Annotated in this window: 25 protein-coding genes (1 of these 25 running past the window's edge); 20 read left to right on the top strand and 5 right to left on the bottom strand. The window is 73.9% G+C overall.

The features are described 5' to 3' along the window. The first annotated feature begins 8 nt into the window (after positions 1-8). From EAO76_RS29760 to EAO76_RS29810, 11 genes are all read left to right on the top strand, one after another. A complete protein-coding gene (locus tag EAO76_RS29760; RefSeq protein WP_148838990.1) occupies positions 9-4,895 on the top strand; it encodes a non-ribosomal peptide synthetase in 4,887 nt (1,628 codons plus the stop codon). Then, on the top strand, positions 4,892-24,190 hold the full coding sequence (locus EAO76_RS29765; RefSeq protein ID WP_148838991.1) for a non-ribosomal peptide synthase/polyketide synthase: 19,299 nt from the start codon (positions 4,892-4,894) through the stop codon (positions 24,188-24,190). The genes EAO76_RS29760 and EAO76_RS29765 overlap by 4 nt, the downstream gene beginning before the upstream one ends. Before the next feature lie 50 nt (positions 24,191-24,240). After that, positions 24,241-25,545: a cytochrome P450 gene (locus EAO76_RS29770; RefSeq protein ID WP_148838992.1), complete on the top strand. Its 1,305-nt coding sequence runs from the start codon at positions 24,241-24,243 to the stop codon at positions 25,543-25,545. Beyond that, positions 25,542-29,111, top strand: coding sequence for an amino acid adenylation domain-containing protein (locus EAO76_RS29775; protein WP_148838993.1), 3,570 nt, complete (start codon positions 25,542-25,544; stop codon positions 29,109-29,111). The genes EAO76_RS29770 and EAO76_RS29775 overlap by 4 nt, the downstream gene beginning before the upstream one ends. Then, positions 29,108-32,272: a non-ribosomal peptide synthetase gene (locus tag EAO76_RS29780; RefSeq protein WP_148838994.1), complete on the top strand. Its 3,165-nt coding sequence runs from the start codon at positions 29,108-29,110 to the stop codon at positions 32,270-32,272. The genes EAO76_RS29775 and EAO76_RS29780 overlap by 4 nt, the downstream gene beginning before the upstream one ends. Positions 32,273-32,300: 28 nt before the next feature. Further along, positions 32,301-33,095, top strand: a complete 795-nt coding sequence (locus EAO76_RS29785) for an ABC transporter permease (protein WP_148838995.1) — start codon at positions 32,301-32,303, stop codon at positions 33,093-33,095. Positions 33,096-33,102: 7 nt separating this feature from the next. Continuing rightward, entirely contained in the window at positions 33,103-34,494 is a 1,392-nt protein-coding gene (locus tag EAO76_RS29790; protein ID WP_148838996.1) for an MFS transporter, read from the top strand. 7 nt (positions 34,495-34,501) lie between these two features. Beyond that, positions 34,502-35,821: a cytochrome P450 gene (locus EAO76_RS29795; protein WP_148838997.1), complete on the top strand. Its 1,320-nt coding sequence runs from the start codon at positions 34,502-34,504 to the stop codon at positions 35,819-35,821. A gap of 6 nt (positions 35,822-35,827) precedes the next feature. Then, positions 35,828-36,790 carry an ATP-binding cassette domain-containing protein gene (locus EAO76_RS29800; protein ID WP_148838998.1) on the top strand — a complete coding sequence of 321 codons (963 nt, stop codon included), beginning with the start codon at positions 35,828-35,830 and terminating at the stop codon, positions 36,788-36,790. A 13-nt stretch (positions 36,791-36,803) separates the two neighbouring features. After that, entirely contained in the window at positions 36,804-38,039 is a 1,236-nt protein-coding gene (locus tag EAO76_RS29805) for a cytochrome P450 (protein ID WP_148838999.1), read from the top strand. Positions 38,040-38,116: 77 nt separating this feature from the next. Further along, a complete protein-coding gene (locus EAO76_RS29810; RefSeq protein WP_148839000.1) occupies positions 38,117-38,572 on the top strand; it encodes a YbaK/EbsC family protein in 456 nt (151 codons plus the stop codon). A gap of 34 nt (positions 38,573-38,606) precedes the next feature. On the opposite strand, the gene EAO76_RS29815 is transcribed toward EAO76_RS29810, so the two are convergent. Genes EAO76_RS29815 through EAO76_RS29825 form a run of 3 tightly spaced genes read right to left on the bottom strand, consistent with a single transcriptional unit; the run spans position 38,607 to position 41,460 of the window. After that, a complete protein-coding gene (locus EAO76_RS29815; RefSeq protein ID WP_148839001.1) occupies positions 38,607-39,266 on the bottom strand; it encodes a response regulator transcription factor in 660 nt (219 codons plus the stop codon). Then, entirely contained in the window at positions 39,263-40,456 is a 1,194-nt protein-coding gene (locus EAO76_RS29820) for a sensor histidine kinase (RefSeq protein WP_148839002.1), read from the bottom strand. Before EAO76_RS29820 ends, EAO76_RS29815 begins: the two co-directional genes overlap by 4 nt. Continuing rightward, a complete protein-coding gene (locus tag EAO76_RS29825; protein ID WP_148839003.1) occupies positions 40,456-41,460 on the bottom strand; it encodes a hypothetical protein in 1,005 nt (334 codons plus the stop codon). Before EAO76_RS29825 ends, EAO76_RS29820 begins: the two co-directional genes overlap by 1 nt. A gap of 302 nt (positions 41,461-41,762) precedes the next feature. On the opposite strand from EAO76_RS29825, the gene EAO76_RS29830 reads away from it, so the two are divergent. The 3 genes from EAO76_RS29830 (at position 41,763) to EAO76_RS29840 (ending at position 45,388) form a co-directional block, all read left to right on the top strand. Beyond that, complete coding sequence (locus EAO76_RS29830) at positions 41,763-42,833, top strand: methyltransferase (RefSeq protein ID WP_262375827.1); 1,071 nt, start codon at positions 41,763-41,765, stop codon at positions 42,831-42,833. Further along, positions 42,830-44,764 carry an AarF/ABC1/UbiB kinase family protein gene (locus EAO76_RS29835; protein WP_148839004.1) on the top strand — a complete coding sequence of 645 codons (1,935 nt, stop codon included), beginning with the start codon at positions 42,830-42,832 and terminating at the stop codon, positions 44,762-44,764. The genes EAO76_RS29830 and EAO76_RS29835 overlap by 4 nt, the downstream gene beginning before the upstream one ends. 99 nt (positions 44,765-44,863) lie before the next feature. Continuing rightward, the gene (locus EAO76_RS29840; protein ID WP_148839005.1) at positions 44,864-45,388 is read left to right on the top strand and encodes a PadR family transcriptional regulator; all 525 of its coding nucleotides are present in this window, start codon (positions 44,864-44,866) and stop codon (positions 45,386-45,388) included. Between the two features lie 453 nt (positions 45,389-45,841). On the opposite strand, the gene EAO76_RS29845 is transcribed toward EAO76_RS29840, so the two are convergent. Continuing rightward, positions 45,842-48,001 carry an MMPL family transporter gene (locus EAO76_RS29845; RefSeq protein WP_148839006.1) on the bottom strand — a complete coding sequence of 720 codons (2,160 nt, stop codon included), beginning with the start codon at positions 47,999-48,001 and terminating at the stop codon, positions 45,842-45,844. Positions 48,002-48,294: 293 nt separating this feature from the next. Here EAO76_RS29845 and EAO76_RS29850 point away from each other — a divergent pair, with 293 nt between their 5' ends. The 5 genes from EAO76_RS29850 (at position 48,295) to EAO76_RS29870 (ending at position 54,716) form a co-directional block, all read left to right on the top strand. Next, entirely contained in the window at positions 48,295-49,317 is a 1,023-nt protein-coding gene (locus EAO76_RS29850; protein WP_148839007.1) for a polyprenyl synthetase family protein, read from the top strand. 29 nt (positions 49,318-49,346) lie between these two features. Further along, positions 49,347-50,909 (top strand): acyl-CoA carboxylase subunit beta, encoded by a 1,563-nt coding sequence (locus EAO76_RS29855; protein ID WP_148839008.1) that lies wholly within the window; start codon positions 49,347-49,349, stop codon positions 50,907-50,909. Positions 50,910-51,026: 117 nt separating this feature from the next. Next, on the top strand, positions 51,027-51,239 hold the full coding sequence (locus tag EAO76_RS29860; protein WP_148839009.1) for an acyl-CoA carboxylase subunit epsilon: 213 nt from the start codon (positions 51,027-51,029) through the stop codon (positions 51,237-51,239). Positions 51,240-51,566: 327 nt separating this feature from the next. Continuing rightward, positions 51,567-51,995: an ATP-binding protein gene (locus EAO76_RS29865; RefSeq protein WP_148839010.1), complete on the top strand. Its 429-nt coding sequence runs from the start codon at positions 51,567-51,569 to the stop codon at positions 51,993-51,995. 192 nt (positions 51,996-52,187) lie between these two features. Continuing rightward, positions 52,188-54,716: a SpoIIE family protein phosphatase gene (locus EAO76_RS29870; RefSeq protein WP_148840381.1), complete on the top strand. Its 2,529-nt coding sequence runs from the start codon at positions 52,188-52,190 to the stop codon at positions 54,714-54,716. Positions 54,717-54,773: 57 nt separating this feature from the next. Here EAO76_RS29870 and EAO76_RS29875 read toward each other — a convergent pair whose 3' ends face one another. Then, on the bottom strand, positions 54,774-55,484 hold the full coding sequence (locus EAO76_RS29875; RefSeq protein WP_148839011.1) for a PspA/IM30 family protein: 711 nt from the start codon (positions 55,482-55,484) through the stop codon (positions 54,774-54,776). Positions 55,485-55,951: 467 nt separating this feature from the next. On the opposite strand from EAO76_RS29875, the gene EAO76_RS29880 reads away from it, so the two are divergent. Next, positions 55,952-57,671, top strand: partial view of an ABC transporter family substrate-binding protein gene (locus EAO76_RS29880; protein ID WP_148839012.1) — the 5' portion only. 686 nt of this gene lie beyond the right edge of the window; only the first 1,720 of its 2,406 coding nucleotides appear in the window; its start codon is at positions 55,952-55,954; the stop codon falls past the right edge of the window.

Raw genomic sequence — 57,671 nt, forward strand, 5'->3', positions numbered from 1 at the left:
TGTCGGGGGTGGGGGTCGAGGACGGGTTCTTCGATCTGGGTGGTCATTCGTTGCTGGCGACGCGTCTGGTGAGTCGGGTGCGGTCGGTGCTGGGTGTGGAGTTGCCGATCCGGGCGCTCTTCGAGAACCCGACGGTGGCCGCGCTGGACCGGGTCCTGGACGAGGCCGCCCGCGCCCGCACCGCCCTGGCCCCCGCCCGGCGGCCCGAGACCGTCCCGCTCTCCTCCGCCCAGCGCCGGCTCTGGTTCCTCAACCGGTTCGAGGAGAACTCGGCCGCGTACAACGTGCCGATGGCGGTCCGGCTCTCCGGCGACTTCGACGCGCAGGCGCTGCGGCTGGCCCTCGGCGACGTCGTGGCCCGCCACGAGGCGCTGCGCACCCTCTTCCCCGACGAGCAGGGCCAGCCGCGGCAGCAGATCCTGCCGCCGCTGGTGCCGGAGCTGCCCGTCCGGACCGTCGAGGAGCAGGAGCTGTCCGGCGAACTGGCCTCGGCCGCCAACGCCGGCTTCGACCTGGGCCGCGAACTGCCCCTGCGCGCACAGGTGTTCCGGCTGGGCGAGCGGGACCACGTACTGCTCGTGGTGCTGCACCACATCGCGGCCGACGGCTGGTCGCTGGCCCCGCTGGCCCGGGACCTGTCGGCCGCGTACACCGCCCGCGCGGCGGGCGACGCCCCCGAGTGGGAGCCGCTGCCGGTCCAGTACGCGGACTACACCCTGTGGCAGCGCGAGGTGCTCGGCGAGGAGAGCGAGCCCGACAGCTCGCTGGCCCGCCAGCTCTCCTACTGGCACGAGGCGCTGGCCGAACTGCCGGACGAGATCACGCTGCCCGTCGACCGGCCGCGCCCGCAGCTGCCGAGCCGTCGTGGCGAGAGCGCCGCCGTGCGCATCCCCGCCGCGCTCCACCGGGACCTGGCCGAACTGGCCAAGGAGTCCAACGTCAGCCTCTTCATGGTCATGCAGGCCGGTGTCGCCGCCCTGCTGACCAGGCTCGGCGCGGGCACCGACATCCCGGTCGGCTCGCTGATCGCGGGCCGCACCGACGAGGCGCTCGACGAACTGGTCGGCTTCTTCGTGAACACCCTGGTATTGCGCACGGACACCTCCGGCGACCCGGGCTTCACCGAGCTCCTGGACCGGGTCCGGGAGACCGACCTCGCCGCGTACGCCCACCAGGACGTGCCGTTCGAGCGGCTGGTGGAGGTCCTCAACCCGACGCGTTCGCTGGCCCGGCACCCGCTGTTCCAGGTGATGCTGTCGTTCCAGAACGCGGAGTCGACCGAGCTGGTACTGCCCGGACTGGACGTCACCACGCTCCGGATCGGCCTGGACGCCGCCAAGTTCGACCTGTCGTTCAACCTGGAGGAACGGCAGACCGCCGACGGCGAACCGGACGGCATCACCGGCATGATCGAGTACGCCGTCGACCTGTTCGACCAGGCGACGGCCGAGATGATCGCGGACCGCCTGGTCCGGCTGCTGGCCGCCGCCGCGGCCGGTCCCGACCGGCCCATCGGCGACCTCGCCGTCGCCGTGCCCGGCGAACTCGAACAGGTGCTGGACGACTGGGGCCGGGGCCGCGGCGGATCCACCGGGGCCCGGACCCCCGCGGAGCTGTTCGCGGAGCAGGCCGCCAGGACCCCCGGCGCCACGGCCGTCGTCGCGGCGGACGACACCCTCACCTTCGCCGAGCTCGACGCCCGCGCCAACCGGCTGGCCCAGGTGCTGGCGGCGCGCGGAATCGGCGCCGAGTCCCTGGTGGGCCTGGCCATGCCCCGGTCCGCGGCGCTGGTGACGGCGATCCTCGCGGTGCTCAAGGCGGGCGGCGGCTACGTGCCGCTCGACCCCTCGTACCCGGCCGGCCGGCTGACGTACATGCTCGGCCGCACCCGTCCGGCCCTGGTGCTCACCGGCGCCGACGGCCTGCCCGGCGTGGACACGGCCGGCAGCGAGCTCCTCGGACCGGACGAGCTGGCCGCGGCGACGGCCACCGCCCCCGACCACGCGCCGCGGACGGCGCAGGTCCCGGGCGCGCCCGCCTACGTGATCCACACCTCCGGCTCCACCGGCCGCCCCAAGGGCGTCCTGGTGAGCCACGGTTCCATGGCCGGGCTGTTCCACGCCATGCGCGAGCGGGTGTACGCACCGGCGGCGGACGGGGCCCGGCTGCGCGCCGCGCACTTCGCCTCGTTCTCCTTCGACGCCTCCGTCGACCAGCTGCTGTGGCTGTTCGACGGGCACGAGCTGCACGTCCTGGACGACGAGGTCCGCACCGACCCGGACGCGCTGCTGGCCCACCTCGCCGAACGGCGGGTGGACGCGCTGAGCACCACGCCGTCGTACGCGGCGCAGCTCGTGGCCCGCGGCCTGCTGGACGGCCCGCACCGGCTGCGGGCGCTGGCCCTGGGCGCCGAGGCGGTCCCGGAGCCGCTGTGGCGCCGGCTCGCCGAGACCCCCGGCCTGGCCGCGTTCAACCTGTACGGCCCCACCGAGTGCACGGTCGACTCCGTCGTCGTACGGATCGGTCCGGGCCGCCCGGTCATCGGCCGCCCGGTGCCCGGCACCACCGCCCGGGTGCTCGACGAGCGGCTGCGGCCGGTCCTGCCCGGGGTGCCCGGCGAACTCCACCTGTCCGGGCCCGCGCTGGCCCGCGGCTACGTGGCCGACTCCGCGCTGACGGCCGGCCGGTTCGTGGCGGACCCCTACGGCCCGCCCGGCACCCGGATGTACCGCACCGGGGACCTGGTGCGCTGGCGCGACGGCGTGCTGGAGTACCTCGGCCGCACCGACGACCAGGTGAAGATCCGCGGCTTCCGCATCGAACTCGGCGAGATCGAGTCGGCGCTGTCCGGACAGCCGGGCGTCGCCCAGGCGGCCGTCGTCGTGCGCGAGGACCGGCCCGGGGTGCGCCAGCTGGTCGCCTACACCGTGCCCGCGCCCGACGGGCACCCCGACCCCGACGAGCTGCGGGACCGGCTCGCGGCCGACCTGCCCGACTACATGGTGCCGGTCGCCGTGGTGGTGCTGGACGCCTTCCCGCTCACCCCGAGCGGAAAGGTGGACCGGCGCGCCCTGCCGGCCCCGGACCTCTCCGGCGGTGCCGGACGGACCCCGCACACCCGGCGCGAGGAACTGCTGGCCGGACTCTTCGCCGAGGTGCTCGGCCTGGACGAGGTCGGCGTGGACAGCAGCTTCTTCGACCTGGGCGGCGACAGCATCGTCTCCATCGAACTGGTCAGCCGGGCCCGCGCCCGCGGCCTGGTCTTCAGCCCCCGGGACGTGTTCCGGCACAAGACCGTCGCGGCCCTCGCCGCGGCGGCCGAGGAGCGCGGCGGCGAGGGGGCGAGGGACCCGCAGGACGTGGCCGTCGGCGAGGTGGTGACCCTGCCCATCGTCGACGAACTGCGCGAACTCGGCGGCCCGAGCGACGGCGTCAACCAGGCGACACTGCTCACCGTCCCGGCGGAGCTCGGCGAGCAGCGGCTCGTCACCGCCCTGCGGACCCTGCTCGACCACCACGGCGCGCTGCGCCTGCGGCTCGAACGGGGCGAGAGCTGGCGGCTGGAGGTGGCCGCCCCCGGCACGGTCGACGCCGCACGGATGGTGCGCCGCGTCGACGCGGCCGGCACGGACGGCGACCGGCTGGCCGCACTGATCCGTACGGAGGGCGAGGCGGCCCGCGACCGGCTCGACCCCGAGGCGGGCGTCATGGCGCAGGCGGTCTGGTTCGACGCCGGCCCGCGGGAGTCCGGCCGGCTGCTGCTCGTCCTGCACCACCTCGCGGTGGACGGCGTGTCCTGGCGCATTCTGGTCCCCGACCTGGTCGAGGCGTGGCGGGCCGCGGGGGCGGGCGAACCGGCCGCCCTGGCACCGGAGGGCACCTCCTTCCGGCGCTGGACGCAGCACCTGGCCCGGCTCGCCCACGAGCCGCTGCGCCGTGCCGAACTCCCCTTCTGGCAGCAGACGCTGACCGGCCCCGACCCGGAGCTGGGCAGCCGCCCGATGGACCCGGAGCGGGACACCGTGGGCGCGCTGCGCTCGGTGACGGTCGAACTGCCCGCCGGGCGGGCCGAGGCCCTGCTGACGACGGTCCCCGCGGCCTTCCACGCCGGGGTGAACGACGTCCTGCTCACCGGGCTGGCCCTGGCACTGGCCGACTGGCGCCGCCGCACCGGCCGCGGCCGGGACACCGGTGTGCTGCTGGACCTGGAGAGCCACGGCCGGGAGGACATCGTCGAGGGGGTGGACCTGTCCCGCACCGTCGGCTGGTTCACCAGCAGCCACCCCGTGCGGCTGGACCCGGGCCCGGTGGACGTGGCCGAGGCGATGGCCGCCGGCGAGGCCGCCGGACGCGCGCTCAAGCGGATCAAGGAACAGCTGCGGGCGGTGCCCGACCACGGCATCGGCTACGGGCTGCTGCGCCGCCTCAACGCGGAGACGGCCGTCGAGCTGAGCGGCCGGCCGGCCCCGCAGATCGGATTCAACTACCTGGGCAGGTTCGGGGCGTCGGCCCCGGCCGGCCAGTGGGCACCCGCACCGGAGACCGGTGCGCTGCCCGGACACGCCGAACCGGGCGCGCGGCTGCCGCACGCCCTGGAGATCAACGCCGCTGCCCACGAGAGCGATGCGGGAACCCTGCTCTCGGCGACCCTGTCCTGGCCGGACGGACTGCTGTCCGAGGCCGAGGTCCGGGATCTCGCCGAGACCTGGCTCCGGGCCCTGGAGGCCATCGCCACGCACGCGGAGAACCCCGACGCCGGCGGGTGGACCCCGTCGGACGTCGCACTGACATCACTGACGCAGAGTCAGATCGATCAAGTCCTCGCCGCGGACGACGAGGACGACGAAGAGGATGAAGAGGACGACATGGACTCATTCTGGGGGGACGCACGGTGAACGCTCGGATCGAGGACATCCTGCCGCTCTCACCCCTCCAGGAGGGGCTGCTCTTCCACGCTCTCTACGACCACGGGGCTCCCGACGTCTACACCGTCCAGATCGTCCTCGACATCGAGGGCGAGGTCGACGCGGCGGCCCTGCGCGCCGCCGCCGAGACGCTCCTGCGCCGCCACGCCAACCTGCGCGCCGCGTTCCGCTACGAGGGCCTCGACCGGCCGGTGCAGGTCATCCGGCGCAAGATCAGGCTGCCCTGGTACGAGTTCGACCTGCGCGAGCGCACGGACGAGGACCGGGAGGGCGAACTCGCCCGCATCCTGGAGCTCGACCGGTCCCGGAAGTTCGACCTCGGCAAGGCCCCGCTGATCCGCTTCCTGCTGATCAGGCTCGGCGACGACCGCTACCGGTTCGTGGTGAGCAACCACCACATCCTGCTCGACGGCTGGTCCACCCCGCTGCTGTTCTCGGAGCTGTTCGCGCTCTACCTCAGCCGCGGCGACGACAGCGCCCTGCCGCGCGTCACCCCGTACCGCGACTACCTCGGCTGGCTCGCGGGCCAGGACCGGGGCGCCGCCGAGGAGGCCTGGCGCCACGCGCTGGCCGGGGTCGACGAACCGACCCTGGTCGCGCCCGTGGACGCGGCGCCCGCCCCGGCCCGCCCCGACCGCTTCCTCTTCGAGCTGGACGAGGAGCTGACCGCGCGGCTCAACGCCGTCGCCCGGCAGCACGACGTCACCCTGAACACCGTCGTGCAGACCGTGTGGGGGCTGCTGCTCTCCACGATCACCGGCCGCGACGACGTCATCACCGGCACCACCGTCTCGGTGCGCCCGCCGGACCTCGACGGCGTCCGCAGCATGGTCGGCCTGCTCCTCAACACGCTGCCCCTGCGGCTGCGCATCGACCCGGCCGAGCCGCTGTCCGCACTGCTGTGCCGGGTGCAGGACGAACAGGCCTCGCTCATGCCCCACCAGCACCTGGGGCTGGCCGAGATCCAGGCGCTGACCGGCGCCGGGACGCTCTTCGACACCTCCGTCGTCTTCGAGAACTACCCGGTCGACCCGGACGCGGTGGACGCGCCCATCGGCGGGCTGCGCATCCGCGACGTCGAGGGCCGGGACGCCAACCACTACCCGCTCGGCCTGACCGTGGCGCCCGGCGCCCGCATCCTGCTCAAGCTCGACTACCGGCCCGACGTCTTCGACGAGGGACTCGTGACCCGCCTGGGCGCCCGGATGCGGCAGCTCTTCGAGCAGGTCGCGGACGACGCCGGCCGGCCGGTCGGCCGACTGGCCCTGCTGACCGGCGACGAGCACCGGGCCGTACTGGCCCGCAGCACGGGCCCGCGCCGCGAGGTGCCGGCCGCGACGCTGCCCGACCTCTTCGAGGCACAGGTCGCGCGCACGCCCGACGCGCCCGCCGTGGCGTTCGAGGACACCGAGCTGACCTTCGCCGAACTCGACGACCGGGTGAACCGCCTGGCCCGGCTGCTGATCGAACGCGGCGCCGGCCCCGAGCAGCTGGTCGCCGTGGCCGTGGAACGCTCGGTGGACCTGGCCGCCGCCGTCCTCGCGGTCGTCAAGACCGGCGCCGCCTACCTCCCGATCGACGTCGAACAGCCCGCGGAACGCCTGGAGTTCGTGCTCGGCGACGCCGCGCCGACGCTGCTGCTCGCCACCTCGGCGACCGCCGGCCGGCTGCCCGCAGGGGACCTGCCCGTCCTGGTCCTCGACGACCCGGCGACCACGGCCGCCCGCGAGGCCGCCGCGGCCGTCGCGCCCACCGACGCCGACCGCCTCTCCCCGCTGCGCACCGACCACGCGGTGTACGTCATCTACACCTCCGGCTCCACCGGCCGCCCCAAGGGCGTCGTCGTCGACCACGCCTCCCTCAGCGCCTACCTGGCCTGGGCGCGGGAGCACTACGACGCGGGCGACGGCCGCTGGCTGGTCCACTCGCCGATCTCCTTCGACCTGACGGTGACCGGACTCTTCGTCCCCCTGACCACGGGCGGCTGCGCCCACCTGGTCGAGCTGCGCGAGGGAGCCCCCGACGGGCCGCCCACCCGGCGCCCGGCCCTGGTCAAGGGCACGCCCAGCCACATCCCGATCCTCACCGAACTGCCCGAGGAGTTCTCGCCGACCGAGCAGCTCGTCGTCGGCGGCGAGCTGCTGACCGCGGACGCCGTACGGCTGTGGCGCGAGGCCCGGCCCGGCATCACGATCGTCAACGAGTACGGCCCCACCGAGACGACGGTCGGCTGCACCGAGTTCCGGGTCGGCCCCGACGACGACCTCCCGGAGGCCGCCGTCCCCATCGGCCGCCCCTCCTGGAACACCGGCATCCTCGTCCTGGACAGCGCCCTGCGCCCGGTGGGCCCGGACGTCCCCGGCGAGGTGTACATCAGCGGCACCCATGTGACCCGGGGCTACCTGAACCGGCCCGGACTCACCGCGAGCCGCTTCGTGGCCGACCCGTTCGCCGCCGACGGCTCGCGCATGTACCGCACCGGCGACCTGGCCCGCTGGGGCACCGACGGCGAACTGCGCTTCGTCGCACGCGTCGACGACCAGGTCAAGGTGCGCGGCTACCGCATCGAGCTGGGCGAGATCGAGACCGTCCTCACCACCCACCCCGACGTGGCCCGCACCCTGGCCGTGGTGCGCGAGGACCGGCCGGGGGACCGGCGGATCGTCGCCTATCCGGTGCCCGTCGAGGGGCGCCCCGCCCCCCGCGCCGAGGAGCTGCGCGCCCACGCCGCCCGGTCGCTGCCCGACTACATGGTCCCCGCGGCCTTCGTCGTCGTGGACGACTTCCCGCGCACCCCCAACGGCAAGCTGGACCGGGCCGCGCTGCCCGCCCCCGAGCTCGGCGCCGGCACCGGCGGCCGGGCCCCGCGCGGGCCCCGCGAGGAGCTGATGTGCGGGCTGTTCGCCGAGGTGCTCGGCGTCCCGCGGGTCGGCATCGACGAGAGCTTCTTCGACCTCGGCGGCCACTCGCTGCTGGTGACCCGGCTGGTCGGCCGGATCCGCTCGGTCATGGGCGCCGAACTGCCCATGCGTGCCCTGTTCGAGACCCCGACCGTGGCCGGGCTCGCCGCCCGGCTGGACGGCGCCGAGACCGCCCGTCCGCCGCTCGTCCCGCAGCCCCGCCCGGAGCGGATACCCCTGTCCCTGGCCCAGCGGCGGCTCTGGTTCATCAACGAGGTCGACGGCCCCGGCGGCGCGTACACCGTGCCGCTCGCCGTACGGCTCACCGGTGAACTGGACACCGAGGCCCTGCACGCCGCGCTCGGCGACGTCGTCGAACGCCACGAGACGCTGCGCACCCTCTTCCCCGCCGAGGACGGCACCCCGTACCAGCAGGTCCTCGACGCGGCCGCGGCCGCGGCCCGGCCCGCGCTGCCGGTCGTGGACGTCACCGAGGACGGGCTCACGGCCGCGATGACCGCCGAGGCGGCCCGCGGCTTCGACCTGGCGTCCGCGGCCCCGCTGCGCGCCACCCTGTTCCGCACCGGCCCCGACGCGCACGTCCTGCTGCTGCTGTTCCACCACATCGCCACCGACGGCTGGTCGCTCGCCCCGCTGGGCCGGGACCTGTCGTCCGCCTACCGGGCCCGGCTGGACGGCGACGCCCCGCAGTGGCAGCCGCTGCCGGTGCAGTACGCCGACTACACCCTGTGGCAGCAGGAACTCCTGGGCGACGAGGGCGACCCGGAGAGCCTGATCTCCGGTCAGCTGGACTTCTGGCGCACCACGCTGGCCGACCTCCCGGACCAGCTGGAGCTGCCCACCGACCGGCCGCGGCCCGCCGTGGCCGGGCTCGGCGGGGACACCCTGTCGTTCCGGCTCGGCCCGGAGCTGCACCAGCGGCTCACCGAGCTGGCCCGCGAGGCCAACGTCAGCCTGTTCATGGTGCTCCAGTCCGCCGTCGCGGCCCTGCTGAGCCGGCTCGGCGCGGGCACCGACATCCCGCTGGGCAGCCCCGTCGTCGGCCGGTCCGACGACGCCACCGCGGACCTGGTCGGCTTCTTCGTCAACACCCTGGTGCTGCGCACCGACACCTCCGGCGACCCCACCTTCCGCAAGCTCCTGGAGCAGGTCCGGGAGACCGACCTGGCCGCGTACGCCCACCAGGACGTGCCGTTCGAGCGGCTGGTCGAGGTGCTCAACCCGGCCCGCTCGCTCTCCCGCCACCCGCTGTTCCAGGTGATGGTCACCCTCCAGAACAACGAGACGGCCGAACTCCGGCTGCCCGCCCTCACCGCACGCCCGGTCGAGGTCGGCACCGGCGTCGCCAAGTTCGACCTGTTCTTCGCGTTCGCGGAGGAGCGGGCGGCGGACGGCCGGGCGGCAGGCCTGGAGGGCACCGTCGAGTTCAGCACGGACCTGTACGACCGGACGACGGTCGACACCCTGCTGGCCCGGCTGATCCGCCTGCTGGAAGGGGCGGCCGGCGACCCGGACCGGTCCATCGGCAGGATCGAGATCCTCACCCCCGAGGAGCGCCACCAGGTACTGGAGGGGTGGAACGACACGGCGCGCCCGGTCGCGCCGGTCACCCTGCCCGCGCTCTTCGAGGCGCAGGCGGCCCGCACCCCGGACGCCACCGCGGTGCTCGCCGAGGACGGCGAGCTGGACTACCGCGAGCTCAACACCCGCGCCAACCGGCTGGCCCGGCTGCTGGCCGGGCGGAGGGTCGGACCGGAGAGCCTGGTCGCCCTCGCCGTACCGCGCTCGACGGACCAGATCGTCGCGCTCCTCGCGGTGCTCAAGGCCGGTGCCGCCTATCTGCCGCTCGACCCGGACTACCCTGCCGAACGGCTGGCCCACATGGTCACCGACGCGGCGCCCGCGCTGCTGCTGACCACGTCCGCGACGGCCGGCCGGCTGCCGGACGAGTGCGCGTCGGCCACCACCCGGGTGCTGCTCGACGAGCTGTACGGGCTCGACGCGTACGACGGCGGCGACCTGACCGACGACGAGCGGACCCGCCCGCTGCGGCCGGAGCACCCCGCGTACGTCATCTACACCTCCGGCTCCACCGGCCGCCCCAAGGGCGTCGTCATGCCCGGCTCGGCCATGGTCAACCTGATGGCCTGGCACGCCGGGGCGGTGCCGGGCGGCGAGGGCACCAGGACGGCGCAGTTCACCGCGCTCAGCTTCGACGTGTCGGCGCAGGAGATCCTCTCCACGCTGCTGCACGGAAAGTGCCTGGTCGTCCCGGACGACGCCGTGCGCCGCGACCCGGCCGGTTTCGCCGACTGGCTCGGCCGGCACCGGGTGCAGGAGCTGTACGCGCCCAACCTGGTCATCGACGCGCTCCTCGACGCCCTCGGACCGGACGGCGAACTGCCCGCGCTCACCCATGTGTCGCAGGCCGGTGAGGCCCTGGTGCTCGGCGACCGGATCCGGGCCGCGCACCGGCGCGGCGGCTGGCGGCTGCACAACCACTACGGGCCCACCGAGACCCACGTGGTGACCGGCTGCACCCTGCCCGCCGACACCGACCGCTGGCCCGCCACCGCGTCCATCGGACGGCCGGTCCACAACACGCGTGCGTATGTGCTGGACGCGCGGTTGCGGCCGGTGGCTCCGGGTGTGGCGGGAGAGCTCTATCTCGCGGGTGCGGGTGTGGCGCGTGGTTATCTGAACCGTCCGGGTCTGTCGGCGGAGCGGTTCGTGGCCGATCCGTTCGCCGTGTCGGCCGGTTCGCGGATGTACCGCACGGGTGACCTGGCCCGTTGGTCGGGTGACGGGAACCTGGAGTATCTGGGTCGTACGGACCATCAGGTGAAGATCCGTGGTTTCCGCATCGAGTTGGGGGAGATCGAGGCCGTGCTGGCCGCGCACCCCGACGTCTCCCGCGCCGTCGTCCTGGCCCGACAGGACGGCCCCGGCCGCACCCGGCTGGTGGCCTACACGGTCCCCGCCGACGGCGCCGGGACGGACACCGCCGCCCTGCGCCGGGCCGTCGCCGACGCACTGCCCGACCACATGGTCCCGGCCGCGTTCGTGACCCTGGACGAACTGCCGCTGACCCCCAACGGCAAGCTCGACCGGCGCGCGCTGCCCGACCCCGAGGTGGGCGGCGGCCGGGCCCCGGCCACCCCCGAGGAGGAGCGGCTGTGCGCCCTGTACGCCGAGATCCTGGGCGTGGACACGGTGGGCGCCGAGGACGGCTTCTTCGAACTGGGCGGCCACTCGCTGCTCGCGACCAAGCTGGTCAGCCGCATCCGCACGGAGTTCCGCGTCGAACTCCCGGTGCGAGCCCTGTTCGAGGCCCCCGTCGTGGAGCAGCTGGCCGCCCGCATCGGCGGGGCGGACACCGCCCGCCGGGCCCTGCGGCCCATGGAACGCCCCGCGCTGCTGCCGCTCTCCCCGGCCCAGCGACGGCTCTGGTTCATCAACCGGATGGACCCGCAGGACGCCCGGTACAACCTCGCGCTGGCGGTGCGGCTGACCGGGACCCTGGACACCACCGCGCTGCGGGCGGCGCTCGCCGACGTCGTGGCACGCCACGAGAGCCTGCGGACCGTCTTCCCCGAGATCGACGGCGAACCCCGCCAGCAGGTGCTGGAGGAGTGGCGCCCGGAGCTCGACACCGTGCGCCCCGACGCCGCCGACCTGCCCGCCGCCTTGGCCGCCGAGGCCGGGCGCGGCTTCGACCTGGCATCCGAACCGCCTTTGCGCGCCACCCTGTTCGAGCTCGGCGAGGACACCCGCGTCCTGCTGCTCGGACTGCACCACATCGCCGGTGACGGCTGGTCGCTCGCCCCGCTGGGCCGGGACCTGTCGCAGGCGTACGGGGCCCGCCTGGGCGGCGGCGCCCCCGAGTGGGAGCCGCTGCCGGTCCAGTACGCCGACTACACCCTGTGGCAGCGCGAGGTGCTCGGCGACGAGGACCACGCGGACAGCGAGATGGCCCGCCAGCTCGCCCACTGGAAGACCGAACTGGCCGGACTCCCCGACCAGTTGGAACTGCCGACCGACCGCCGCCGGCCCGCCGTCGCGACCTTCCGGGGCGGGCGCGCCCCGCTGCGCATCGACGCGGAACTGCACCGGCGCCTGGCCCGGCTGGCCCAGCAGCGCTCCACCAGCCTGTTCATGGTGGTGCAGGCGGGCCTCGCGGCCCTGCTGACCCGGCTCGGCGCGGGCACCGACATCCCGGTCGGCACCGCCGTCGCGGGCCGCACCGACGAGGCGCTCGACGAGCTGGTCGGCTGCTTCATCAACACCCTGGTGCTGCGCACCGACACCTCCGGCAACCCGGCCTTCGGCGAACTCCTGGACCGGGTCCGGGAGACCGACCTGGCGGCGTACGCCCACCAGGACGTGCCGTTCGAGCGGCTGGTCGAGGTGCTCAACCCGGCCCGCTCGCTCTCCCGCCACCCGCTGTTCCAGGTGATGATCACCCTCCAGAACAACGAGACCGCCCGCCTCGGCCTGCCCGGACTCGACGTCCGGCCCGAGGACATCGGCGGCGGCGCGGTCCGCTTCGACCTGCTGCTGGACCTCTCCGAGCGGTTCACCGCCGACGGGACGCCGGACGGGCTGACCGGCGCGCTCGACTACAGCGCCGACCTGTTCGACCAGGCCACGGCGGAACGCGTCGTCGAGCAGTTCGTCCGCGTCCTGGAGGCCGGCGCGGCCGACCCCGCGGCACGCATCGGCGACATCGACGTGCTCGGGGCGCGGGAGCGCCACCGCGTGCTGGAGGAGTGGAACGACACCGCCGCCGAACTGTCCGGGGCGACCCTGCCCGAGCTCTTCGAGGCGCGGGCGGCCCGCACCCCGGACGCCGTCGCCCTGCTCACCGAGGACGGGCCGGACGCCTGCGCGGAGCTGACCTACGCGCAGCTCAACGCCCGCGCCAACCGGCTGGCGCACCGGCTGCTCGCGGCCGGTGCCGGACCGGAGCGGTTCGTCGCCCTGGCCCTGCCGCGCTCGCAGCAGCTGATCGTCGCGATGCTGGCCGTGCTCAAGACCGGCGCCGGCTACCTGCCGGTGGACCCGGACTACCCGGCCGACCGGATCGCGCACATGCTCGACGACGCCCGCCCGGTGCTCGTCGTCACCGACACCGAGGAGACCGCCACCGGCGGTGTGCCGCGCCTGGTCCTCGACCCGGCCGACGACTCGTACGGTGCCGGGGAGACGCTGCCCGGCACCGACCCGACCGACCGGGACCGCCCGGTGCCGCTGACGCCCGCCCACCCGGCGTACGTCATCTACACCTCGGGCTCCACCGGCCGCCCCAAGGGCGTCGTGATCCCGCACTCCGCCCTGGTCAACTTCCTCACCGCGATGACGGACCGCTTCCCGGTCGGGGCGGCGGACCGGCTCCTCGCCGTGACCACGGTCGCCTTCGACATCCACACCCTGGAGATCCACGCCCCGCTGCTCGGCGGCGCGGGCGTGGTCCTGGCGGACCGCGGGACGGTGCGCGACCCGGACGCCCTGTCCGCGCTCGCCGTCCGCACCGGGGCCACCCTGATGCAGGCCACCCCGTCGCTGTGGCAGGAACTGGTCACCGCCCACCCCGACCGGATGCGCGGACTGCGCATGCTCGTCGGCGGCGAGGCGCTGCCGCCCGGCCTCGCGGCCGGGATGCGGGAGCTCGCCGCAGAGGTGACCAACCTCTACGGGCCCACCGAGACGACCGTGTGGTCCACCGCCCTCGCGCTCACCGACCGGCCCGGCGCCCCCGCCATCGGCACCCCCGTGCGCAACACGCGTGCGTATGTGCTGGACGCGCGGTTGCGGCCGGTGGCTCCGGGTGTGGCGGGAGAGCTCTATCTCGCGGGTGCGGGTGTGGCGCGTGGTTATCTGAACCGTCCGGGTCTGTCGGCGGAGCGGTTCGTGGCCGATCCGTTCGCCGTGTCGGCCGGTTCGCGGATGTACCGCACGGGTGACCTGGCCCGTTGGTCGGGTGACGGGAACCTGGAGTATCTGGGTCGTACGGACCATCAGGTGAAGATCCGTGGTTTCCGCATCGAGCTGGGGGAGATCGAGGCCGTGCTGGCCGCGCACCCCGACGTCTCCCGCGCCGTCGTCACCGTCCACGCGCAGGGCTCGTCGCGGGCCCGCCTCGTGGCGTACCTGGTGCCCGCGGGCGACCGGACGCCCCAGCCGGCCGCCGTCCGCGAGCACGCGGCCGACGCGCTGCCCGACCACATGGTCCCGGCCGCCCTCATGGTCCTGGACGAACTGCCGCTGACCCCCAACGGGAAGGTGGACCGGGCGGCCCTGCCGGACCCGGAGTTCCGGGCCGCCGAGGAGGGGCGCGCACCGCGCACGCCCGCCGAGGAGATCCTGTGCGGACTGTTCGCCGAGATCCTCGGGGCACCCCGGGTGGGCATCGACGACAGCTTCTTCGACCTGGGCGGGCACTCGCTCCTCGCCACCCGGCTGGTCAGCCGCATCCGGTCGGCCTTCGGCGTCGAACTGCCCGTCCGGGCCCTGTTCGAGGCGCCCACGGTGGCCGGGCTGACCGTCCACCTGGACGAGGCCGCGGCCGCCCGCCGCGCCCCGGCCGTCGTGCCCGACCGGCCCGAGCGCATCCCGCTCTCCTTCGCCCAGCGGCGGCTCTGGTTCATCAACCGCTTCGACGAGCAGAGCAGCACGTACAACATGCCCTTCGCGGTGCGGCTGCGCGGCGCCCTCGACGCGTCCGCGCTGCGCACGGCCCTGGCCGACGTGGTCGAACGGCACCAGAGCCTGCGCACCACCTTCCCCGAGGTGGACGGGGTGCCCTGCCAGCACGTCCTGTCCGTCGACGAGGCCGCGCCGGCGATGCCCGTCGTCGTGACCACCGAGGAGAGCCTGCCCCAGGAGCTGGCCGCCGCGGCGGCCGAGGGCTTCGACCTGGCGGCCGAACCGCCGCTGCGCGCCACGCTGTTCGCGCTGGCGCCCGAGGAACACGTGGTGCTGCTGCTGGTGCACCACATCGCCGGTGACCGCTGGTCGCTGGCCCCGCTGGCCGGCGACCTGGCCGCGGCGTACGCGGCCCGGAGCGCGGGCGGGGCGCCCGGCTGGGCGGACCTGCCGCTCCAGTACGTGGACTACACGCTGTGGCAGCACCGGGTGCTCGGCTCCGACGAGGACCCGGACAGCGTGATCTCCCGTCAGCTGGACTTCTGGACCCGGGCGGTGGAAGGACTGCCCGAGGAGCTGGACCTGCCCACGGACCGGCCCCGCCCGGCCCGTACCGAGTTCCGCGGCGACGAGATCACCTTCGAGCTGGGCCCCGAGCTGCACACCCGGCTCACGGAGCTGGCCCGCACCCATCGGGCCAGCCTCTACATGGTGCTCCAGGCCGGACTCGCGGCCCTGCTCACCCGGCTCGGCGCCGGCACCGACCTGCCGATCGGCTGCGCGGTCGCCGGACGCGACGACGAGGCCCTCGACGACCTGGTCGGCTTCTTCGTCAACACCCTGGTGCTGCGCACCGACACCTCGGGCGACCCCGGCTTCGCGGAGCTGATCGACCGGGTCCGGCGCACCGACCTGGCCGCCTTCGCCCACCAGGACCTGCCCTTCGAGCTGCTCGTCGAGAAGCTCAACCCGGAGCGGGTGGCGGGCCGGCACCCGCTGTTCCAGATCGCGCTCGGGCTGCAGAACGCCACGCCCGAACCGCGCGACCTGACCGGTCTGGACACCCGGGCCGAACCGCTGGGCGTCAAGGTGTCCCGGTTCGACCTGCTGTTCAACCTGGTCGAGAAGCACGACGCCGAGGGCCGGGCGGCCGGCCTGTTCGGGGTCGCCGAGTACAGCACCGACCTGTTCGACGCCGGTACCGTACGGGGCCTGGCCGAGCGGCTGGAGCGGCTGCTGACGGCGGCCGCCGCCGACCCGGAACTGCCGATCGGCGCCCTCGACCTGCTGGCCCCCGAGGAGCGGCACCGGGTCCTGGTCGAGTGGAACGACACCGGCCGGGAGGTCCCGGCGCTGCCGGTGCCCGCCCTCTTCGAGGCCCAGGTGTCCCGCGCCCCCGGCCGCACCGCGCTGGTGCACGAGGGCCGCACCCTGACGTACGCCGAGCTCAACGCGCGGGCCAACCGGCTGGCCCGGGTCCTGGTGGACCGGGGCGTCGGACCGGAGCGGATCGTGGCGCTGGCGCTGCCCCGGGGCATCGACCAGGTGGTCGCCGTCCTCGCCGTGCTGAAGGCGGGCGGCGCCTACCTGCCGGTCGACCCGGACTACCCGGCGGACCGGATCGCGTACATGCTGGCCGACTCCCGGCCCACGCTGCTGATCGGTCACGCGGCGACCGCCGCCGCGCTGCCCGGCCACGACACGCCCGTGCTGCTGCTCGACGCGCCGGGGACCGGCGAGGAGACGGCCGCGCGCGCCGACGGCGACCTCACCGATGCCGAGCGCCTCGACGGGCTGCTGCGCGCCCACCCGGCGTACGTGATCTACACCTCGGGCTCCACCGGCCGCCCCAAGGGCGTCGTGGTGTCCCACGAGGGACCGGCCAGCCTGGCCTTCGGGCAGATCGACCGGTTCGCGGTCGGCGAGGACGCCCGGGTGCTGCAGTTCGCCTCGCCCAGCTTCGACGCCGCGTTCTCCGAGCTGTGCATGGCCCTGCTGTCGGGCGCCGCGCTGGTGCTCGCGGAGCGCGACCGGATGCTGCCGGGCGCCCCGCTGGCCGAGCTGATGGACACGGAGCGGATCACGCACGTGACCCTGCCGCCCGTCGCGCTGACGGTGCTGCCGCCCGAGGCCATGACCACGGTCACCACCCTGGTCGTCGCGGGCGACGCGGTCTCCCGCGAATCGGTCGCCCGGTGGGCGCCCGACCGCAGGATGATCAACGCCTACGGGCCCACCGAGACGACGGTGTGCGCCACCATGAGCCGGCCGCTCGCGGCCGGGGACGGCGCACCGCCCATCGGCCGCCCGATCGACAACGCCAGGGTGTACGTCCTGGACGGGCGGCTCGCCCCGGTGGCCCCCGGCGCGGTCGGGGAGCTCTACGTGGCGGGCGCGGGCCTGGCCCGCGGCTACCTGGGCCGCCCCGCGCTGACCGGCGGCCGCTTCGTCGCCGACCCGTTCTCCGGGTCCGGCGGCCGGATGTACCGCACCGGCGACCTGGTGCGCTGGGGCGACGACGGCGAACTGCGGTTCGTCGGCCGCGCCGACCACCAGGTCAAGGTCCGCGGCTTCCGCATCGAGCCGGGCGAGGTCGAGTCCCTGCTGGTCGGCCACCCGGACGTGGCCCAGGCCGCGGTGATCGTCCGCGAGGACCGGCCCGGCGACCGCCAGCTCGTCGGCTACGTCGTCCCCGCCGATCGTTCCGGGGACGCCGACGGCGCCCGCGACGCGGCCGACGCCGTGGAACAGGTCGACGAGTGGCGCGAGGTCTACGACACGCACTACCGCCAGGAGGCCGAGGTCGGGGAGTTCGGCGAGAACTTCTCCGGCTGGTTCAGCAGCTACGACGGCGCGCCCATCGAGCTGGAGCAGATGTGGCAGTGGCGGGCCGCCACCGTCGAGCGCATCCTCGCGCTGAAGCCGTCCCGGGTGCTCGAACTCGGCGTCGGCAACGGCCTGATCCTGTCCAAGGTCGCCCCGCACGTCGAGACGTACTGGGGCACCGACTTCTCCTCGCAGGCCATCGAGGCGCTGCGCGCCCAGGTGGACCGGGAGGAGACCCTCGCCGGACGGGTGGAGCTGAGCACCGGGGCCGCCCACGAGACGGACGGGCTGCCCCGGGACTTCTTCGACCTGGTGGTCGTCAACTCGGTCGCCCAGTACTTCCCCAACGCCGACTACCTGGAGGACGTCGTCCGCAAGGCCGTCGCCCTGGTGGCGCCGGGCGGCAGCGTCTTCGTCGGCGACGTGCGCAACCTGCGCACCCTGCGGGGCTTCGCGGCCGGCGTGACGCTGAACCGCTGGTCGCCCGAGGAGGGAGTGGCCGCGCTGCGCCGGGGCGTCGAGCAGAGCGTCGTGATGGAGAAGGAGCTGCTGGTCGACCCGGCCTTCTTCAGCGCCCTGGCCGACACCGTCCCCGGCCTGTCCGCCGACATCGCGGTCAAGCGCTCCACCTGGAGCAACGAGCTGACCCGGCACCGCTACGACGCGGTCCTGCGCACCGGTGGCCGGCCCTCCGACGGCCCCGCCGCCCCCGAACCCCGGGAAGCGGCGTGGGACACCCTCACGGACGGCCTGGACGCACTGGCCGCCCTGCTGGAGTCCCCGGACGCGCTGCGGGTGACCGGGGTGCCCAACGCCCGGCTCGCCGGCGAGTTCGGCGCGCTGCGGGCCATGGAGGCCGAGGCGGAGCCGTCCGCCGTCGTCGAGGCGTGGACCCGGCCGGAACAGGCCGGGGTGGAGCCCGAGGAGCTGTGGCTGCTGGCCGGCCGACTGGGCAGGCCGGTGGCCGTGACCTGGTCGGACAACGCCGGTGAGGGCGCCGTCGACGTGGTGTTCGGGGCCCCGGGCGAAGCGACGCCCGTGGTGTGCCCGAAGGTCCGCCCCGGCGCCTCGATCGGCTCGTACACCAACGACCCGGTGGGCAACCGCGAGGTCGGCAGCCTGGTCGCCGCACTGCGCACGCACCTCGCCGGGCGGCTGCCCGACTACATGGTCCCCGCGGCGATCGTGCCGCTGGAGGCCCTGCCGGTCACGCCCAACGGAAAGCTGGACCGCAAGGCACTGCCCGCTCCGGACTTCGACGCCGCCTCCGGCGGACGCGCGCCGGGCACCGAGCGCGAGGAGCGGCTGTGCGCCCTGTTCGCCGAGGTCCTCGGACTGTCCTCGGTCGGCGCCGAGAGCAGCTTCTTCGAGCTGGGCGGCGACTCCATCCTCTCCATCCAGCTGGTCAGCCGGGCCCGCCGGGCGGGCCTGGTCATCACGCCGCGGGAGGTCTTCGAGCACAAGACCGTCGAGGCACTGGCCCTGGTGGCGGGGAGCGTGGACACCGCGCGGCGGGCGGAGCCCGACGTCCCGGTGGGCGAGCTCGCCTTCACCCCGATCATGCACTGGCTGGCCGGACTGGGCGGCCGGAGCGACGCGTTCAGCCAGTCCATGCTGGCGCCCGTGCCCGCGGGCAGCGACCCCGCCGCGGTGAGCGCGGCCCTGGACGCGCTGCTGGACCACCACGACGTGCTGCGGGCCGTACTGGACCCGGCCCCGGCCCGGTCGATGGAGATCCGCCCGGCCGGCGCGGTCACCTCCGCCGACGTGCTGCGCCGGGTGGACGTCGCGGGCCTGGACGACGCCGCGGTGCGCGCCGCCGTCGACGAGCACGCGGCGCGCGCCGTGCGGCTGCTCGATCCGGAGGGCGGCGTCATGCTCCGGGCGACCTGGTTCGACGCGGGCGCCGGTGCCCCCGGCTGCCTGCTGTTCACCGCGCACCACCTGGTCGTCGACGGGGTGTCCTGGCGCATCCTGCTGCCCGACCTGGACCAGGCGCTCGCGGCCGCGGGCGCCGGGCGCGAGATCGTCCTGCAACCGGTGGGCACCTCCCTGCGGTCCTGGTCGAAGTGGCTCGCCGAGGAGGCCGTGCGCCCGTCCCGGACCGCCGAACTGGCCCACTGGCAGCAGACGCTGACCGGGCCGGACGGACGCCCGGAACCGCTGTTCGGCTCCCGCCCGCTGGACCCGCGCCGCGACGTGGCGGACACCCTGCGCCGCTTCACGCTGCGACTGCCCGCCACCGGCCTGCTGGACGCCGTCCCCACGGCCTTCCACGCCGGGGTGTCCGACGTGCTGCTGACCGGCCTGGCACTGGCGGCGACCCGTCGCCGCGAGGCGGACGGCCACCGCGACACGGTGCTGGTGGACGTCGAGGGACACGGCCGCTACGAGCCCGAGGGCATCGACCTGTCCCGTACCGTCGGCTGGTTCACCGCCCTGTACCCGGCCCGGCTCGACCCGGGCACACCCGACTGGGACGAGGTGCGCAGCGGCGGACCGGCCGTCGGCCGGGCGCTCAAGCGGGTCAAGGAGCAGCTGCGCGCGGTGCCCGGCGACGGGCTCGGCCACGGGCTGCTGCGCCACCTCAACCCGGAGACCGCCGAGGAGCTGTCCCGGTTCGACGCCCCGCAACTGGCGTTCAACTACCTGGGACGCGTGCCCGGTCCGGGTTCCGCCGACGCGGCGGACGAGGGCGTGGTCACCACGGGCAGCGGCGGTTTCGACCCCCGCATGCCGCTGGGGCACGCGCTGGAGGTCAACTGCCTGGTCGAGGACGGCCCGGACGGGCCGTGGCTGTCGGCCACCTGGTCCTGGCCCGGCGAGCTGATGGCCGATCAGGAGGTGCGGGCGCTGGCCGACGACTGGTTCGCCGCGCTGGAGGGCCTGGTGACCCACGCCGGACAGCCGGGCGCGGGCGGACGCACCCCCTCCGACCTGCCGCTGGTCCCGATGGCCCAGGACGAGATCGAACGGCTGGAGCGCGCCTGGCCGCTGCTGGACGAGGTGCTGCCCCTGGCCCCGCTCCAGGAGGGCCTGCTCTTCCACGCGCTCTACGAGACGGACGCGGACAGCTACACCGTGCAGCTCTCCCTGGACATGACCGGGGAACTGGACGGCGACGCGCTGGCCGCCGCCGCCGGACAGGTGCTGCGCCGCCACGGCAACCTGCGGGCCGGGTTCTGGCACGAGAACGGCGGGAAGCCGGTGCAGTTCATCCCCGCCGAGGTCGAACTGCCCTGGTTCTCGTACGACCTGACCGGGCACGCCGAGGAACTGCGCGGGGCCGAGCTGGAGCGGATCCTGGCCGCGGAACTGGCGGCGGGCTTCGACCCGGCGCGTCCGCCGCTGATCCGCTTCGCCCTGGTCCGGCTCGCCGCCGACCGCTACCGCTTCGTCGTGACGAACCACCACATCCTGCTGGACGGCTGGTCGATGCCGGTGGTGCTGGCGGAACTGGCCGCCTGCTACTCGGGCGCGGGCTCCGCCCTGCCCCGCGTCACCCCCTACCGGGACTACCTCGGCTGGCTGGCGGAGCAGGACCGCTCGGCGGCCGAACTGGCCTGGAGCCGGGCGCTGGAGGGCCTGGAGGAACCGACGCTGCTCGCGCCGGCCGGTGGCGAGCCGGCCGTCGCCGAACGCATCGAGCTGGACCTGCCCGCGGACTTCACCGCGGAGCTGACCGCCGCGGGACGGCGGCTCGGGGTCACGCTCAACACCCTGGTGCAGACGGCCTGGGGCGTGCTCCTGGGCCGGCTGACCGGCCGCGACGACGTGACCTTCGGTGCCACCGTGTCGGGCCGGCCCCCGGAGATCTCCGGGATCGAGACCATGGTCGGGCTCTTCATCAACACCCTGCCGGTGCGGATCAGGCTCCGGCCCGAGGAGACGCTCGCCGAACTCCTGGACCGGGTCCAGTCCGAGCAGCTCGCGCTGCTGCCGCACCAGTACCTCGGTCTCGCGGACATCCAGCGGATCGCCGGTGTCGGTGAACTCTTCGACACCGCGACCGTCTTCGAGAACTACCCCACCGCACCGGGCGGCCTGTCGGCCCCCGACGGTGCGGCACCCGCCGTACGGGTCTCGGCGACCGATCTGCGCGACGCCACGCACTACCCGCTGAGCCTGGCGGCGGCCCTCGTGGGGGACCACCTCCACGTGCGGCTCGACCACCGGCCCGACGTGCTCGGCCGGGAGGAGGCCGGGCAGCTCGTCGACCGGCTGCGCCAGGTGCTGCGGACCATGGCCGAGCACCCCGGCACCCGGGTCGGCCGGCTGGACCCGCTGCCCGCGGGCGAGCGGCAGCGGCTGCTCGCGGCGGGCGACGACCGCGGCCTGGCGGCCGCCGCCGCCACCCTGCCGGAACTGTTCGAGGCGCAGGTCGCGCGCACCCCGGACGCCCTCGCGGTGGTCGCGGACGGCACCCGGCTCGACTACGCGGAGCTGAACGCCCGCGCCAACCGGGTGGCCAGGCTGCTGGTCTCCCGGGGCGCCGGGCCCGACCGCCTCGTGGCGGTCACCGGCCCCGCGTCGGTGGACTGGCTGGTCGCCCTGCTCGGGGTGGCCAAGGCGGGCGCGGGATACGTACCGCTGGACCCCGCCCTGCCGGCCGACCGGATCGCCTTCCTGCTGGAGGACGCCCGGCCGATGCTGGTGCTGGACACCGGGTCGGGGGCCGTGCTTCCGGGACCGGTGGTCGGACGCGGTGAACTCGCCGCGGTCGGTGCCCGGTTCGCGGACGGGAACCTCGCCCGGGACGAGCGCACCGCCCCGCTGCACCCGGGCCACCCGGCGTACGCCGTGTACACCTCCGGTTCCACCGGGCAGCCCAAGGGCGTCGTGGTCACCCACGAGAGCCTGACCAACCTGGCCGCCGACCACATCGGACGGTTCGGGATCTCGGCGGGCAGCCGGGTCCTCCAGGCCGTGTCGACCAGCTTCGACCCGTCGCTCGCCGACGTGACGATGGCCCTGCTCTCCGGCGCCGCCCTGGTGCTGCCGCCGGCCCCCGGGCTGAACGGCGAGCAACTGGCCGACGTGCTGGAGCGGGAGGCCGTCACGCACGTGATGCTGGCCGCCCCCGTCGCCGCGACCCTGCCGGACCGGCCGCTGCCCGCGCTGCGGGCCCTGGTGCTGGGCGGCGAGTCCCTGAGCCGGGCGCTGGTGGCCCGGTTCGCCGCCGGACGCCAGGTGTTCAACGCCTACGGGCCCACCGAGACGACCGTGGCCGCGACCGTCAGCACCCCGCTCGGACCGGTGGGCGGCGTGCCGCCGATCGGCCGTCAGGTCAGGGGAGCGGCGGCGTACGTCCTGGACGGGGCGCTGCGGCCGGTGCCGGAGGGCACCGTCGGCGAGCTGTACGTGGCGGGCGCGGGCGTCGCCCGCGGCTACCTGGACCGGCCCGGGCTCACCGGACAGCGGTTCGTCGCCGACCCGTTCGCGGGCGACGGCGCGCGGATGTACCGCACCGGCGACCTGGTGCGCCGCCACACCGGCGGCGACCTGGAGTTCGTCGGACGCGCCGACCAGCAGATCAAGCTGCGCGGCTTCCGCATCGAGCTGGGCGAGATCGAGTCCGTGCTCGCCGGCTGCCCCGGTGTGGACCGGGCGGCCGTGGCGCTCAGGGAGGACCGGCCGGGCGTCCGCCGCCTGGTGGCCTACCTGGTGCCGGAGGAGGGCGCCGAGCCCGCCGACCCGCGCGCCCACGCCGCCGCCGCGCTGCCGCAGTACATGGTGCCGTCCGTGTTCGTGACGCTGGAGCGGCTGCCGCTCACGGCGAACGGCAAGGTGGACCGGGCGGCCCTGCCCGAGCCCCGCACGGAGCAGTCGGCGGGCCGCGGCCCGCGCTCCCCCCGCGAGGAGGAGATGTGCCGGCTGTTCGCCGAGGTGCTCGGCGTCGACCGGGTCTTCGTGGACGACGACTTCTTCGAGCTCGGCGGCGACTCCCTCGCCGCGACCCGGCTCACCGGCCGGGTGCGGGCGGTGTTCGGCGTCAGGACGAGCATCAGCACCCTGTTCCGTTCGCCGAACGTGGCCGAATTCACCGAACGGATCGGCACGGAGAACGAACAGGACCCGTTCGACGTCCTGTTGCCGCTGCGTACAGGCCAGGACGGCCCCGCGCTGTTCTGCGTGCACCCTGCGGCCGGAATCAGCTGGACCTATTCCGGATTGCTCCGTCATATCGACCCGCAGTATTCCGTCTATGGAATTCAGGCCCGCGGCCTTTCCGGTCCCGCGGAACTCCCGGAAACCATTTCGGAAATGGCGGCCGACTATCTGGAGCAGATTCGCACGGTACAGGCGAGCGGCCCGTACCGACTGCTCGGCTGGTCGATCGGCGGGGTGATCGCGCACGAGATGGCCGTCCAGTTGGAGGAGGCCGGCGAACAGGTCGAACTGCTGGCCGCGCTGGACTCCTACCCCGAGGCCGTCACCGACGACCGGGTGGCCGCCGAGGAGGCGGACGTGCTGGCGGCGCTGCTCCAGTTCACCGGGATCGACCCGGCGTCGGTCACCGGGGAGCTCACCGCGGGGCTGGTCGCCGGGCTCGTGGCCGGGACCGGGAGCGCCCTGTCCGGCCTGGACGAGGAGCGCATCGCGGCCCTGGTGGCCGCATGCAGGAACATGCAGCGGGCCACCCATCGGCCTCGTCTTTTCCGTGGCGACCTCCTAATGTTCGTCGCAACGCGAAACAAGAATTCCGGGTCGCCGAATCCGCAGGCATGGTCGCCCTATACGGGCGGTCGCATCCACACCGTGAACATCGACTGTGACCACGACGACATGACGAATCCCGAACCGATCGGACACATCGGCCGGGTGCTCGCAGAGAAACTTGGTGCCATGAAGGTCACGGGCCCCGCGTCCTGAATTCAGAAGACCGAATCCTGACATCCCTGATTTGAGGAGGCACCCGACCCATGTCCGAAACTCCCCCGTTCGAAGGCCGGCCTGCGGCCCCGGCGGCTCCCGGACAGCCCATCAACGGCAGCGGTCCGGGCGTGTGGGACCCGGAGTTCTTCCAGAACCCGTACCCCACCTACGCCTGGCTCCGGGAGAACGACCCGGTCCGCGGCATCACCTGGCCCGGCCCGCCCGGCCACGCCTGGCTCGTCACCCGCTACGAGGACGTCCACGCGGGGCAGGCCGACTCCCGGCTGCGCCACGACCTGACCGCCTTCATGGCCGAGCTCGGCATACCCGAGCCGCCCGCCATCGGCGGCGACGTGGCGCGGCTGCTCGGCCGCAACCTGACGCTGCTGGACGCGCCGGACCACCCGCGACTGCGCGCGGTGCTGTCGCGGTTCTTCACCAAGCGGCGCATCGAGGGCATGCGGCCCCGCATCGAGGTCCTCACCGACGGGCTGCTGGACGACCTCGCCGAGCGGGCCGGCGACGGCCCCGTCGACCTGGTCCAGGACTTCGCCTGGAAGCTCCCGCTCACCGTCGTGTGCGAGCTGCTGGGCGTCCCGGCCGAGGACCACGAGCTGTTCGGCTACGGCACCGACGCCTCCCGCGACCGGGGCGCCACCGGCGAGTACGCGGCCGGGGCCGTCGTGGCCGTCGAGCGGCTGCGCGCCCTCATCGGCGAGAAGCGCGCCAACCCCGCCGACGACGCGTTCACCTCGTTCGTCCGGGCCCTGGACGCGGGGGAGTTCCTCGACGAGGACGAGGTGATCGCCCAGGCCATGCTGTTCGTGGTCGCCGGTCACGAGACCACCGTCGACCTGCTCGGCAACGGCATCCACGCCCTGCTGAGCAACCCCGACCAGCTCAAGCAGCTCACCGCCGACCCGTCGCTGGTGACGAACACGGTCGAGGAGGTGCTGCGCTACTACCCGCCGACCGACATCGTCACGCCGCAGTACACCGCGGAGCCCATCGCCTTCGGCGACGTCGAGGTGGACCGCCACCAGATCGTCATCCTGTCCCGGGCCTCCGCCAACCGCGACCCGGAGCGCTACCCCGACCCGGAGCGCTTCGACATCACCCGCAACACCGCCGGCCACCTGGGCTTCGGGCACGGTCCGCACTACTGCGTCGGCGGCATGACCGCCCGCATCGAGGGCCAGACGGTCTTCAACCGGATCTTCGACCGCTTCCCCGACCTGCGGCACGCCGGGGACCCCGAGCAGGTCCGCTGGAAGTCCAACCCGGTCGCCCGCGGTCTGGTCTCGCTTCCCGTGGAGCTGGGCACGCCCCGCCGGCCGGGGAAGACCGCATGACCGGGCCCGCCGCCGGACCGGGGGACCTCACCCCCGACGAGCTCCACCGGCTGCTCGTCGAATGGAACGACACCGACCACAAGGTGGTCGAGGCCACGCTCACCGAGCTCTTCGAGGCGCAGGCCGTCCGGACCCCGGACGCGCCCGCGGTCGCGCACGGCTCCACCGAGCTCCGTTACGCGGAGCTCGGTGAGCGGGCCAACCGGCTGGCCCGGCTGCTCGTCGGGCGCGGGGCGGGGCCCGAGCGGTTCGTCGCCGTCGCCCTGCCGAAGTCCGTCGACCTCGTCGTCGCCCTGCTGGCCGTGGTCAAGGCCGGTGCCGCCTACCTGCCGCTGGACCCCGGCCACCCCGCCGAGCGGATCGCCGGCATGCTCGCCGACGTGGCCCCCGTGGCGCTCCTCACCGACGCCACGACCCTCGGCGCGCTGCCGGAGACCGCCGCCGCGCGCGTCGTCCTGGACGACCCCGCGACCGCGGCGGAGCTGGCCGGGCACGCGACGGGAGACCTCACCGACGCCGAGCGGATCGCGCCGCTGCGCCCCGCCAACCCGGTCTTCGTCATCCACACCTCCGGATCGACCGGCCGCCCCAAGGGCGTCGTCGTCGAGCACCGCTCGCTCAACGTCTACCTGGCCTGGGCCAGGCAGGCGTACGGCGCGGTCACCGGACGGGCCCTGGTGCACTCGCCCGTCGCCTTCGACCTGACGGCCACCGGGCTGTACGCGCCGCTCACCGCGGGCGGCTGCGCGCACCTGGTCGAACTGCACGAGGGCACGGCACCGGACGCCGCCGAGCTGCCCGAGGCCACCTTCGTCAAGGCCACCCCGACCCACCTCGCCCTGCTCGCGGCCCTGCCCGACGCCTACTCGCCCACCGGGCAACTGGTGCTGGGCGGCGAGGCCCTGCTCGGCGAGGCGCTGGACGAGTGGCGCGCCCGCAGGCCCGACGCCACGGTCGTCAACGAGTACGGGCCGACCGAGACCACCATCGGCTGCATGGAGTACCGCATCGAGCCGGGCGACGCCGTCCCGGCCGGTGTGGTCACCATTGGCCGCCCCATCTGGAACACCCGGCTCTACGTGCTCGACGAGCGGCTCGCCCCCGTGCCCACCGGCACGGTGGGGGAGCTCTACATCGGCGGCGAGCTGCTGGCCCGCGGCTACCACGCCCGGCCCGCCCTCACCGCGGGACGGTTCGTGGCGAGCCCGTTCGCCCCCGGCGCGCGCATGTACCGCACCGGGGACCTGGTGCGGCGCCGGGACGACGGACAGCTGGACTTCATCGCGCGGACCGACGACCAGGTCAAGGTCCGCGGCTTCCGGATCGAGCTCGGCGAGGTCGAGGCCGCGCTCACCGGCCTGCCCGGCATCGCCGCGGCCGCGGTCTCCGTGCACGAGGAACGCCCGGGCACCAAGCGGTTGGTGGCCCATGTGGTGCCCGCCGAGGGCACGGACGCGCCGGTGGACGCCGAGGCGCTGCGCACGGCCCTGGCCGCCCGGCTGCCCGAGTACATGGTGCCCACCGCCTTCGTCGGGCTGGCGGCGCTGCCGCTCACCCCGAACGGCAAGCTCGACCGCAAGGCGCTGCCCGCGCCCGGCGCCGCCGCCCCGGTGGGCGGCCGTGCGGCGCGAGGGGAGCACGAGCGGCGGCTGTGCGAACTGTTCGCCGAGGTGCTCGGCGAGCCGGAGATCGGCGCCGACACCAGCTTCTTCGCCGCGGGCGGGGACAGCGTCGGGGCGTTCACCCTGGTCAAGAAGGCCCGCCTGGCCGGGATCGGCTTCGGCACCAAGGACGTCTTCACCTCGCCCACCCCCGCGGCCCTGGCCGCGCTCGCCGTACCGGTGCCCACCGGTGACGGGGAGGGCCGGACCTCGGCCGCCACCGGCCGCGCCGACCTCGCCGGGCTCGCCGACGGGCTGCCGGACGGGACCGAGGCGCTGGCCGTCTCGCCGCTGCAGGACGCCATGATCCGCCGGGCCGCCGCGGGCACGGGCCCCGGCCCGTACACCGACCAGTTCAGTTTCCCGCTCTCCGGGGCGTTCGACCCCGAGGTGATGCGCCGGACGCTGGCCGTGCTGCTGCGCCGCCACCCCGCGCTGCGCGCCGCCTTCCGCACCGGCCCGGACGGCAACCCCGTCCAGCTCGTCGCGGGCGCGGCCGAACCGGTCCTCCACGAGGTCGACCTCTCCGGCACGGAGGGGGAGGAGCAGCGGCGGGAGCTGGAGCGGCTGCTGCGACAGGACCAGGACACGCCCTTCGACCTGGCCGAGCCGCCGCTGGTGCGGTGCACCGCGGTCGAACTGGCCCCGGACAGCTGGCGGTTCGTGCTGAGCCTGGCCCCGCTGCTGCTGGACGGCTGGTCGCTGCCCCTGGTCATGGGCGAGCTGTGGATGACCTACATGATGGGCGGCGACGAGGCGATGCTGCCGCCCGTCCCGCAGGACCCCCCGCAGCGCGAGTACGCGGGCTGGCTGGCCGGCCGGGACACCGCCGCGACGGAGGACGCCTGGCGCGTCGTCCTGGAGGGGCTGCCCGCCCCGGCGCCGCTGGTCCCCGCCGCACCGGACACGGGCCGGGTCACCGTCGTGGAGACCACGTCCCTGCTGCCCGAGGACGTCACCACCGCGCTGGTCGCCCGCGCCCGCGCCCACGACCTGACCCTCAACACCCTCGTGACGGGCGCCTGGGCACTGCTCCTGGGCCGGCTCACCGGCCGCGAGGAACAGGTCTTCGGCGTGACCGTGGCGGGCCGCCCCGCCGAGCTGCCGGGCATCGACCAGGCGGCCGGGATGTTCATGAACAACCTGCCGGTACGGCTCGGCTGGCACGGCGGCGAGCAGGTCCTCGACGTGCTCACCCGGCTCCAGCGCGGCCAGGCCGGTCTGATGGCGCACCAGCACATCAGCCTCGCCAGGCTCATGGACATCGCGGGGACGGACGCGCTGTTCGACACCCTCGTGGTGTTCGAGAGCCAGCCGACCACCACGACCCCGCCGCCCCCGCCGATGCCGGCAGGCGCACCGATGCCCGGTGGTCCCGGCGCTCCCGAGGGGATGCCGCCGATGCCCGGTGGTCCCGCGGGGCCCGGCATGCCGCCGATGCCCGAGGGCGCGCCCGGTGCGGACCTGCCCGCCGGTCCGCCGGTGCCCATGGGACCCGGTGCTCCGGGTGGTCCCGGCGCTCCGGAGGGGATGCCGCCGATGCCCGGTGGTCCCGCGGGGCCCGGCATGCCGCCGATGCCCGAGGGCGCGCCCGGTGCGGACCTGCCCGCCGGCCCGCCGATGCCCATGGGCCCGCCGATGCCCGGCGCCCCCGGCATGCCGCCGCACCTGGTGCAGATCCTCGGCATGGAGGCGCACGACGCCGCCCGGGTCCCGCTCCGCTTCGCGGTGGCGCCCGGACCGGAGCTGGGCATCCTCGCCCAGTACTGGAGCGAGGCGTTCGAGCCGGGCCGGATGGACCGCGTACAGGCCCAGTTCCTGGAGGTGCTCACCGCCTTCGCCGAGGGTCTCGAACGGTCCGTCGACGACACGATGACCACAGTGACCGGAGGCACCGGAAGATGATTCCTCCCCTGTGCGTACCCGAACTGTTCCAGCTGCGGGTGGCGGCCGATCCCGAGGCCGCCGCCGTGGTGGGGGAGGACGGCGTCCTCTCGTACGCGGAGCTGAACACCCGCGCCAACCGGCTGGCCCGGCTGCTGATCTCCCGCGGCGCCGGACCGGAGAGCTTCGTCGCCGTCGCCGTGCCGCGCGGCACCGACCTGATCGTCGCGCTGCTCGCCGTGGTCAAGGCGGGCGCCGCCTATCTGCCGGTGGACCCGAACTACCCCGCCGACCGGATCGCGTACATGCTCGACGACGCGCGGCCCGCCCTGGTCGTCACCTCGGCGGCCGTCGCCGGACGGCTGCCGGTACAGGACCCGCTGGTGCTGGACGACCCGGAGACCTCGGCGGCCCTCGCCGGGCAGACCGCCGACGACCCGACGAACGAGGACCGGCTCGGGCCGCTCCACCTGCCCTGCCCGGCCTACCTCATCTACACCTCGGGCTCCACCGGCCGCCCCAAGGGCGTCGTCGTCACCCACATGGGAGTGGCGAGCCTGCTGACCGCCCAGATCGACGCGTTCGACCTCGGGCCGGGCAGCCGGGTGCTCCAGTTCGCCTCGCCCAGCTTCGACGCGGCCTTCTGGGAGCTGTGCATGGCGCTGCTGTCCGGCGCCGCGCTCGTGGTGGCCCCGGAGGAGCGCCTCGCCCCCGGCGAACCGCTCGCCGAGCTGCTCACCGAACGGCGGGTCACCCACGCGACCCTGCCGCCCGCGGTGCTCGCCGCGACCTCGCCCGACACCCGGGCCCTGGCGGGCGGCTGCCTGATCACGGCGGGCGAGGCGTGCTCCGGCTCGCTGGTGGCCCGCTGGGCGCCGGGCCGGCGGATGTTCAACGCCTACGGCCCCACCGAGTCCACGGTGTGCGCCACGATGACCCGGCCGTACTACCGCACCGACCTCGGCAACCCGCCGCTGGGCTCCGCGATCGTCAACACCGAACTGCTCGTGCTGGACGCGGAGTTGCAGCCCGTCCCGGCGGGCGGCACCGGTGAGCTGCACCTCGCGGGCCCCTCGCTGGCCCGCGGCTACCTGGGCCGCCCCGGGCTCACCGCCGAACGCTTCGTCGCCCACCCGTCCGGCCGCCCCGGCGAACGGATGTACCGCACCGGGGACCTGGTGCGCCGCGGGCACGACGGCACGCTGGAGTTCCTCGGCCGCGCCGACCACCAGGTCAAGGTCCGCGGCTTCCGGATCGAGCTCGGCGAGATCGAGGCGGTGCTCACGGCCCACCCGTCCGTCGCCCACGGCGTGGTCGCGGCGCGCGAGGACCGGCCCGGGGTGCGGCGGCTGGTCGGCTACGTGGTGCCCGCGCAGGGCAGCACGGACTCCGCGGAGCTGCGCAGGCACCTGTCGGCCGGGCTCCCCGCCCACATGGTGCCGACCGTCTTCGTCGAACTCGACTCCGTACCGCTGACGCCGAACGGCAAGGTGGACCGGGCGGCGCTGCCCGCCCCGGACCTCGCCGCCGCCGCCGCGGAGGGAATCCTGCCCCGCACCCCCGCCGAGGAGCAGCTGTGCGGCCTCTTCGCCGAGGTGCTCGCACTGCCCGAGGTCCGCGCCGACAGCAACTTCTTCGCGCTGGGCGGGGACAGCATCTCCGCCTTCACCCTGGTCCAGCAGGCCCGGACCGCGGGACTGGCGCTGACCGTCCAGGACGTGTTCCGGTACGGCAGCCCCGAACAGCTCGCCGCCCGCACCGAGTCGGCCGACCGCACCGCCCGCGAGGAGTTCGCGCCGCCCGCCGCCGACCTGGCGAAGGTCGCCGAGGGCTGGCCCGGCCACACCGCCGTCCTGCCGGTCACCCCCATGCAGCACTCGCTGCTGGCGAGCGCCCGCCGGGAGACCGGCACCGGCCGCGTCCTCCAGGACTGCTGGTACTTCTGGCTGGAGTTCGAGGGAGAACTCGACGCGGACACCATGAGGCTGGCCGCCGAGGCCCTGCTGCGCCGCTACCCGGAGACGACCGCCGCGTTCGCCCACGAAGGGCTGCGCCGCCCGCTCCAGGTGGTGCCCGGCGAGTTCGAACTGCCCTGGTCCGAACACGACTTGGGCGACCTGCCCGAGGACCAGCAGGACGGTGCGTTCGAGAAGCTCGCGGCGGCGGAGCAGGACCGCCCGTTCGACGTGGCACGGTCCCCGCTGGTGCGCTTCGCCCTCGTCCGGTTCGGGGAGCGGCGCCACCGGCTGCTCATCGGCTTCAGCCAGCTCCAGATGGACGGCTGGTCCTTCCCGGTCTTCCTGGACGACCTGTGGGTGCTCTACCAGCACCGGGGCGACGACTCCGCGATGCCCCCGGCGAAGACCGGAGGACCGTACACCGACTGGCTGACCGGACGGGACCGCGCGGCGGCCGAGGACGCCTGGCGCACCGCGCTGGAGGACCTGTCGGGCCCCACCCTGGTGCGGGAGAGCGACCCCGGCCACCACGAGGGCGCGCCGCACGTCCAGGACCTGGTCCTGCTGCCCGCCGACGTGACCCGGGCCCTGGGCGAACGCGCCCGGGAGCACGGCCTGACCCTCAACACCCTGGTCCTGGGCGCCTGGGGCATCGTGCTGGGCGGCCTGACCGGCCGGCAGGACACCGTCTTCGGCTACACCGTCTCGGGGCGCGCCCCCGAGGTGTCCGGCATCGAGCACGCGATCGGCAGCTACGCCAACCTGCTGCCGGTCCGGGTCCGCTGGAGCCCCGGGGCGCCGCTCACCGAGGTGCTCACCCGGCTCCAGGCCGAACAGGGCGCGCTCATCGCGCACCAGCACCTCAGCCTCACCGACATCGAACGGACGGTGGGCCTGCCGGAGCTGTTCGACGCCACCGTCGCCGCGCAGAACTACCCGGTCAACCGCCCGGCGTCCGAGGCGCTGGGGGCGGCCGCGCTGCCGCCGGAGGGCGCGGCCCGGATCGTCGGCGTGCACACCCACGAAGTCACCCCGCACACCCTGCGGCTGTCCTTCCGCGCCGACGAACAGCTCTTCCTCGCCCTGGAGTACCGGGGCGGCCGGGACGTCCTGGCCCGGATAGCCGGACAGGTGCGGGATCTGCTCACGGCAGCCGCGGCGGACCCCGGCAGGAGCGTGGAGGAACTGCTCGCGAGCGGCTCCTCCGAAGGACGGAACCCATGAGCCAATCGCGTACCGAAAGGTCGATCCGATGAGTAGTGCTGACATGCTGATGGACACCCGGCTGCTGGTCGGCCGGCAGATGCGGCATCTCAAGCGCGGTCCGGAGCGGGTCGTCCCCGTCATCATCACCCCGCTGATCCTGGTCCTGCTCAACGGGCTGCTGATCGGCAGCGCGATCGTGGTGCCCGGGGACGGCAGCTACAAGGACTTCATGATGGCCGGGGTCTTCGCCCAGGTCGCCATGCTGGGCATGTCCAACGCCCAGAACGGCCTCAAGGAGGACCTGCGCAACGGCCTGGTCGACCGCTTCCAGTCGCTGCCGATCGCCCGGTCCGCCGCCGTCGTCGCCCGGTCCGTGGCCGAGCTGCTGATGATGTTCGTCGGCTGGCTGGTGATCGCCGGGGTCGGCCTGCTGATCGGCTGGCGGATGCACGAGGGCTTCCTGCGGGGCATGGCCGGCATCGGCCTGATGCTGCTGTTCGGCTACCTGTTCATCTGGCTCGGCATCCTGGGCACGGTCTCCGGCCGCAACCCTCAGTCCTCCGGCATCGGTTCGATGATCGTCATGCCGATGCTGTTCCTGTCGCCGGCCTTCTTCCCGATCGACAACCTGCCCGGCTGGCTGCAGACGGTCTGCGAGTGGAACCCGTTCAGCTCGGTGGTCGTGGCCTGCCGTGAGCTGTGGGGCAACCCGAACCCGGTCGTGACCGGCGCCTTCCCGGTCGAGCACCCGGTCCTCGTGGCGACCCTCCTGCCGATCGCGCTGCTGATCCCGGTCATCCCGCTGGCCGTCCGCCGCTACCACTCCGTGGTCGGGCGGTGAACCTGACATGAGGGTGTCCTCCCCGGTCGGCCGCTGGTCGGCGGCCACACTGGCCTCGCTGCTGGGCGCGCAGATCTTCCACGTCGTGCTGGCCTGGTCAGTGCTGCGGGTGTCCGGCCCGATGTCCGCCGCGGTGGTGCTGGCCCTGGGAACGCTGCCGCGCATCGCGATGATGACCGGCCTGACCGCCGGTTTGGCGGCCCGCTTCGCCCCGCTGCGGCTGGCCCCGGGCGGTGAACTCGTCCGGGCCGTACTGGCCCTGGGAGCCGCCGCGGTGCTGGCCGCCGGCACCCTGGACTTCACGGCGCTGCTCGTGGCGAGCGTGGCCTTCGGCCTCGTCGAGGCCGTCACCGAACCGGGGACCGGCGGCCTGCCCGCCCTCGTGGCGGGCCCCGCCGACCAGCAGCGGATGCAGACGCTGCGGACCACGCTGTTCCGCGCGACCGTCGTCCTCGGCGGGCCCCTCGCGGGCCTGAGCGCGCTCCTCGGACTGTCCACCGCACTGATCGTCAACGCCGCGGTGTTCGTGGTCTCCGCGGCCGTGTTCGCCCTGCTGCGACCGCTGCCCGCCGACCCCTCCGCACCGGCCGGCGCCATGCCGGGCCCCGGCGGCATGCCCGGCATGGCCGGCCCGCCCGGACCGGACTCCCCGAAGCTCGGCGAGGCCCTCGCCCTGCCCGGCGTGCGGGCGGCGCTGATCTGCACGGTCCTCATCGAACTGGGCTGCCCCGGCGCCTTCAACGTCGGCACCCTGCTGCTGGCCGACCACCGCGACTGGGGCGTGACCGGGTTCGGCGTGCTCGTCGGGGCCGTCGGCCTCGGCACGGTGGTCGCCGCGCTCGCCCCGTCGTTCGCCCGGCGGCTGCGGGGCAGCGGCATGGGCCTGATCCTGGCCTGCCTGCTCACCGCCGCGGCCATGGCCGGCGTGTCCCGGGCACCGAACCTGCCGGTCGCGGCCGTGCTCACCGCCGTGATGGCGCTGACCGCGGCGGCCGCCTCGGCGGCCACCCTGGGCGTCCTGTTCAGCGGCCCCCGGCCGGAGGCCATGGGCATGGTGATGGGCACCGTGATGGCGGCCGGCGCGCTCGCCGCACCGCTGTCCTACCTGGCCGTCGGCGCCGTCGCCCGCGGCTGGGGCCCGGCCCCGGCCCTCCTCGGCTGCGCCGGCGCGCTGACGGCCGCCGCCCTGGTCGGCCTGGCCGACCGCTCCCTGCGCACCGCCACCGCGCCGGAGATGCCCGCCGGCCCCCCGGCGGGGCCGCCGCCGGCCGGCCCGGAGAACCCGGACGGAGCCGCCCCGGCGGACCCGGCCGCCGCGACCGCCCCGACGGGCGAGGCCCCCGCGGCCGACCCGTCCCTTCCCGACGACACGGGCCACCTGTCCGCGAAAGGAGCGTGACCCCGACGTGTCCGAAACGAACCCCGCGACGAACCCCGGCCCGGCCCCCGAGCCGCCCGTCGCCGGCCGGCGCGCACCGCACCCCGACATGCCCACCGACATGCCCGACGAGCAGTCCCTCGTCTACGGGGAGGCCATGCTGGTCGACCCGCACGCCGTCTTCGCCCGGATGCGGGAGGAGAGCCCGCTGCACCAGGACGTGATCCAGGGCGGCGGCAAGGTGTACGTCCCCACCCGCTACGAGGACGTACGGGCGCTGCTCGCCGAACCCCGGCTGCTGCGCAGCTTCGCCGTCGAGGACCCGGACGCGTTCCAGGGCCACATCGGCAACAGCGACCCGCCCCGGCACACCCGGCTGCGCAAGCTGACCGGCAAGGCCCTCACCCCCAAGCGGGTCGAGCGGCTGCGCCCCGCCGTGGAACGGCTGGCCGACGAACTGCTCGACGGCCTGGCGGGCCGCGAACAGGCCGACCTCGTACAGGAGTTCACCCACCCGCTCGCCGAGCTGGCCGGTGCCGAACTCCTGGGCATCGACCCCGAGGACGCAGAGGAGTTCCGCACCTACTGGGACGACATGGCGGCCTTCCCCGACAGCACCGGTTTCCCCGAGTTCCAGGCGGCGACCGAGAGCCTGGGGAAGCTGTTCGCGCGGATCGTCGAGGCGCGCCGCGCCACCCCGACGGACGACCTGGTCTCGGCACTGGTGCACGCCCGCGTCGGCGAGGACCGGCTCAGCGACGCCGAACTCGTGCAGACCGGCATCTTCCTGGTGATCGCGTCCAACAAGACCGTCTCCGCCATGCTGGGCAACGCGGTGCTCGCCCTGCTGGACCACCCCACCCAGCTGGAACTCCTGCGCTCCCGGCCCGACCTGCTGCGCGGCGCCATCGAGGAGTGCCTGCGCTACGAGGCCCCGGTGTCCCTCACCAACCCGCTGCGCGCGGGCGAGGCGGTGTGCACCCGGGGACTGGACCTGGCCCCCGGCGACCTGGTGCAGCCCGCGCTCACCGCGGCCAACCGCGACCCGCGCCGCTTCCCCGACCCCGAGCGCCTCGACATCACGCGCCCGGTCGGCGGCCACGTCTCCTTCGGGCACGGCATCCACATGTGCCTGGGGGCCCAACTGTCCCGGATGACCGGCGAAGTGGCCCTCGGGCGCCTCGTGCGGCGCTTCCCGGAACTCCGGCTCGCCCACGGCGACCACGACCGGGACGTCCGCTGGTCCCGGGAACACATCATGCGGCGGCTCACCTCGCTGCACGTCGGCCTGGGCGCGCCCGCGCCGGCCGGTGGCACCACTCCAACCGAGACCTCCGACGGGAGCTGAAGCGACGTGAACGCCGCCATCGAGGCGCACGGACTGCGCAAGCGTTACAAGGGCCACCAGGCCCTGGACGGTGTGGACCTGACGGTCGAGTCCGGCACCGTCTTCGGGCTGCTCGGCCCCAACGGCGCCGGCAAGACCACCACGGTACGCATCCTCACCACCCTGCTGCGCCCCGACGAGGGCCGGGCGAGCGTGGCCGGGTACGACGTGGTGCGCCAGGCCAACGACGTACGCGCGCGGATCGGCCTGACCGGCCAGTACGCCGCGGTCGACGAGCGGCTCACCGCCCGCGAGAACCTCATCCTCGTCGGCCGGCTCTACCGGCTCGGCAAGCGCGTGACGGCCGAGCGGACGGAGGCCCTGCTGGAGCGGTTCGAACTCACCGAGGCCGCCAACCGGCCGCTGCGCACCTACTCCGGCGGCATGCGGCGCCGCCTCGACCTCGCCGCGAGCCTGATCGGCCGGCCGCCGCTGCTCTTCCTCGACGAGCCGACCACCGGCCTCGACCCCAGCAGCCGGCTGGCCCTGTGGGACATGATCCGCGAACAGGTCGCCGCCGGGGTGACGATCCTGCTCACCACCCAGTACCTCGACGAGGCCGACCAGCTCGCCGGCCGCATCGCGGTCCTCGACGAGGGCAAGGTCATCGCCGACGGCACCCCCGACCAGCTCAAGCGCAAGGTCGGCGGCGAATGGCTGGAGGTGACCGTCAACACCCCCGCCGAGGCCCACGACGCGGTGCGCGCGCTCTCCTCGGCCATCGCCGGGGAACCGACCGTCAGCGAGGACGGCCTGAAGGTCTCCGCGCCGGTCGCCGACGGCATGCGCTCCATCGCCGCCATCGCGGAACGGCTGGACTCCGCGGGCGTCGAGGTCGTCGACTTCGCGCTGCGCCGCCCGTCCCTCGACGACGTGTTCCTCACCCTGATCGGCAAGACGGCTGCGGTGCGCGAACCGCAGCCCGCGTGAGCGGGAGAACGACATGGCACTGGACATCGAGAAGCAGAAGAAGGACGAGAGCGGGGCACGGTCCGCGGAGAGCCTGATCGACCAGGACTTCGTGCGCAACCCGCACGCCGCCTACGCGTGGATGCGGGAGGAGGGCCCGGTCAAGCTCCGGCAGCAGAGCGGCTCGGTGCTGTGGATGATCACCCGGTACGAGGACGCCCGCGCCGCGCTCGCCGACCCGAAGCTGCACAAGGACCCGCGCCGCTTCCCCAACCCCGCGGGCGGTACCGGGATGGGGCCCGAGGAGCCCGGCATGGAGCTCTTGTCGCGGCACATGCTCAACAGCGACCCGCCGGACCACACCCGGCTGCGGAAGCTGACGACCAAGGCGTTCACCGCCCGCCCGACGGAGATGTTCCGCCCCCGGATCGAACAGCTCGCCGCGGGCCTGCTGGACGGCTTCGCGCCGGGCCAGAAGATCGACGTCGTGGACGACTACGCGATGCCGCTGTCCACCCGGGTGATCTGCGAACTCATCGGCATCCCGGCCGCGGACGGCGAGGTCTTCCGCGACTGGTACACCACGATGACCGGGGTGCACGCCCCCGAACAGGTCACCGAGGCCCGGCAGTCGCTGATCAGCTACCTGAGCGCGCTGATCGCCGACAAGCGGTCCCACCCCGCCGACGACCTCATCAGCAACCTGCTCCAGGCCCGCGACGCCGACGACCTGCTGACCGAGACAGAGGTCATGTCGATGGTGTTCCTGCTGCTGGGGGCGGGCCACGAGACCGCGATCAGCTTCATGGGCACCGCGATGCTCTCCCTGCTGTCCGAACCGGACCAGTTGGCGGCGCTGCAGAACGACCTGTCGCTGCTGCCCGGCGCCGTCGAGGAACTGCTGCGCTTCGAGAGCCCGATCAACATCGCGACGTTCCGCTACGCGGCCGAACCCGTGGAGATCGGCGGGGTGACCATCCCGGCGGGCGACTCGGTCTTCGTCTCGATCGGCGCGCTCAACCGCGACCCCTCCCGGTTCGAGGAGCCCGACCGGCTGCAGATCACCCGCCCGGCCACCGGCCACCTGGCCTTCGGCCACGGCCTGCACCACTGCCTGGGCGCACCGCTCGCCCGGGTCGAGGGCGCGGTCGCCATCGGCCAGCTGATCACCAGGTTCCCGAAGCTGTCGCTCGCCGTCGACCGCGACGAGCTCCAGTGGCGGTTCAGCCTGATGCTGCGGTGCCTGGAGTCCCTTCCGGTGGTGCTGTGACCGGACGGTTCGGGGCGTCCGTCTCGCGGCGGCCGGCAACGTCGCCGGCCGCCGACGACACGACGTACCACCGGCTGATGTCGATGCTCGCACGGTCCTCGGCCACCTACCGGATCATCGACCACGCACCCGAGGGCCGTACCGACCTGGCCAGTGAACTGCGCGGTCACCGGCTGGAGAAGGCCGCCAAGTGCATGGTGGTCAACGTGCGCAGAAAGCAGGACGGGGACCACCACGTCCTCGTCGTGGTCCCCGGCCACCGCCGGGTCGACCTGCGCAGCGTCAGGAAGCTGTTCGGTGGCAACGACGCCACCCTGGGCGACCGGGACGAGGCCGAACGCCTCACCGGCTGCCGCACCGGCTCCGTCATCCCGTTCTCCTTCGACGAGGCACTGCCGCTGGTGGTCGACGCCGGCCTCCTCGTCCACGACGAGATCTTCTTCAACGCCGCCCGGCTCGACCGGTCGATCGCGCTGCGGACCGCGGACTACGTCTCGCTGGCCGACCCGCGCGTGGCCGACGTCGCCAAGTAGCGGACGGCCCGTGAACGGCCCGCCGCCCCGGCCCTCACCGGCCGGGGCGCACCAGCCGGTGCTCGTAGGCGAAGATCACCAGCTGCACCCGGTCGCGCATGCCGAGCTTCGACAGCAGCCGGCCGACATGCGTCTTCACCGTCCCCTCGGAGAGGAACAGCTCCTTGGCGACGGCCGCGTTGGAGGCGCCGCGGGCGATCAGCAGCAGCACCTCGCGCTCGCGCTCGGTGAGCGCCTCCAGCGGATCGGGGCCGGACGCCGGCGTCGGCAGGTCCGGAGCCACCTCGGCCAGCAGCCGCCGGGTGGTGGTCGGGGAGATCACCGCGTCGCCGCGGTGCACGGTGCGGATCGCGGACAGCAGGTCCTCGGCGGGCGCGTCCTTGACCAGGAAGCCGCTGGCCCCGGCCTGCAGCGCGGCGAAGGCGTGCTCGTCGACGTCGAACGTGGTCAGCACGATGACCTTCGGCGGGTCGGGCCTGCGCAGCAGCCGCCGGGTCGCCTCGACCCCGTCCATCCGGGGCATCCGCACGTCCATCAGCACGACGTCGGCGGCGGTCGCCTCCAGCAGCTCCAGGGCCTGCGCGCCGTCCCCGGCCTCGCCGACGACCGTCATGTCGTCCTGTGCCTCGACGACCATGACGAACCCGGCCCGCACCATCGCCTGGTCGTCGACGAAGAAGACCCGGATCGTCATGCCGTCTCCCGCCCCTCCCCGGCCGGCGGGGTCCGGAAGGGCAGCCGGGCGCTCACCAGGAAACCTCCTCCCGGCGCCGCACCCGTGGTGACGGAGCCGCCGGCGACGGCCATCCGCTCCCGCATCCCGACCAGCCCGTGACCCGCCCCGTCGCTGGGGCCGGGACCGTTCCCGTTGTCGCGCACCTCGATCTCCACCCTGTCGTCCGACCACTGGAACCGTATCCCGCAACGGGCACCGGCACCCGCGTGTTTCAGGGTGTTGGTCAGGGCTTCCTGCACCAGCCGGTACGCGGCCAGTTCGGCGGCCGGGGTGAGCGGGCCGGGCGTGCCGGTCTCGGCGAAGTCGACGGACAGCCCCGACTCCCGTACCCGGTCCAGCAGTTCGGGCAGCCGGGAGAGGTCGGGCTGCGGGCCGAAACCGTCGCTGCCGTCGCCGCTGCGCAGCACGCCCAGCAGCCCGCGCATGTCCGTGAGCGCCTGGCGCCCCGCCTCCTCGACGGTGCGCAGCACCTCCGCGGCGCGCTCCGGCCGGGCCCGCGCCGCGTACCGGCCGCCCTGCGCCTGGCTGACGATGACGGAGAGGGAGTGCGCGACGAGGTCGTGCATCTCCCGGGCGATCCTGGCGCGTTCGTCCAGCGCGGCCCGGTGGGCCCGCTCCTCGCGCTCGGCCTCCGCCCGGGCCGTACGGTGCTCCAGCTCGCCGACGTACGCCAGTTGGATGCGGCGGAACAGGCCGAGGCTGAAGGCCACCAGCACGATTGCCAGCAGGAAACCGGCCAGGAACGCCGGCGGCAGCTGCGTCTGCGAGGACAGGGCGGTCCGCAGCGCGACCGCGCCCGCCCCCACCACACCCACCACCAGCGCCGCCTGCGGGGCCCGCCGGCCGCCGTGCGCGCAGTACGCGAACAGCGACAGGGGGAAGGCGAGCAGCGAGGGCAACAGCGGGAAACCGCCGGGCAGTACGGCGGCCTGCACCGCGCAGGCCACACTCGTCACCACGAAGGACCGGGTGGGCGCGGAACGCCGCCACGCCCCCGCCGCGTGGCCGACGACCACCGCGGGGGCGAGCAGCGGAGCCCACACCCCCGGCAGCGCCAGCCACAGCAGCAGCAGCGTCCAGCCGCCGACCGGAACGGCGACGGCCAGGGTGAGCAGTACGTCCGACCGGGCGGGCCGGACCGGGGACATCACTCGCCGCACAGCCGGCACACGGCCCGGGTGCGGCGCTGGTACGTGCGGGTGGCACCGAGCAGCGCGAGCCCGAACAGGGCCCAGCCGCCGTACACCGCCAGGATCACCCAGGAGTTCGCGCTGCCGGAGTCGAAGGGCAGGTCCGGGCCGCCGAGCAGGTGGTTGACCGAGGCGAACACCGGGATCAGGCCCTGGAGCAGCAGGGCCGCCGACAGGCCCCAGCCGCAGGAGACCAGCAGCATGCGGGGCACCCTGCGACGGGCCAGGAACGGCACCCAGAACGGGTAGACGCGCCCCCACGAACTCACCAGGGCCAGGGACAGCACTCCGCCCCCGACCAGCAGCATGGTCTCCATGACCGGGAATCCCTCGGTGTATTGGTCGGGACGGCCGATGCCGCCCCCCGCCCACCAGTAATACTTCACGCCCGGGTAGACGAAGGCCAGTCCGAACGCCGTGTACCCGAGCCAGTCCGCCGGCCGGTCCCGCTCGCCGGGGCGCAGCCCGCACAGGTCGCAGCCCTCCCCGGTGCGGCGCTGGAAGGCGAGGGTGGAACGGGCCAGCAGCAGCGTCGCGGCGAAGGCCACGGCCCGGGTGAGGAAGCCCGGCCAGTCCACGGTCGCGAAGTCCCCGGCGGGAATCCCGGTGACCCAGAAGAACGAGCGGAACGCGTCGAAGATGATGCCGACGGCCGACCACAGCAGCAGCACGCAGGCGGTCCAGCCGACGAACAGCAGCACCGGCCGGGCACCCTTGCCGGGCCGCTGCGACGAGGCGGCGAGCGCCGCGACGACACCGGCCCCCGCACCCGCCCAGGCGGCCCACGACGGCACGATGCCCAGCGAGCTGATGTAGTCCGCCGCGCCCGGCAGATGGGGCTCCAGGGCCTTCGTTGCGAGCACCCCCGCGGTCGCCGCCAGCACCGGCCACAGCCGGGTGCGCCGGGGGGCGGCGGTGGGGGGAGCCGTCCTCTCGGTCAGTGGAATGACGCCCTCGGGCATCTCGGACTCCTCTCCCAGCGGTGCTGCGACCGGACTCTGCGGCGCATGCGGTCGTGAACCACCCTGGCAGCAGTGCCCCGGCCACCGCGTCTGCCTCAGGTCTTGCGCGGATGTGACCTGCGGATGATTACCCGCCCCCGGGGGGTGCCCCGTACGGTCGTTGCCGGTACCGGCAATCCGTCCGGTCACCGGCTTCCCCCTGGCTAGCGTGCGGATGCCAACCGCACGCGGCCCACGGCGTCCCCGGAGAGCCTCTCGGAGCCGGAAGCGGCCACCGTCCATCAGCGTCAAGGAGCCGATGCATGTCCCGACCGACCGACCCGGCAGACCAGGCCCCCGATGCCAACGGCGCCTACGCCGCGCCGTCGCACGACCCCGTCGCCGAACGCTTCATGGCGATGACCGACGTGATCACCCCGAACGCCGTCCGGGTCGCCGCCACCCTGGGCCTGGCCGATCTGGTGCACCAGGGGGTGAACCGGCTGGACGACCTGGCCGACCGCACGTCCACCGACCGCGACGCGCTCGGCGAGATGATGCGCCACCTGGCCGTCCAGGGCCTGTTCGAGCAGCCCGAGCCGGGCGTCTACGCGCCGACGGAGCTCTCCCGCTGGATCGAGAGCGACCACCCCGTCGGAATGCGCGAGTTCCTCGACCTGGACAGCCCGATGGGCCGCCCGCAGCGCGCCTTCGCCAGCCTGCTGCACAGCATCCGCACCGGCGGTCCCGCCTACGCCGAGGTGTACGGCAGGACCTACTGGGAGGACCTGGACGCCCACCCCGAGCTGAGCCGGGCGTTCAACGCGAAGATGGCCAAGCAGGTCTCCGAGATCTCCGCGGACGTCGCCAAGACCTACGAGTGGGACCGGGTCGGGCACGTGGTCGACGTCGGCGGCGGCACCGGCACCCTGCTGTCCGAGGTGCTCGCCGCGCACCCCGCGCTGCGCTCGACCCTCGTCGACCTGCCCGCCGCGTCCGGCGGCGCCGGACAGCTGCTGGCCGCCGCGGGCGTCGCCGACCGGTGCGAGATCGTGCCCGGCAGCTTCTTCGAGCCGCTGCCCGCGGGCGCGGACGTGTACGTGCTGTCGACGATCCTGCACGACTGGAGCGACGACGCCTCCCGCAGGATCCTGCGCCGCTGCGCCGAGGCTGCCGGGGACCACGGCAAGGTCCTCGTCGTGGAGCACCTGATCCAGCCCGAGATCCGGCAGGGCATCTCCACCCTCAACCTGATCCTGCTGGCCACGCTCGGCGGCAAGGAACGCTCCCTCGACGAGTACGGGGAGCTCGCCACCACCGCGGGCCTGGAGGTCCTGAGGACCATCGAGCTGCCCTCCGGACGCTCGCTGCTGGAGCTCGGCCGCCGCGCATGAACGATCTGGTGTTCGCGCTGGCCGGGACCGTCGGGGTGGTGACGCTGGCCATAGGCATGGCCGTCGGCGCACGCCGGCTGCTCGGCCTGCGCGTCGGCACCCTGCGCATGGTCCTGGCCGCGCTGGTCGGTTTCACCACCGCCGTGTTCTTCGGGAACATGGTCCAGCCGCCGATGGAGCGGGGGGTGCTCGCCACCGTCATGGTGGGCATCTCCGTCTTCGTCACGATGGCCTTCCTCGTCCTGGCCGAGGTCGTCATGCCGGACCGTTCGCGGCCCGTGGCCTGGACCAGGCGACTGCGCAGACGCATCATGCGCACCCACCGCTACGCGCAGATCGGGGTGATCCTGGCCCGGCACGGCCTGGCCCCCTTCCTGCGGCGCAAGGACCGCAGCCGGTCGGGCCGGCCCGACCGGCTCGCCCGGTCCCTGCGCCTGGCCATCGAGGAGGGCGGGGTCACCTTCGTCAAGCTCGGGCAGCTCATGTCGACCCGGCCGGACGCGATCCCGCGGGAGTTCACCGAGGAACTCAGCAAGCTCCAGTGCCAGGTGCCGCCGTCGCCCTGGGCCGACGTCCACCAGGTGCTGGTCGACGAACTGGGCGGCCTGGTGGACTCGGAGTTCGCCGAGTTCGACCCCGAGCCGATGGCCGCCGGCTCGATCGCCCAGGTGCACGAGGCCCGGCTGCGCTCCGGCGCCAAGGTCGTGATCAAGATCCAGCGGCCCGGCATCCACCAGGTCGTGGAGCGCGACCTGGACATCATGAGCCGGATCGCGGCCAAGCTGGAGGACCGCGCCGACTGGGCGCGGGCCATCGGAACGGTCACCCTGGCCGCCGGGTTCGCCACGGCACTGCGCGAGGAGCTCGACTTCCAGGTCGAGTCCCGCAACATGACGGCCATCAAGGCCGCCGCGGCCGAGGCCGGCACCGAGGTGTGCGTGCCCGGCCTGCACGAGAAGCTCTGCACCAAGCGGGTCCTCGTCATGGAGTGGCTGGACGGGGTGCCCCTGGGCGAGGCCGGTCCCGCCATCGAGGAGCGGGGGCTGGACCGGGGGAAGCTCGCGGGCGTCCTGCTCGACTGCATGATGCGCCAGACCATGATGCACGGCGTCTTCCACTGCGACCCGCACCCCGGCAACGTCCTGCTGCTCGACGACGGGCGGCTGGCCCTCCTGGACTTCGGCGTGGTGGGCCGGCTCGACGCCAAGGCCCGCGGCGCGCTGCGCGATCTGATGCTCGCGGTCAAGCGGGAGGACCGGGAGGCGCTGTGCGACGCGCTGCTCGACCTCGTCGTGCGCCACGACGACCTGGACGAGCAGGAACTGGAGCGCGAACTCGGCGATTTCGTCGCCCTGTTCCTCACCGCGGGCTCCTCCCCCGACCTGGAGATGTTCGCGGGACTGTTCCGGCTGATCGCCTCGCACGGGCTGTCGGTGCCGCCCCAGATCGCCGGGGTGTTCCGGATGCTCACCACCCTGCACGGCACCCTGATGCAACTGGCGCCCGGCTTCGACGTCATCGCCGAGTCCCGGGAACTGGTCGCCGGGTACTACACCGAGCGGCTGCAGCCCTCCTCGCTGCGCGCCTCCGCGGGCGAGAACCTGCTCAGCATGATCTCGATGCTGGGCAAGGTGCCCAGACGCCTCGACCGGATCACCGGGGCCCTGGAACAGGGCCGGCTGGGCGTCACCGTCCGGCTGGGCGCCCGGGAGCGGGACCGCAGGCTCGTCACGGGGCTCGTGCACCTGACGCTGCTCACGGTGCTCGCCGCGGCCTTCGGGATCATGGCGGTCATCCTGCTCAACACCAGCAACGGCCCGCTCATCACGCCCACCCTGAGCCTGCTGCACGTCTTCGGCTACAACCTGCTGGTCGTCAGCTCCGTACTGGGCCTGCGCGTCCTCGTGCGGGTGTTCCGGGGCGAGTCCTGACCCCCGTGCGCACCGCCGTCCCCGTACCGCCGTCCACGAACGAACCGAAGCGAACCGAACCGAACCGCATTCGAGCGAACCTCTGACTGGAGGAGTCCCATGAAGTCGACCGACCGCAAGCGCTGGGGAGTTCCCGGCGGTCCCGATCTCCTGGACCTGGTACCGGACCTGCTGGACCAGTTCGCGGACGGGCTGTACCGGCCCCACGGCCAGGGGCTGCGCGGGACGGTGCTGCTGCTGCTCGCCGACGGGCCGCGCACCGGGGCCGCCCTGATCGAGGAGGCCGCGCGCCGGCCGGGCGTGCGGCCCACCGCCGACGAGGTGTACCCGCTGCTCCAACAGCTCGCCGACGAGGGCCTGGTGACGTCCGAGGGACAGGACGGGCCGCGCACGTACACGCTCACCGAGAAGGGCCGGGCGGCCGTGCCGGACGGGAAGTCCGACGCCACCGCCGGCCGTCCCGGACCCGGCGGCCGGACCATGGAGGCGCACCGGCTGATGGGCGATGTGGTCATGGCCGCGGGGCGGCTCGCGTGGTCGGGCGACGAACGGAAGATGGAGCGCGCGTCCGAGGTGCTGGCCGAGGCGCGCCGCAAGCTGTACGCGCTGCTGGCCGAGGACTGACGACCACCGGGCCCACGGGTACGGGCACGGGCACACGGAAACACGGAGCGGCCGGAACGCGGGTGAACTCCCCGCGCCCCGGCCGCTTTCCGCTGCCCGGGGCACTCCGGAGACCGCCGGTGAACCCGGCGCATCCCGGCGCGCGAGGGGGCGCACAGCGGCCGTACGGGGACGGCCCCCGCCGCCACCGCGCACGTACGGCGAGGAGAGCCCTGCCGTCGCCGCTGCCGCGCCGAGCCGCGACGAGGTCGCCACCGCGCACGTACGGCGGGGAGAGCCGCCCCCGGCCCGCGCACGCCCTGCCGCGCGTGCCCCGCGCCGCACGGCAAGGACCGCCCCGCGCGCACGGCAAGGGCCGCCGTGCGGCGCCCGGTGGTGGGTGCGTCGCACGGCGGCCCTTGCGTGGCCGGCCGTGACGGCGGGTCGGCCGTCACGGCCGGCCGTTCGGCACGGTCAGCCGGACGTGCCGACGGACTCCTTCGCGCGAGGCGTCTCGTCCGGGGAGGCCGACCGGTCGTGGTCGTGGTCCTTGCCGCCGGGCCACCAGGCCTTGCGGCCCAGCAGCGCGGTGACCGCGGGCACCAGGAGCATCGCCATGACGAACGCGGTGAGCAGGATGCCGAAGGCCACCGCGAAGCCCATCTGCTGGAGCATGGTGTTCTCGGCCAGCAGGAGCACCCCGAACGTGCCCGCCAGGATGACGGCGGCGGCACCGATCGTCGACGCGGAGCTGACGATCGCGTGGCGGGTGGCCTCGGCCGGACTGATGCCCCGCCGGACCTCCTCGCGCAGTCGGGCGATCATCAGGATGTTGTAGTCCGTCCCGATCGCCACGACGAACAGGTAGAGGATCACCGGCAGGGTGAACAGCAGCCCGCTCTCGCCCTTGAGGTCCTGGAAGAGCCACACGGTGGACCCCAGGGTCGCGGCGAAGCCCAGGCCGACGGCGAGCATCAGGTACCAGGGGGCCACGACGCTGCGGAGCAGCAGGCCGAGGATGATCATGATGGCCAGTCCGGCGGCCGGGAAGACCAGCGAGTAGTCGTGGTTGACGGCGTCCTGGACGTCGGCCATCACCCCGCTGGTGCCGCCGACCAGTGCCTCCGTGCCCTTGGGCGCCGAGGCGTGCGCGGCGTCGCGCAGCGGACCCGAGACCAGCTCGATGGCCTGGTCACCGGTCGGCCGGTAGTCGATCATCACGGCGATCTGGGCGACGTCGCCCTTCGGGCTCGTCACCGGCGGGGCGACCGTGCCGACGCCGTCGACCGCGGCCAGCTCCTTCGCGTACGCACCGAGCCCGGCCTGGTCCAGCTTGCTGCCGTCGTCCGTGTGGACCAGCACCCAGACCGGGTCGGTCTGGCCGGCGGCGAAGCCGCGCTGGAGGTCCTCCATCGCCCGGACGGACTCCAGCTCCTTCGGCAGCGAACTGCCGCTGTCGAAGATCGGGTTGAAGCTGAGGGAGCCCACCGCGAGAACGGCGAGCAGCCCGGCCGAACCCGCGGCGACCACACCGGGACGGCGCCCGATGAGCGTGCCGACGCGCTGCGAGAGCCGGTGCTCGGGCTGCTTGCGCCAGGCCTTGGAGGGCCAGAACACCTTGGTGCCGAGGAGCGAGAAGACCGCGGGCACGAGGGTGAGCGCCGCCACGAGGGTCACGCCGACGGAGATGGCCAGGGCGGGGCCCATGGCGCGGAACATGCCCAGGCTGGACAGCAGCAGGGCGAGGAACGCGACGATGACCGCGCCCGCGGCGGAGGCGATGGTCTCGCCGACCTTGCCGACCGCGTCCGCCATGGCCTGCTTCGGCTCCTGGCCGGTCCGCAGGTGCTCCCGGTAGCGGAAGAGCAGGAACAGCAGGTAGTCGGTCCCGACCCCGAACAGCACGACGATCAGGATGGACGAGATCGACGCGTCGGTCTTCAGACCGCCGAGCTCGGACACGGTCGCGATCAGGCCGTTGGCGACCATGAAGACGACCGAGATCACGATCAGCGGCAGGAACGCGATCAGCGGGCTGCGGAAGATGGCGAGCAGCAGCACCACGATGAGCGCCATCGTCGCCATCATGATCATCGCGTCGGTGTTGCCGGAGGACTGCATGGTGTCCACCGCGGTGGCCGTCTGGCCCGTGATGCCCATGCTCAACGAGGTGGACTTGAGCAGCGGCTTGACCTGCTTGCGCAGCTCCTCGACCGACTTCATCAGGTCCGCGTCGTAGGGGTCCTTCGAGGTGGCCAGGATGCTGGCCAGGGCGATCTTCCCGTTGGCGGAGACCGACTGCGGATTGGTCTCGATCCGCTTGATCTTCTTCAGGCCCGCCTTGTCCAGACCGGCCACGACCTCGACCACGTCGGCCTTGTCGGCAGCCGTCAGAGGAGCCTTGTCCTTGCGCTGGAAGACCGCGATGGAGGCGGGCTGCTCCTGCTGCGGGAAGGCGCGTTCCTGCACCTTTCCGACCTGGACCGACTCGTAGTGCGACGGCAGGAAGTCGGCCTGGTCATTGGTCGGCTTCAGCTGGGGAGCGAGGGATATCAGGGCGGCGGCCGCAATCACCCAGGCGAGAATGGTCAGCCATGGATGCTTGACGGCGGACTGCCCGATCCTTCCGAACATGAGACTCCTTCGGTGCGTCTTTCCAGGGGGCCCTTGATTCTCGGTGCGCGACGTTCCCCGCCTCCTGCCGCGCGGATACATGTGGCAGCAACCTGCCGCATGAATCCGGAACATGCGGGAGGGGCACCCCTGCGCACACCGGCGGAATCGGCGTGGCAGGAAGATGACAGGGAGTGCATCAAGCGGCCAGCGGTGTTGCCGGGGCCGGAGCGGGAATCGGATGCTCGTGCGATGAACTCGCACTCCTGCTCGTACCGGTCCGTGGTCGCCCGTCCGACGGGCGAGGTGAGGGCATGACCGTCACGGTGCCGGCGGGATCCGAAATGCTCGCCCATCTCGCCCTCGGCGAGCCGGAGTTCGAGAACAGGATCACCGAGTCCCTGGCCGCCGCCGAGAAGCGGCTGCTGGACTGCGTGTCGAGCGCTCCCGACCCGAGGGTCGCCGCGCTCACGAGCCATCTCGCCGCCGCGGGCGGCAAGCGGCTGAGACCGTTGCTGGTGCTGCTCGGCGCCGAGTTCGGCGAACCGTTCCGCGACGGGGTCACCGAGGCCGCCGTCATAGCCGAACTCGTCCACATCTCCTCGCTCTACCACGACGACGTGATGGACGGGGCGACGATGCGGCACGGCGTGGACAGCGTCAACGCGCGCTGGGGCGAACGGCTCGCGGTGGCCGGCGGGAACTGGCTGCTCGCCCGCGCGGCCCGGCTCGCCTCCGAACTGGGTCCGGAGGCCGTGCGCTACAACGCCGAGATCGCGAGCAGACTGGTCGCGGGACAGCTGGGGGAGTTGACCGGGCCGGCCCCGGACGAGGACCCGGTCGCGCACTTCTTCGAGGTGACCGAGGGCAAGACCGCCGCGCTGTTCTCCATGGCGACGGCGATCGGCGGGCTCCAGGCCGGGGCCCCGGACGGATTCGTGCGCGCCCTCGCGGAGTACGGCAACCAGCTCGGCGTCGCGTTCCAGATATCCGACGACCTGCTCGACCTGGCCGCCCCCGCCGCCCTCACCGGCAAGGAGCAGGGCAAGGACCTCGTGGCGGGCGTGCCCAGCCTGCCGGTGCTCCTGGCCCTGGAGGACGACAGCCCGGAGGGTGCCGAACTGCGGGCGCTGCTGGCGGACGGCCCGGTCGAGGAGGACGGGGCCAGACGACGCGCCCTGGAGCTCTTCCGGTCCTCCTCCGCGCCCGCCCGGGCGCGCGACCTCCTGCACCGGCGACTGGATCTGGCCAGGGCGGCGCTGGAGTCGCTGCCGCGGTGCCCGTCCCGCCGGGCGCTCGACGCGCTGTGCGGTTACGTGGCCCTGCGCACCGGCTGAACAGGGCAGAGACGACAAAGGAGTTGGTCATGCCGCAGGACACCGCTGCCCATTTCGACCGCGTCGGCGAACTCGCCGCCATCCGCGAAGAGGTGCTCCGGGGCCCCGACCGGGCGACCGAGGCGCAGCACGCCAAGGGGAAGCTGACGGCGCGTGAGCGGATCGGTCTGCTGCTGGATGCGGGTTCGTTCCGTGAGGTCGAGCAGTTGCGCCGGCACCGGGCGACGGGTTTCGGTCTGGAGGAGAAGAAGCCCTACACCGACGGTGTGGTCACCGGCTGGGGGACGGTGGAGGGGCGCACGGTCTTCGTGTACGCGCACGACTTCCGGATCTTCGGCGGCGCGCTGGGCGAGGCGCACGCCACGAAGATCCACAAGATCATGGACATGGCGATCGCGGCGGGTGCGCCGCTGGTGTCGCTGAACGACGGTGCCGGTGCCCGTATCCAGGAGGGCGTCTCGGCGCTGGCCGGCTACGGCGGGATCTTCCAGCGCAACACGAGGGCCTCGGGCGTGATCCCGCAGATCAGCGTGATGCTCGGCCCCTGCGCGGGCGGCGCCGCCTACAGCCCCGCGCTGACGGACTTCGTGTTCATGGTCCGCGAGACCTCGCAGATGTTCATCACCGGCCCGGACGTCGTCAAGGCGGTCACGGGCGAGGAGATCACCCAGAACGGCCTGGGCGGCGCCGACGTCCACGCCGAGACCTCCGGCGTCGCACACTTCGCGTACGACGACGAGGAGACCTGCATCGCCGAGGTCCGCTACCTCATCGGCATGCTCCCCTCCAACAACCGCGAGAACCCGCCCACCGCCCCCGGCGGCGACCCGGCCGACCGCCGCGGCGACACGCTTCTGAGCCTGGTCCCGGCCGACGGATCCCGTCCCTACGACATGCGCACCGTCATCGAGGAGATCGTCGACGACGGGGAGCACATGGAGGTCCACGAGCGCTGGGCGACCAGCGTCGTCTGCACCCTGGCCCGGATGGACGGGAAGGTAGTCGGGATCGTCGCGAACCAGCCGCAGTCGTTCGCGGGCGTCCTGGACATCCACTCCTCGGAGAAGGCCGCCCGCTTCGTCCAGTTCTGCGACGCGTTCAACATCCCCCTGGTCACCCTCGTCGACGTCCCCGGCTTCCTGCCCGGCGTCGACCAGGAACACGGCGGGATCATCCGGCACGGCGCGAAGCTGCTGTACGCGTACTGCAACGCCACCGTCCCGCGGGTCCAGGTCATCCTGCGCAAGGCGTACGGGGGCGCCTACATCGTGATGGACTCCCGTTCCATCGGGGCGGATCTGTCCTTCGCGTGGCCGTCGAACGAGATCGCGGTGATGGGTGCCGAGGGCGCCGCCAACGTGGTCTTCCGCCGGCAGATCGCGGCGTCCGACGACCCGGAGGCGACACGCGGCCTGCTGGTCAAGGAGTACAAGGCCGAGCTGATGCACCCGTACTACGCGGCCGAACGCGGTCTGGTCGACGACGTCATCGACCCCGCAGAGACCCGCGAGGTCCTGATCGCCTCGCTCGACATGCTCCGCAACAAGCACGCCGACCTGCCGTCCCGCAAGCACGGCAACCCGCCGGCCTGAGGACCCGTCGGGCGACCGCCCGACGCGGTCCGGCACCGGCCGGGCACGCGGTCCGGCACCGGCCGGGCACGCGGTCCGGCACCGGCCGGGCACCACGAGACAGCGAGTGGAGGAAGCATGACGAACGCTCCGAAGGACCCGCGGGGGCCCGCACCGGTGAAGGTCGTCAGCGGTGCGCCCACGCCCGAGGAACTCGCCGCCGTCACGGTGGTCCTCACGGCCCTTCAGGGCGGCGGGGACGGGGTCCCGGAGCCGGGGCCGACCGCCGCGACCTGGAGACATGCCGGGAGCCGGGGCTTCCCGCCGGCCTCCTGGATGGCCGCGAAGTAGCGCGGGCCCCGGGGCTCCGGCGATGACGGGAGCGCGGTGGTGGAACCCGAGTGCGCCGGAGTGCGACGGTGCGCCCGGGATGATCGGGGCCGGGCGCGGGGGCAGGGCGTACGGAGGCGCCGAGCAGGTGGTTGACCGAGGCAAGCGCCATCCCGGCGGCGCGTGCCGGGCGGTCGTGCGCCCCCGCCACGGTGTCCACCCGTTCGTGCGCGCGGTCATACACCCGTACGCCCCACGTGTCGATGCCGACGATAGTTCACCCCGATTATCGGGTATGTGCTGATTAGTCCTCGCAGACGAGGCGTTCTTCTTTGCTGGTCTTGGGAAGTGATCGGCGTGATCGACACCGCAGGCGACAGCGCCGAGTGGACCTTCCCGGCTGTGCCGGGCGCCGTCCGATCCGCGCGGCACGCGGTTCACGAGACACTGAGCGCCTGGGGACTCGACGCCGGTGTCGCCGATGTGACGGTTCTGCTGGTCAGTGAGTTGGTGACCAACTCCATGCGGTATACATCGGGTCCCATCGGCGTACGGTTGCTGAGGCCGGACCCCGACGGCGGCGGGCCCGCCGCCCGGCCCGGACTGCTGGTGGAGGTGTCCGATCCGCTTCCGGATCCGCCCACCGAACGCGCGGCGGGGCCCGACGACGAGGGCGGCAGGGGACTGCAGCTCGTGGCCTGCACGGCACGGCGCTGGGGGACCAGGCAGGGAAAGACCGGCAAGACGGTGTGGTTCGAGCTGGCCCTGCCTGGTTAGGAGTGGGGTGGGAAGCACAGCGATCACGGAGGTCCGAAGGAACCTGGACGAAAGGGACTGAGACCGTGCTGTGATCGTGAACGCCGTGTCGGAAGAGGCCGCAGTGCTGAATACTGCGGGCAGGACCGGTCCGGTGTGTGAGCTGGAGGGGACGGTCGCGTGAGCGAAATACCTGGGACGGCGGGCGATGTCATGTGGCAGACAAGCCCGCCCGGCTCGATCTATGACTACATCAGAGTCGCCTCCTTCTCGATCGGCCCCGACGGCCTGATCGAGCAGTGGAGTCGCCGGGCCGCCGGTCTCTTCGGCATTGCCGCGGACAAGGCCGTGGGCATGGACCCGGTCGAGGCGTTCCTGCCCGACGGGCTGCACGGCGACGGCCGGCGCCGGATCGAGGAGATCCTCGACGGCCGGGAGTGGACGGGCCTGGTCCCCTTCCGGATGCCGGACGAGGACACCGTGCACGGCCTCGCCGAGATCTACGTGATGCCGAGCGAGACGGAACACGGGGAACGGGCCGCGATCTGCATCGTCGTGGACGTCCGGGCCCTGCGCCGCATCGAGACGGACCTCGCCGCCTCACAGGCCATATTCGGCCAGTCCCCCTTCGGCTTCGTACTGTTCGGCACCGACCTCACGGTGATCCGGGCCAACCAGCGCTTCGCCACCGTCTTCGGCGGCCGGGCCGACGACCACCGCGGCCGCACCGTCGAGGACTACCTCTCCCGCCCCGAGGCCGACCGGCTCACCGCCAGCCTCGAACGCGTCCTGGAGACCGGCACGTCCGTCACCGACCTCCAGCTCGTCGGCACCGCCCCCGGCGAACCCGGCAGCCGGTACTGGTCGGTGAACCTCTACCGGGTGCACAGCGGTTCCGGCCGCCCCGTCGGCATCGCCGGACTCGCCACCGACGTCACCCGCAGGCACATCGCCGCCCGCGAGGCCGCCAGCGCCCGCCGCAACCTCGCCCTGCTCAACGAGGCCAGCGCCCGCATCGGCAACTCCCTCGACCTGGAGACCACCGCCCGCGAACTCCTCGACGTCGCCGTGCCCGGCTTCTGCGACCTCGCCTCCGTCGACCTGTACCAGGGGATGCTGACCGGCGACGACGCCCCGCCCGGCAGCTGGGACTCGCTCCGTCAGGAATCCGTCGGAGGCTCCGCGGAGCTGCGCCGGGTCGCCCTGGCCAGCGCCGTGTCGGACGCCCTGCCGGAGACCGACGCGGCCGACGGGCCCGCGCTCGGCGCCGTGCACCGCTTCTCGTTCAACTCGCCCTGCGCCATCGCCCTGCGCACCGGCCGCGTCGAGGACGTCCCCGGCGACGACCGGGGCTTCGTGCAGTCCACGCTCGCCGTGCCGATGGTCGCCCACGACACGGTGGTCGGCCTGGTGCGGTTCTCCCGCACCAAGGGCAGCGAGCCCTTCGGCGAACGGGACCGGGCACTGGCCACCGAACTCGCCGCCCGCGCCGCGGTCTGCATCGACAACGCCCGCCTCTACCGGCGCGAGCACGAACGCGCGCTGATCCTCCAGCGCAGCCTGCTGCCCCCCGGCGACCCGGTGGCCGCCGGACTCGACATCGCCTGCCGCTACCTCCCCGGGAACACGGCCACCGAGGTGGGCGGCGACTGGTTCGACGTCATCGAACTCCCCGGCCACCGCACCGCCCTCGTCGTCGGCGACGTCATGGGCCGCGGACTGCGGGCCGCCGTGGCGATGGGCGAACTGCGCACCGCCGTACGGACCCTGGCCCTGCTGGACCTGGAACCCGCCGAGGTGCTCTCCGCACTCGACGAGGTCGCCCGCGGACTGGGCACCTCAGGCGGCTCCGGTCCGTCCCGCGGCGGCTCCCAGTGGCCCTCCCGGGCCGCCCACAAGTCCCGCGAGGCGGACCTCTCCGAGGTCTACCTGGCGACCTGCGTGTACGCGGTCTACGACCCGGTCGCCCGGCGGTGCACCTTCGCCAACGCCGGTCACCTCCCGCCCGCCGTGGCCGAACCCGGCCGGCCCGCCACGCTGCTCGACGTCCCGCCGGGGATGCCGCTCGGCGTCGGCGGCGAACCCTTCGAGGAGGTCGAGATCGAGCTGAAGGAGGGCTCCCTGCTCGCCCTCTACACCGACGGCCTCGTGGAATCCCGTCACCACCCGCTCGACGAGGGGCTGGACGCCCTGCGCGGAGCGCTCGTGGAACCCGAACGGCCCGTCGAGGACATCTGCGACCGGGTGCTGTCCACCCTCGACACCCGGCACGGCGAGGACGACATCGCCCTGCTGGTGGCCCGTGTCCAGGGGCTGGCGGACGACGCGGTCGGCGACTGGGTGCTGCCCCGCGAACCCCGCTCCGTCGGCCGCGCCCGCGAACTGGCCCGGGGCCGGCTCCTCGCCTGGGACCTGGACGAACTGGTCGACACCACCGAACTGCTGGTCAGCGAGCTGGTCACCAACGCCCTGCGGTACGGCGAGGGCGAGATCAGGCTCCGGCTGCTGCGCGACCGCACCCTGGTGTGCGAGGTGTGGGACGCGGGCCTGGTCCAGCCGCGCCGCCGACGGGCGCGCGACACGGACGAGGGCGGCCGCGGCCTCCAGCTGGTCGGGCTGATGAGCGTGGCCTGGGGCTCGCGGCGGACCCCGCGCGGCAAGACCGTCTGGTTCGAACTGGCCCTGCCCGACGGGAAGCCGCCCGCCGAACTCTCGGTGGAGCAGCTGCTGAGCATGTACTGAGAGCGCGCCCGGCGGCAGCAGGCCCCGGGCCGCCCTCAGGCCGCCCTCAGGCCGCCTTCAGGCCGCCTTCAGCGCGGCGAGCCGGGCCTCGATCTCGGCGCTGTCGCCCAGCGCGTCCAACTGCTCGAACTGGGCGTCCAGGGACGACGCGGCGAGCTCCTGCCCGCCCAGCGCCCTCGCCTCCTCGCGCCGCACCTTGTCCTCGAACCGGCCGAGTTCGCCGGCCGGGTCGAGCACGTCGACGCCCTTGACGGCGTCCGTCATCCGGTTCTGTGCCTCGGCGGTCTTCGCACGGGCCACGAGCTCGTCCCGCTTGTCCCGCAGCTCCGTCAGCTTGTCCCGCATCCGGTCCAGGCCGGAGCGGAGCCGGTCCACGACCTCGGTCTGCGCGGCGATGACCGGTTCCGCCGTCTCCGCCTCCTTCTCCGACCGGAGCTGACGGCCCAGCGCCACCTTGGCCAGGTTGTCGAACCTGTCCGCCTCCGCCCCGGCCCCGGCCGCCCGCAGCTCGTCCGCCTTGCGGCTCGCGGCGAGCGCCTTGCCGCCCCACCCGTGGGCCGCGTCCACGTCCTCCCGGTGGTCCTGCTCCATCAGCCGCAGGTTGCCGATGGTCGTGGCGACCGCCTGCTCGGCCTCCGCGATGTTGGCCGTGTAGTCGCGGATCAGCTGGTCCAGCATCTTCTGCGGGTCCTCGGCCTGGTCGAGCAGCGCGTTGATGTTGGCCCTCGCCAGCTGGGCGACCCGGCCGAGAACGGTCTGCTTGGTCATGGTGCCTCTCCTCGGTGCGTGTACGTGCACGTGTACGTGTCGCGTGTGCGCGGACCCCGGGCGGGACCGCCCGGTCCGCCGGCTCAGAAGCGGCCCCCGCCGCCGCGCCGCTCCCGCGCTGCGCCCCCGGATCGCCCGCATCCTGGCGACCGCCGACTGGTCCCACTACTATACTAGGCCGAGGTGGCGGCCTGCCCCGGGGCATGTGCGCGACCCGTCGGACGCGATCCGCTCCGGGGCGCGGGCGCGCCCCGCCCTGCCCCGCCCCTCGCCGGGCCGCGGGGCGGGTCCGCTCCTCCGCACGGGTGAGGTTGCGGGGTGCGGCGCCGTGTCTGCGCCGCCTCGCGCGCGGGGGCGCATTCAGTGGGGGGACGAAAACAGTGTGATCAACTGCATATGCCACCAAAAATGCACAATTCGGCCCACTCGGGTGCGGGTGAGCCGGGCCGGCCCCGGAGGTATCAGCCATGTCCCACGTCGGCGTCCCGCGCGGGACGGCCCGCAAGCGCCGCTCGCTCGCACTCCTCACGACGGGCGTGCTGACACTTCCCGTACTGGCGGGCTGCACCTCCGGCGACAGCGGCGGGGCCGTCGGCACCGCCCCCCAGGACGTCGCGGTCGCGGGCCGGAACCTGGTCGCCGAGGGAGGCACCGTCCGCTGGGCGATCGACGCCGTGCCCACCACGCTCAACGCCTTCCAGGCCGACGCCGACGGCGCCACCGCCCGGATCACCGGCGCCCTGCTGCCGCACCTCTTCCCGCTGGACGACAGGGGCAGGCCGCAGCTCGACCCGGACTACCTGGAGTCCGCGAAGGTGATCGAGAGCGAACCCCGGCAGGTGGTGCTCTACCGGCTCAACCAGCAGGCGGTGTGGAGCAACGGCCGGGAGATCGGGGCACCCGACTTCGTCGCCCAGTGGCGGGCGCTGAGCGGCAAGGAATCGGCGTTCTGGACCGCCCGCAACGCGGGCTACGAGCGGATCGAGAAGATCGAGCGCGGCGCCGACGACCTGGAGGTACGGGTCACCTTCGCCAAGCCGTACGCGGACTGGCGCTCGCTGTTCTCCCCGCTGTACCCCAAGGAGGTCACCGGCTCCCCGGACGCCTTCAACGACGGGGCCCGCACCACGCTCAAGGCGACCTCGGGACCGTTCCGGCTGCGCGGCGTGGACAAGGCGAAGGGCGAGGTCGCCCTGGTCCGCGACCCGCGCTGGTGGGGCGACCGGGCCAAGCTGGACACGCTGGTCTTCAAGGCCGTCGGACCGCAGGACCGGACCGGGGCCCTGATCGGCGGGAAGGTGGACGTCGCCGACGTCGACGCCGCGACGGCGCGCCGGATCACCCGGGCCGTCGCCGACCGGGGCGCGGCCGGCCCGCTCGCCCACGGCCCCGGAGCCCCGGCGGGCCCGGCCGCCGCGCTGCGTTCCTGGGCCGTGGCGCACGGCTCCGACCCGAAGGCGGCGGCCGCCGCACAGGCGGCCAGGAAGAGGGACCGGGCCGCCGCCGAGACGTACGCCACCGAGCAGCGCGGGCTGGGCGACTACGTGGTCCGCAAGTCGCTGGAGCCCGCCTACACCCAGCTCGCGCTGAACGGCGAGTCCGGGCCGCTCGCCGACGCCCGGGTGCGCCGTGCGGTCGCCCGCGCCCTGAACCGCCAGGAGATCGCCGACGCCGTGCTCGCCCCGCTCGGCCTGCCCGCCGAGCCGCTCGGCAGCCACCTCGCCCTGGCCGGACAGCCGGGGTACGAGGACGGCAGCGGCGCGCTCGGCGACCATGACACCGAGGAGGCGCAGGCGCTGCTGGCCGACGCGGGCTGGACGCGGGAGGGCGCGGTCGACACGTCCGACGGGACCAAGGCGGGCAGCGAGGCCGACAAGAAGCAGAAGGAAGGGAAGGAGAAGAAGGAGCAGCCCGCGGAGAAAGCGGGGAAGACGGAGAAGGCGGAGAAGGCGGAGAAGGCGGACGCCGCCGAGGGGAAGAACGCCGCCGCCGGGCGCGAGCCCGCCGCGGACGACGGCCTGTACATCGTCGGCGACGACGACAAGTCCGGTGACGGCGACCCGGCGGGCGGCGTCACCCACGTACTGGCCCCCGCCCCCGTGGCCGCGTTCCACAGCTCGGCCCTGCTGCGGCAGGCCGGCTACCTGGGCAGGACCGGGACCTCCGAGGACGTTCCCGCCGGGGCCG

This window comes from Streptomyces sp. sk2.1 (assembly GCF_008120935.1).
Classification (GTDB): domain Bacteria; phylum Actinomycetota; class Actinomycetes; order Streptomycetales; family Streptomycetaceae; genus Streptomyces.

Excerpts from the sequence above, each read along its gene's own strand:
- EAO76_RS29770 (WP_148838992.1), top strand. The coding sequence starts at position 24,241 with ATGTCCGAAACTCCCCCGTTCGAAGGCCGGCCTGCGGCCCCGGCGGCT.
- EAO76_RS29775 (WP_148838993.1), top strand. The coding sequence starts at position 25,542 with ATGACCGGGCCCGCCGCCGGACCGGGGGACCTCACCCCCGACGAGCTC.
- EAO76_RS29780 (WP_148838994.1), top strand. The coding sequence starts at position 29,108 with ATGATTCCTCCCCTGTGCGTACCCGAACTGTTCCAGCTGCGGGTGGCG.
- EAO76_RS29785 (WP_148838995.1), top strand. The coding sequence starts at position 32,301 with ATGAGTAGTGCTGACATGCTGATGGACACCCGGCTGCTGGTCGGCCGG.
- EAO76_RS29790 (WP_148838996.1), top strand. The coding sequence starts at position 33,103 with ATGAGGGTGTCCTCCCCGGTCGGCCGCTGGTCGGCGGCCACACTGGCC.
- EAO76_RS29805 (WP_148838999.1), top strand. The coding sequence starts at position 36,804 with ATGGCACTGGACATCGAGAAGCAGAAGAAGGACGAGAGCGGGGCACGG.
- EAO76_RS29810 (WP_148839000.1), top strand. The coding sequence starts at position 38,117 with ATGTCGATGCTCGCACGGTCCTCGGCCACCTACCGGATCATCGACCAC.
- EAO76_RS29815 (WP_148839001.1), bottom strand. The coding sequence starts at position 39,266 with ATGACGATCCGGGTCTTCTTCGTCGACGACCAGGCGATGGTGCGGGCC.
- EAO76_RS29820 (WP_148839002.1), bottom strand. The coding sequence starts at position 40,456 with ATGTCCCCGGTCCGGCCCGCCCGGTCGGACGTACTGCTCACCCTGGCC.
- EAO76_RS29825 (WP_148839003.1), bottom strand. The coding sequence starts at position 41,460 with ATGCCCGAGGGCGTCATTCCACTGACCGAGAGGACGGCTCCCCCCACC.
- EAO76_RS29830 (WP_262375827.1), top strand. The coding sequence starts at position 41,763 with ATGTCCCGACCGACCGACCCGGCAGACCAGGCCCCCGATGCCAACGGC.
- EAO76_RS29835 (WP_148839004.1), top strand. The coding sequence starts at position 42,830 with ATGAACGATCTGGTGTTCGCGCTGGCCGGGACCGTCGGGGTGGTGACG.
- EAO76_RS29840 (WP_148839005.1), top strand. The coding sequence starts at position 44,864 with ATGAAGTCGACCGACCGCAAGCGCTGGGGAGTTCCCGGCGGTCCCGAT.
- EAO76_RS29845 (WP_148839006.1), bottom strand. The coding sequence starts at position 48,001 with ATGTTCGGAAGGATCGGGCAGTCCGCCGTCAAGCATCCATGGCTGACC.
- EAO76_RS29850 (WP_148839007.1), top strand. The coding sequence starts at position 48,295 with ATGACCGTCACGGTGCCGGCGGGATCCGAAATGCTCGCCCATCTCGCC.
- EAO76_RS29855 (WP_148839008.1), top strand. The coding sequence starts at position 49,347 with ATGCCGCAGGACACCGCTGCCCATTTCGACCGCGTCGGCGAACTCGCC.
- EAO76_RS29860 (WP_148839009.1), top strand. The coding sequence starts at position 51,027 with ATGACGAACGCTCCGAAGGACCCGCGGGGGCCCGCACCGGTGAAGGTC.
- EAO76_RS29870 (WP_148840381.1), top strand. The coding sequence starts at position 52,188 with ATGTGGCAGACAAGCCCGCCCGGCTCGATCTATGACTACATCAGAGTC.
- EAO76_RS29875 (WP_148839011.1), bottom strand. The coding sequence starts at position 55,484 with ATGACCAAGCAGACCGTTCTCGGCCGGGTCGCCCAGCTGGCGAGGGCC.